Annotated in this window: 55 protein-coding genes and 3 tRNA genes (1 of these 58 only partly in view); 30 read left to right on the top strand and 28 right to left on the bottom strand. The window is 72.6% G+C overall.

What is annotated here, in order from left to right; translation table 11 throughout:
- Positions 1-279, top strand: the 3' portion of a protein-coding gene (glsA, locus tag ABD297_RS00290; RefSeq protein ID WP_344252108.1) for a glutaminase A. 594 nt of this gene lie to the left of the window's left edge; the window shows 279 of its 873 coding nt (coding positions 595-873); its start codon lies beyond the left edge, outside the window; it ends in the stop codon at positions 277-279.
- On the opposite strand, the gene ABD297_RS00285 is transcribed toward glsA, so the two are convergent.
- The 6 genes from ABD297_RS00285 to ABD297_RS00260 all read right to left on the bottom strand — a co-directional run bounded on the left by ABD297_RS00285 (position 276) and on the right by ABD297_RS00260 (position 6,804).
- The gene (locus ABD297_RS00285; RefSeq protein ID WP_344252107.1) at positions 276-833 is read right to left on the bottom strand and encodes a copper chaperone PCu(A)C; all 558 of its coding nucleotides are present in this window, start codon (positions 831-833) and stop codon (positions 276-278) included. The two genes, glsA and ABD297_RS00285, sit on opposite strands and share 4 nt — an antisense overlap.
- Before the next feature lie 94 nt (positions 834-927).
- Positions 928-2,487, bottom strand: a complete 1,560-nt coding sequence (locus ABD297_RS00280; RefSeq protein ID WP_344252106.1) for an LCP family protein — start codon at positions 2,485-2,487, stop codon at positions 928-930.
- Between the two features lie 300 nt (positions 2,488-2,787).
- Positions 2,788-3,663 carry a response regulator gene (locus tag ABD297_RS00275; RefSeq protein ID WP_344252105.1) on the bottom strand — a complete coding sequence of 292 codons (876 nt, stop codon included), beginning with the start codon at positions 3,661-3,663 and terminating at the stop codon, positions 2,788-2,790.
- Entirely contained in the window at positions 3,639-5,558 is a 1,920-nt protein-coding gene (locus ABD297_RS00270; protein ID WP_344252104.1) for a sensor histidine kinase, read from the bottom strand. Before ABD297_RS00270 ends, ABD297_RS00275 begins: the two co-directional genes overlap by 25 nt.
- Positions 5,559-5,612: 54 nt before the next feature.
- On the bottom strand, positions 5,613-6,113 hold the full coding sequence (locus ABD297_RS00265; protein ID WP_344252103.1) for a pyridoxamine 5'-phosphate oxidase family protein: 501 nt from the start codon (positions 6,111-6,113) through the stop codon (positions 5,613-5,615).
- Between the two features lies 1 nt (position 6,114).
- Complete coding sequence (locus ABD297_RS00260; RefSeq protein WP_344252102.1) at positions 6,115-6,804, bottom strand: hypothetical protein; 690 nt, start codon at positions 6,802-6,804, stop codon at positions 6,115-6,117.
- Between the two features lie 181 nt (positions 6,805-6,985).
- On the opposite strand from ABD297_RS00260, the gene ABD297_RS00255 reads away from it, so the two are divergent.
- Positions 6,986-7,513, top strand: coding sequence for a universal stress protein (locus tag ABD297_RS00255; RefSeq protein WP_344252101.1), 528 nt, complete (start codon positions 6,986-6,988; stop codon positions 7,511-7,513).
- 8 nt (positions 7,514-7,521) lie between these two features.
- Here the strand turns inward: ABD297_RS00255 and ABD297_RS00250 are convergent, their stop codons facing one another.
- The 5 genes from ABD297_RS00250 to ABD297_RS00230 form a co-directional block, all read right to left on the bottom strand.
- On the bottom strand, positions 7,522-8,391 hold the full coding sequence (locus ABD297_RS00250) for a glycosyltransferase family 2 protein (RefSeq protein WP_344252100.1): 870 nt from the start codon (positions 8,389-8,391) through the stop codon (positions 7,522-7,524).
- A gap of 50 nt (positions 8,392-8,441) precedes the next feature.
- On the bottom strand, positions 8,442-9,500 hold the full coding sequence (locus ABD297_RS00245; protein ID WP_344252099.1) for a glycosyltransferase: 1,059 nt from the start codon (positions 9,498-9,500) through the stop codon (positions 8,442-8,444).
- Positions 9,497-10,579 (bottom strand): glycosyltransferase, encoded by a 1,083-nt coding sequence (locus ABD297_RS00240; protein WP_344252098.1) that lies wholly within the window; start codon positions 10,577-10,579, stop codon positions 9,497-9,499. Before ABD297_RS00240 ends, ABD297_RS00245 begins: the two co-directional genes overlap by 4 nt.
- Positions 10,567-11,670 (bottom strand): glycosyltransferase family protein, encoded by a 1,104-nt coding sequence (locus tag ABD297_RS00235; RefSeq protein WP_344252097.1) that lies wholly within the window; start codon positions 11,668-11,670, stop codon positions 10,567-10,569. Before ABD297_RS00235 ends, ABD297_RS00240 begins: the two co-directional genes overlap by 13 nt.
- 223 nt (positions 11,671-11,893) lie before the next feature.
- Positions 11,894-13,237, bottom strand: coding sequence for a cation:proton antiporter (locus ABD297_RS00230; RefSeq protein ID WP_344252096.1), 1,344 nt, complete (start codon positions 13,235-13,237; stop codon positions 11,894-11,896).
- A 127-nt stretch (positions 13,238-13,364) separates the two neighbouring features.
- Between ABD297_RS00230 and ABD297_RS00225 the strand changes: the two genes are divergently transcribed.
- Positions 13,365-14,126: a GAF and ANTAR domain-containing protein gene (locus tag ABD297_RS00225; protein WP_344252095.1), complete on the top strand. Its 762-nt coding sequence runs from the start codon at positions 13,365-13,367 to the stop codon at positions 14,124-14,126.
- Between the two features lie 9 nt (positions 14,127-14,135).
- Here the strand turns inward: ABD297_RS00225 and ABD297_RS00220 are convergent, their stop codons facing one another.
- Positions 14,136-14,966 (bottom strand): sigma-70 family RNA polymerase sigma factor, encoded by an 831-nt coding sequence (locus ABD297_RS00220; protein WP_344252094.1) that lies wholly within the window; start codon positions 14,964-14,966, stop codon positions 14,136-14,138.
- Between the two features lie 209 nt (positions 14,967-15,175).
- Here ABD297_RS00220 and ABD297_RS00215 point away from each other — a divergent pair, with 209 nt between their 5' ends.
- Entirely contained in the window at positions 15,176-16,048 is an 873-nt protein-coding gene (locus ABD297_RS00215; protein WP_344252456.1) for an SDR family oxidoreductase, read from the top strand.
- Between the two features lie 31 nt (positions 16,049-16,079).
- Here ABD297_RS00215 and ABD297_RS00210 read toward each other — a convergent pair whose 3' ends face one another.
- From ABD297_RS00210 to lysX, 4 genes are all read right to left on the bottom strand, one after another.
- On the bottom strand, positions 16,080-16,448 hold the full coding sequence (locus ABD297_RS00210) for a hypothetical protein (RefSeq protein WP_344252093.1): 369 nt from the start codon (positions 16,446-16,448) through the stop codon (positions 16,080-16,082).
- A 103-nt stretch (positions 16,449-16,551) separates the two neighbouring features.
- Positions 16,552-17,484 (bottom strand): SGNH/GDSL hydrolase family protein, encoded by a 933-nt coding sequence (locus ABD297_RS00205; protein WP_344252092.1) that lies wholly within the window; start codon positions 17,482-17,484, stop codon positions 16,552-16,554.
- A 109-nt stretch (positions 17,485-17,593) separates the two neighbouring features.
- Complete coding sequence (locus tag ABD297_RS00200) at positions 17,594-18,709, bottom strand: alpha/beta hydrolase (RefSeq protein ID WP_344252090.1); 1,116 nt, start codon at positions 18,707-18,709, stop codon at positions 17,594-17,596.
- The gene (lysX, locus tag ABD297_RS00195) at positions 18,700-22,098 is read right to left on the bottom strand and encodes a bifunctional lysylphosphatidylglycerol synthetase/lysine--tRNA ligase LysX (RefSeq protein ID WP_344252089.1); all 3,399 of its coding nucleotides are present in this window, start codon (positions 22,096-22,098) and stop codon (positions 18,700-18,702) included. Before lysX ends, ABD297_RS00200 begins: the two co-directional genes overlap by 10 nt.
- A gap of 246 nt (positions 22,099-22,344) precedes the next feature.
- Here lysX and ABD297_RS00190 point away from each other — a divergent pair, with 246 nt between their 5' ends.
- The 3 genes from ABD297_RS00190 to ABD297_RS00180 all read left to right on the top strand — a co-directional run bounded on the left by ABD297_RS00190 (position 22,345) and on the right by ABD297_RS00180 (position 26,547).
- A complete protein-coding gene (locus ABD297_RS00190) occupies positions 22,345-23,880 on the top strand; it encodes an FMN-binding glutamate synthase family protein (protein WP_344252088.1) in 1,536 nt (511 codons plus the stop codon).
- Between the two features lie 85 nt (positions 23,881-23,965).
- Positions 23,966-25,687, top strand: a complete 1,722-nt coding sequence (locus ABD297_RS00185) for a thiamine pyrophosphate-dependent enzyme (protein WP_344252087.1) — start codon at positions 23,966-23,968, stop codon at positions 25,685-25,687.
- 2 nt (positions 25,688-25,689) lie between these two features.
- Positions 25,690-26,547: a class II glutamine amidotransferase gene (locus ABD297_RS00180; protein WP_344252086.1), complete on the top strand. Its 858-nt coding sequence runs from the start codon at positions 25,690-25,692 to the stop codon at positions 26,545-26,547.
- 57 nt (positions 26,548-26,604) lie between these two features.
- On the opposite strand, the gene ABD297_RS00175 is transcribed toward ABD297_RS00180, so the two are convergent.
- Positions 26,605-27,093 (bottom strand): MarR family winged helix-turn-helix transcriptional regulator, encoded by a 489-nt coding sequence (locus ABD297_RS00175; RefSeq protein ID WP_344252085.1) that lies wholly within the window; start codon positions 27,091-27,093, stop codon positions 26,605-26,607.
- A 74-nt stretch (positions 27,094-27,167) separates the two neighbouring features.
- On the opposite strand from ABD297_RS00175, the gene ABD297_RS00170 reads away from it, so the two are divergent.
- From ABD297_RS00170 to ABD297_RS00160, 3 genes are all read left to right on the top strand, one after another.
- A complete protein-coding gene (locus ABD297_RS00170) occupies positions 27,168-27,353 on the top strand; it encodes a hypothetical protein (protein ID WP_344252084.1) in 186 nt (61 codons plus the stop codon).
- A gap of 96 nt (positions 27,354-27,449) precedes the next feature.
- Positions 27,450-27,773: a hypothetical protein gene (locus tag ABD297_RS00165; protein ID WP_344252083.1), complete on the top strand. Its 324-nt coding sequence runs from the start codon at positions 27,450-27,452 to the stop codon at positions 27,771-27,773.
- Between the two features lie 78 nt (positions 27,774-27,851).
- Positions 27,852-28,184, top strand: a complete 333-nt coding sequence (locus ABD297_RS00160; protein WP_344252082.1) for a hypothetical protein — start codon at positions 27,852-27,854, stop codon at positions 28,182-28,184.
- A 12-nt stretch (positions 28,185-28,196) separates the two neighbouring features.
- Here ABD297_RS00160 and ABD297_RS00155 read toward each other — a convergent pair whose 3' ends face one another.
- Positions 28,197-29,195: an aldose epimerase family protein gene (locus ABD297_RS00155; RefSeq protein ID WP_344252081.1), complete on the bottom strand. Its 999-nt coding sequence runs from the start codon at positions 29,193-29,195 to the stop codon at positions 28,197-28,199.
- A gap of 140 nt (positions 29,196-29,335) precedes the next feature.
- Between ABD297_RS00155 and ABD297_RS00150 the strand changes: the two genes are divergently transcribed.
- Positions 29,336-30,589, top strand: a complete 1,254-nt coding sequence (locus tag ABD297_RS00150; protein WP_344252080.1) for a D-arabinono-1,4-lactone oxidase — start codon at positions 29,336-29,338, stop codon at positions 30,587-30,589.
- 24 nt (positions 30,590-30,613) lie between these two features.
- On the opposite strand, the gene ABD297_RS00145 is transcribed toward ABD297_RS00150, so the two are convergent.
- Entirely contained in the window at positions 30,614-31,093 is a 480-nt protein-coding gene (locus ABD297_RS00145) for a MarR family winged helix-turn-helix transcriptional regulator (RefSeq protein WP_344252079.1), read from the bottom strand.
- Between the two features lie 197 nt (positions 31,094-31,290).
- On the opposite strand from ABD297_RS00145, the gene ABD297_RS00140 reads away from it, so the two are divergent.
- On the top strand, positions 31,291-31,485 hold the full coding sequence (locus ABD297_RS00140; RefSeq protein ID WP_344252078.1) for a BldC family transcriptional regulator: 195 nt from the start codon (positions 31,291-31,293) through the stop codon (positions 31,483-31,485).
- A gap of 150 nt (positions 31,486-31,635) precedes the next feature.
- On the opposite strand, the gene ABD297_RS00135 is transcribed toward ABD297_RS00140, so the two are convergent.
- Complete coding sequence (locus ABD297_RS00135; protein WP_344252077.1) at positions 31,636-32,166, bottom strand: MarR family winged helix-turn-helix transcriptional regulator; 531 nt, start codon at positions 32,164-32,166, stop codon at positions 31,636-31,638.
- A 62-nt stretch (positions 32,167-32,228) separates the two neighbouring features.
- Between ABD297_RS00135 and icmF the strand changes: the two genes are divergently transcribed.
- Both icmF and ABD297_RS00125 read left to right on the top strand, forming a co-directional pair.
- Positions 32,229-35,498 carry a fused isobutyryl-CoA mutase/GTPase IcmF gene (gene icmF, locus ABD297_RS00130; RefSeq protein WP_344252076.1) on the top strand — a complete coding sequence of 1,090 codons (3,270 nt, stop codon included), beginning with the start codon at positions 32,229-32,231 and terminating at the stop codon, positions 35,496-35,498.
- Positions 35,499-35,624: 126 nt separating this feature from the next.
- Positions 35,625-36,389 carry a helical backbone metal receptor gene (locus ABD297_RS00125; RefSeq protein ID WP_344252075.1) on the top strand — a complete coding sequence of 255 codons (765 nt, stop codon included), beginning with the start codon at positions 35,625-35,627 and terminating at the stop codon, positions 36,387-36,389.
- 125 nt (positions 36,390-36,514) lie between these two features.
- Here ABD297_RS00125 and ABD297_RS00120 read toward each other — a convergent pair whose 3' ends face one another.
- Positions 36,515-37,762, bottom strand: coding sequence for a cupin domain-containing protein (locus tag ABD297_RS00120; RefSeq protein ID WP_344252074.1), 1,248 nt, complete (start codon positions 37,760-37,762; stop codon positions 36,515-36,517).
- Positions 37,762-38,052 carry a BatC protein gene (locus ABD297_RS00115; RefSeq protein ID WP_344252073.1) on the bottom strand — a complete coding sequence of 97 codons (291 nt, stop codon included), beginning with the start codon at positions 38,050-38,052 and terminating at the stop codon, positions 37,762-37,764. Before ABD297_RS00115 ends, ABD297_RS00120 begins: the two co-directional genes overlap by 1 nt.
- Before the next feature lie 107 nt (positions 38,053-38,159).
- On the opposite strand from ABD297_RS00115, the gene ABD297_RS00110 reads away from it, so the two are divergent.
- Positions 38,160-38,363: a hypervirulence associated TUDOR domain-containing protein gene (locus ABD297_RS00110; protein WP_344252072.1), complete on the top strand. Its 204-nt coding sequence runs from the start codon at positions 38,160-38,162 to the stop codon at positions 38,361-38,363.
- An 11-nt stretch (positions 38,364-38,374) separates the two neighbouring features.
- Here ABD297_RS00110 and ABD297_RS00105 read toward each other — a convergent pair whose 3' ends face one another.
- On the bottom strand, positions 38,375-39,196 hold the full coding sequence (locus ABD297_RS00105) for an MBL fold metallo-hydrolase (RefSeq protein ID WP_344252071.1): 822 nt from the start codon (positions 39,194-39,196) through the stop codon (positions 38,375-38,377).
- Positions 39,197-39,255: 59 nt separating this feature from the next.
- Here ABD297_RS00105 and ABD297_RS00100 point away from each other — a divergent pair, with 59 nt between their 5' ends.
- Positions 39,256-40,149, top strand: a complete 894-nt coding sequence (locus ABD297_RS00100) for a hypothetical protein (protein WP_344252069.1) — start codon at positions 39,256-39,258, stop codon at positions 40,147-40,149.
- Between the two features lie 16 nt (positions 40,150-40,165).
- Here ABD297_RS00100 and ABD297_RS00095 read toward each other — a convergent pair whose 3' ends face one another.
- Positions 40,166-41,395, bottom strand: coding sequence for an AI-2E family transporter (locus ABD297_RS00095; protein ID WP_344252068.1), 1,230 nt, complete (start codon positions 41,393-41,395; stop codon positions 40,166-40,168).
- Between the two features lie 150 nt (positions 41,396-41,545).
- On the opposite strand from ABD297_RS00095, the gene ABD297_RS00090 reads away from it, so the two are divergent.
- The 6 genes from ABD297_RS00090 (at position 41,546) to ABD297_RS00065 (ending at position 44,267) form a co-directional block, all read left to right on the top strand.
- A tRNA-Thr gene (locus ABD297_RS00090) sits at positions 41,546-41,618 on the top strand.
- Between the two features lie 61 nt (positions 41,619-41,679).
- A tRNA-Met gene (locus tag ABD297_RS00085) sits at positions 41,680-41,756 on the top strand.
- A 165-nt stretch (positions 41,757-41,921) separates the two neighbouring features.
- Positions 41,922-42,092, top strand: coding sequence for a 50S ribosomal protein L33 (gene rpmG, locus ABD297_RS00080; protein WP_034801502.1), 171 nt, complete (start codon positions 41,922-41,924; stop codon positions 42,090-42,092).
- Between the two features lie 182 nt (positions 42,093-42,274).
- Positions 42,275-42,721: an FAS1-like dehydratase domain-containing protein gene (locus tag ABD297_RS00075; protein WP_344252067.1), complete on the top strand. Its 447-nt coding sequence runs from the start codon at positions 42,275-42,277 to the stop codon at positions 42,719-42,721.
- Positions 42,721-43,176, top strand: a complete 456-nt coding sequence (locus ABD297_RS00070) for a MaoC/PaaZ C-terminal domain-containing protein (RefSeq protein ID WP_344252066.1) — start codon at positions 42,721-42,723, stop codon at positions 43,174-43,176. Before ABD297_RS00075 ends, ABD297_RS00070 begins: the two co-directional genes overlap by 1 nt.
- Positions 43,177-43,193: 17 nt before the next feature.
- On the top strand, positions 43,194-44,267 hold the full coding sequence (locus ABD297_RS00065; RefSeq protein WP_344252065.1) for a UDP-N-acetylmuramate dehydrogenase: 1,074 nt from the start codon (positions 43,194-43,196) through the stop codon (positions 44,265-44,267).
- 105 nt (positions 44,268-44,372) lie between these two features.
- Here ABD297_RS00065 and ABD297_RS00060 read toward each other — a convergent pair whose 3' ends face one another.
- The 4 genes from ABD297_RS00060 to ABD297_RS00045 all read right to left on the bottom strand — a co-directional run bounded on the left by ABD297_RS00060 (position 44,373) and on the right by ABD297_RS00045 (position 48,254).
- On the bottom strand, positions 44,373-45,053 hold the full coding sequence (locus ABD297_RS00060; RefSeq protein ID WP_344252064.1) for a hypothetical protein: 681 nt from the start codon (positions 45,051-45,053) through the stop codon (positions 44,373-44,375).
- Positions 45,054-45,177: 124 nt separating this feature from the next.
- Positions 45,178-46,206 (bottom strand): adenosine deaminase, encoded by a 1,029-nt coding sequence (locus ABD297_RS00055; RefSeq protein WP_344252063.1) that lies wholly within the window; start codon positions 46,204-46,206, stop codon positions 45,178-45,180.
- 141 nt (positions 46,207-46,347) lie between these two features.
- Positions 46,348-46,869 carry a DUF5709 domain-containing protein gene (locus tag ABD297_RS00050; protein ID WP_344252062.1) on the bottom strand — a complete coding sequence of 174 codons (522 nt, stop codon included), beginning with the start codon at positions 46,867-46,869 and terminating at the stop codon, positions 46,348-46,350.
- Complete coding sequence (locus ABD297_RS00045) at positions 46,866-48,254, bottom strand: aspartate aminotransferase type Ic (protein ID WP_344252061.1); 1,389 nt, start codon at positions 48,252-48,254, stop codon at positions 46,866-46,868. Before ABD297_RS00045 ends, ABD297_RS00050 begins: the two co-directional genes overlap by 4 nt.
- A gap of 265 nt (positions 48,255-48,519) precedes the next feature.
- On the opposite strand from ABD297_RS00045, the gene ABD297_RS00040 reads away from it, so the two are divergent.
- The 8 genes from ABD297_RS00040 to ABD297_RS00005 all read left to right on the top strand — a co-directional run bounded on the left by ABD297_RS00040 (position 48,520) and on the right by ABD297_RS00005 (position 55,137).
- Positions 48,520-48,592 (top strand) — tRNA-Trp (locus tag ABD297_RS00040).
- A 112-nt stretch (positions 48,593-48,704) separates the two neighbouring features.
- The gene (gene secE / locus ABD297_RS00035; protein ID WP_186815144.1) at positions 48,705-48,974 is read left to right on the top strand and encodes a preprotein translocase subunit SecE; all 270 of its coding nucleotides are present in this window, start codon (positions 48,705-48,707) and stop codon (positions 48,972-48,974) included.
- Positions 48,975-49,057: 83 nt separating this feature from the next.
- Complete coding sequence (nusG, locus tag ABD297_RS00030) at positions 49,058-49,927, top strand: transcription termination/antitermination protein NusG (protein WP_344252060.1); 870 nt, start codon at positions 49,058-49,060, stop codon at positions 49,925-49,927.
- Between the two features lie 95 nt (positions 49,928-50,022).
- On the top strand, positions 50,023-50,454 hold the full coding sequence (rplK, locus tag ABD297_RS00025) for a 50S ribosomal protein L11 (RefSeq protein ID WP_147066061.1): 432 nt from the start codon (positions 50,023-50,025) through the stop codon (positions 50,452-50,454).
- A 152-nt stretch (positions 50,455-50,606) separates the two neighbouring features.
- On the top strand, positions 50,607-51,323 hold the full coding sequence (gene rplA / locus ABD297_RS00020) for a 50S ribosomal protein L1 (protein ID WP_344252059.1): 717 nt from the start codon (positions 50,607-50,609) through the stop codon (positions 51,321-51,323).
- Positions 51,324-51,390: 67 nt separating this feature from the next.
- Positions 51,391-51,597: a hypothetical protein gene (locus ABD297_RS00015; RefSeq protein ID WP_344252058.1), complete on the top strand. Its 207-nt coding sequence runs from the start codon at positions 51,391-51,393 to the stop codon at positions 51,595-51,597.
- A 165-nt stretch (positions 51,598-51,762) separates the two neighbouring features.
- Entirely contained in the window at positions 51,763-53,643 is a 1,881-nt protein-coding gene (gene ggt / locus ABD297_RS00010; RefSeq protein WP_425581115.1) for a gamma-glutamyltransferase, read from the top strand.
- A 234-nt stretch (positions 53,644-53,877) separates the two neighbouring features.
- Positions 53,878-55,137 carry a choice-of-anchor P family protein gene (locus ABD297_RS00005; RefSeq protein ID WP_344252057.1) on the top strand — a complete coding sequence of 420 codons (1,260 nt, stop codon included), beginning with the start codon at positions 53,878-53,880 and terminating at the stop codon, positions 55,135-55,137.
- Positions 55,138-55,191 lie beyond the last annotated feature (54 nt).

Raw genomic sequence — 55,191 nt, 5'->3', positions numbered from 1 at the left:
CTGGCCGTCATGGCGACGGCCGGCCTCTACGAGCTGTCGGGCGACTGGCTCTGGGAGGTCGGCCTGCCCGGCAAGAGCGGCGTCAGCGGCGCCGTGGTGACGGTGGCTCCGGGCAAGGGCGGCCTGGCCGTGTGGTCCCCGCCGCTCGACGACGCCGGCAACAGCGTGCGGGGTCAGCTCATCACACGCTCCCTGAGCCGGTCGATGGGGCTCAACGTCTTCGCCTCCGCGGCCGACCCGCACGTCCCACGGCCGGACGCACCACCGGTGCGCGACTAGCTCGTCGCGGGCGCGACGGGCGAGACGGGCGAGACTGGCGAGACGGTGGGCAGGCCGAAGCCGTCGACGAAGACGTTGACGGTCACGCTGCCGGCCTTCTCGAAGCGGAAGGTCACCGGCAGCAGCCGGCCCGCCCGCACGTCGACCTTGAGGTCGACCATCTCGAGGTGCAGGCCCCCGGGGTACTGCAGCGACACGACCCCCGCCGCGGGCACGTCGACCTGCACCGGGCTCTCGGCGCCGTCGGTGCCCTGGCGCATCACGACCTGTCGGGCGTAGACCGTGCTGACCGCTACGAGCCGGTCGGCGGCGGCGCCGTCGTTGGCGAGCGTGGTGAACAGGCCCGTGTTGGAGCCCCCGAGCAGCTTGCGGTCCTCGGGGGCGTCGATGCGGGTCGCGAGCAGGCGCAGGTCCCCGGCCTGTGCGTTGACGCTCGTGCCCCGGGCGGGGTCGGTGATGCGGCCCTGCACCGGGTCCGGCTGCGACGTGCACGCAGCGAGCGGCCCGAGGCTCGCGGTCAGGAGCGCGGCGGTGACGACGGTGCTGGTCCTCATGTCGCCACGCTAGGAGCGAGGCCGGGCGCCCGATTCCCCCGTCGGGGGTGATCCGAGGTGGTCCGGGCAGCCTCACCCCACCGGTCGGCACGACTCAGCACTGCGCATACGGCGTCGTCGTCGGGCTCGGTGTCGGGCTCGGTGTCGGATGCGGTGTCGGATGCGGTGTCGGACGTGGTGTCGGTTGGGCCACGGGTGTCGTCGGCGGCGGTGACGCCGGCCGAGACGCGTCGGGGGTGGTGGACGCCGTGATGCCCCGGCGGACCAGCGCGCGGATCCTGGCGTAGTCGGGGCTCCACGGTCTGATCCCGTCGCCGAGGGTGAGGGAGACGCTGTCGACCGGCGCCCGCTGCGCCCGTTCGGCGAGCAGGGCCATGGCGGGCAGGCTCTGGACGGGGATGTCGATGTAGATGTTGTCGCGGGCGATCCGGGCCAGGCGGGGGTACTCCCGGAGCATCGCGAGTGGGTCGACCTGCTCGACGATGGCCCGGACGACGCAGCGCTGCCGTGCCTGCCGGTAGTCGTCGTTGTCGGCTGCGCGGGAGCGGGCGTACCATAGCGCGTGCTGCCCGTCGAGGTGCTGGCGGCCCGGCCGGAACCACCCGGTGACCCCGACGACGCGGTTGTCGGCCGTGACGTGCCCGCCGATGGGAAGGGGTCCTCCCGTCCCGGCGTCCTTGACGTTGATGTCGAGGCCGCCCATCGCGTCGACGAGGAGCGGGAACCCGCGCAGGTCGATGACGACGACGTGGTCGATGGGCAGCCCCACGATCTGCTGCACGGCGCCACGGACCTCCTCACGGCCGGGCACGATGCCCGGCGCGTAGGCGCCGGGGTGGTCGACGGCATACGCCTCCGCCTCGGCGTAGAGGTTGGTGAGCTGGCACTGTCCCGTCACGCCCGGGGTGTTCTGGGCGCAGGCGCGGTCGGGCTGGCCGAAGTGGCCGGAGGGGTAGCGCGCGCGGAGCGGGCTGTTCGGCGCGAGGGGCGCGTCGAGGAGGTTGCGCGGCAGCGAGATGAGGGTCGTGCGGCCGGACCGGGTGTCGAGGCTCGCGACGATCATCGAGTCGGTGCGGATGCCGACGCGGTCGGCTCCGGCGTCGGAGCCGATGAGCAGCACGTTGAGGCGGGGCTGCCCGGCCCACGGGTCGGCGTCGGGCGAGGTGCTGGGGCCGACTTCGGCGGTGACGCGTGGCCCGGTCCCGGGGCGAGGCGTCGGCGCCGAGAAGACGGCGCCCACGGTGTCCCGGGTGATGAGGGCGTAGTCGACCGCGAGGTACGTCCCGCTCCCGATCGCCCCGACCATGGCCGTGGTGAAGGCGGCGAGCACGAGCGTGCGGCCCCCGCCGAGCCCGCGAGGCCTGGCCTCGACCGCGGTGAGCACGATCGACGCGCACCACACGAGTCCCCAGGCGGCGATGGCGAGCGCCGCCGGGCCCATGAGCTCGGGGTGCGAGACGATCTCGAGCGCGGTGGCGGTGACCCCGCGCGTCAGGACGGAGCGCGCCGCCACGGCGAGGGCGCCCAGCGTGACGACGAGCAGCACCCACCCGAGCCGGCGGCTGCGGGTGCGCGTCAGCCCGGAGCCGGGCAGCACGGTCGCGAGGGCGGTGAGTCCGAGGGCCCGGCCCGACCGCGGCCGCTGCGGCTCCATCGCGCTCCTTCCCCGCCTGCGTCACGCAGGTCACCCACCCTCCATGATGCGCCGGGCAGGCGGGCGGGGCGCCCGAACGGGACGCTCTCCAGGACCTGTGACGGGAGTGTCCTGTTCGTCCTCGCGCCCGCGGGGTACAGGGCACGTGCGGCATCGTCGCCCTTCAACCAGCAGGGGCGGCGGTGTTGTCGGCCCTCGGGCGGACAGCGAGACGGCACCCGCTCGGGGGATCGGGTGCCGCCTCACCATGACCATCGGCGCCCGCGACGATGCGTTACAGACACCCGCGCGCGTATGCCGTCAGGGTCGTCCGCGACGGTCGGCCCACTGGGCGTCGTGTCCCGTGTCGTGCCCCGTGTCGTGCCTGATGTCGTGCCTGGCGTCGTGGTGGTTGGAGTGGTGGTCGTCCTGCTCGGGGTCGTGTCCGTGCTGGGCGCCGTAGACGGCGGCTTGGGTGCGCCGCTCGAAGCCGAGCTTGGCGAGCAGGCCGGACACGTAGTTCTTGACCGTCTTCTCGGCCAGGTGCAGGCGCACGCCGATCTGCCGGTTCGTCAGGCCCTCGGCGATGAGGCCGAGGATCTCCTCCTCCCGGTCGGTCAGGGAGTCGGCCGGCGTCCACGGCCCGGCCCGACCGTTGCGTCGGCCGTGCCCCTGCCGTGCGTCGTGGCCGTCGAGCGACCCGTGCCCGCCGTGGGTCCCCTGGCCCGCGTGGGTCTCGTCGGCCGCGGGTCGGCGGATGCGTTCGAGCAGGCGCTCGACGAGGGCCGGGTCGATGAGGGAGTGGCCGGCGGCGACGTGGGCGACCGCCTCGGTGAGCGACGGGCCGCGGATCTGCTTGAGGAGGTAGCCGGAGGCTCCGGCCATCACTGCCGCGAAGAGCGCGTCGTCGTCGTCGTAGGAGGTGAGGATGAGGCACCGGGTGCCCGGGCTGCTCACCTGGACCTCCCGGCAGACGTCGATGCCGCTGCCGTCGGGCAGGCGCGCGTCGAGGAGGGCGACCTGCGGGGCGAGGGTGGGGATCCGGCGCAGGGCCTCGGCGGCGGTGCCGGCCTCGCCGACGACGCGGAAGCCGTCGTGGGACTCGAGCAGGTCGATGAGCCCGCGCCGGACGATCTCGTGGTCGTCGAGCAGGAAGACCGTGATCGGTGGGGTCAGCTGGTCAGCGGAGCGGTCCATGTGAGCACCGTCCCCCTCTCGTCGGTGGCCAGGGTGCACTCGCCGTGGCGGGCGCGGGCGCGGCTCGTGAGGTTGTCGAGACCGCGGCCGTGGGTGGGCCGGACCGGGCGGCCGGTGCCAGGCGCATCCGTGTGGTCCGCGTCTTCCGGACCCGCTGCGCCCCGCCCGGTGCCCGGCGACATCGCCGACCCGTCGTCGGTGACCTCGACCGTGACGCAGGAGGCGGTCACCGTCACGTGGACGTCGACCTTCGTGCACCGCGAGTGCTTGACGACGTTGGTGAGGCCCTCGCGCAGCACGGCGGTCACGTCGTGCAGCAGCGCCGGGTCGAGTACGGTCGCCACGGGCCCCTCGAGCCGGAGCGCGGGTTCGAAGCCCAGCCCGGCCGTCGAGGAGCGCACGACCTCGAGCAGGACGGCGCGGGCATCCGGGGACGACCGCGCCCCCTGCAGGTCGAAGATCGAGGTGCGGATGCGCCGGATCGTCTCGTCCAGGTCCTCGACGGCCCGTCCCAGGGCCGCGCGCACCGCGGGGTCGGTCGCGCGCCCGGTGACGGCCTCGAGCGTCAGCTCGGTGGCGAAGATCCGCTGGATGACGTGGTCGTGGAGGTCACGCGCGATGCGGTGCCGGTCCTCGAGCATGGCGACACGCTCCTCGTCGCGACGCCCGTCGGCGAGCTCGAGCGCGACGGCGGCGTGGAGCGCGAGCTGCTCGGCCGTCTCGACGTCCGAGGGGCTGAACGGACGGCTGCCGACGCAGCGGGCCACGACGACCGCTCCGCGCACCCCCTCCTCCCCGACGAGGGGGCAGGCCATGGCCGGTCCCCAGATCCCGTCGGCGATGACGGGCGTCAGCGCGGGGTCGAGCGGACCCGTCCCGTCGACGAGCACGACTCGGCGCTCCCGCATCGCCTCGCCGGCCAGCGAGGGGGCGGTGGGGTATGCCGTCCCCTGCAGGTCGTCCGTCTCGACTCCGCGTGCCACCTCGATGACGAGCCGCGACGCGTCCTCCCTGACCTGGTGGGCGGGGGTGGCCGGGTCGCCCTCGGGGAAGTCGAGGGTGACGACGTCGGCGTCGGCGAGCCGGAGCATGGCATCGGCGATGCGCACGAGAACCTCGTCGCCGAGGCCGGGGCGGAGCAGGTCACGGCTGATCTCCGCCGAGGCGCGCAGCCACTCCTGGCGGCGCCGGGACTCCTCGTAGAGGCGGGCGTTCTCGATGGCGACGCCGGCGCTCGCGGCCAGGGCGACGACGAGGTCCTCGTCGTCGGCGCTGAAGTCCGACCCGTCGACCCGGTCGGTGAGGTAGAGGTTGCCGAAGACCTCGCCCCGCGAGCGCACCGGCACCCCGAGGAAGCCCTGCATGGGCGGGTGCGCGGCGGGGAAGCCGGCCGAGCGCGGGTCGTCGCCGATGGTGTGCAGCCGGATCGGCTCGGGCTGCTCGATGAGCGCGCCGAGCACCCCACGACCGGTCGGGAGGTGGCCGATCCGCTCGACGGTGTCCTCGTCCATGCCGGCGTGGATGAACTGCTCGAGCCTGCCGTCGGGCCCGATGACCCCGAGTGCCGCGTATCGGGCACCGGCGATGGCGCGCGCCGCCTCGACGATCCGTCGCAGCACCCCGGGCAGGGCGAGCTCCGAGACCACGGAGCGGTTGGCGGCGAGCAGGCCCCGCAGGCGGTCCTCGGCCGAGTCCCGGGCGCTCGCCGAACCCTCAGGGCCGGCTGCGGTCCCCGGACCCGACGAGTCGGCGGCAGTCCGAAGGAGCGACGAAGACGACGAAGTGGATGAATCGGAGGGGGAGGTGACACGCTCGACCATCAGCGGGCCGTCCGCGAACGGCGCGCTGCGCGCCCGGAACGTCGGGGCGTCGCGCACGTCGACGTCATGTGTCAAGGCTAGGCCCGTGCCCGGCCCCGTGGGGTGTTCTGGGCAGGTTGGTCCCGGCTCTCAGTGAGTGCCTCGCCGGGCCGCGGACGGCACTCGCTGCGAGCCGAAGGAGCGTCCGGTCAGGCGCTCGACCGTGATCCCGATGAAGACGTTGCGCACGCCACCGGCCCAGGGCTCCGCACCGTCCACGGTCCACAGGTGGGTGAGCAGGGCCGGTGAGGCCACGGCCTGGGCACGGCCACGGGCGATGACGCTCCACCCCGTGTGGGCGCTCGCGTCGAGGTCGTCCACCTCGAGCACGACCTGCGTGGGCCGGACGAGCTCGGAGAGCACGCCGAACGGGGAGGTGCGGAAGACGATCATGTCGGCGACGCAGGCGTAGCTGACCGGGAGGATCTGCGGGCCGTGCCCGGCGTTCCAGCCGATGCGTCCGATGTCGCGGGAGTCGAGCAGCAGCTGGCACTCCCCGGGGGTCAGGTCGACGTAGTTGATCCGGCGGTTCGTCCGTGGGGCGTGTGGTCTCTCGGCGTGCTCCGCCGCCCGCGAGCCCGAGGTCGACATGTCAGCTCCCCGAGGCGTGGCCGGCCGCGGCCAGCCGGTGGGTGCGTCGGCCTCCGTGGCCCTCTCGTCCGACGTCCCGGTCGCCGTCCCGGTTGGCCGGCCGGCCGAGCTCGGGGGCCGAGAGCGGTCGGGCCTCGGGCGTGGTGGCCAGCAGCATGACGCGACAGCGGTCCAGCTCTGCGCGGACGCGGGCCAGCTCGGTGCGCAGCTCGAGGAAGTGGACGAGGTGGTCGCCGACGCTTCGGGCCCACGCGTCGACGGCACGCCAGTCGGCGCACCACGTCATCGGGATCGTGGAGGCCTCGTCGTGGTGCTGGTCGCTCTCGAACCGGTCGACGCCGTCCTGCGCTGCTGTCTCCGGGTCGTCCGGGTCGACGGGCAGAGGCCACCCACCGTTCGAGTGGCTGACCCGCAGGCGATGGACGGCGACCACGAGGTCGAAGCCGTTCGTCGTCGTGACGGCCACGCTCGGACGGCACGCCACGCGATGACCGGCTCGGGTCAGCTCGTCGGCGACCGCGGCGGCGATGGCCTCGTCGATGCCGGCCGTCGTGGCGGCGAAGGACGGTGCGGCCGCGGGCGAGGGGGTCGTCGGGACCGACGGCGCGCCGCCCACCTCTGCAGAGGCTCCGGGCGCAGTGGTCTCGTCGAGCGGCTGCGGGGTGGAGTACGTGATGAGGACCGTGCACATGGTGCTCTCCCAGGTCGTAGCCGCCGGTCGCGGCGCTGCGTCGATGGTGCACAGGTCGTGACGCCCGCGGGTACGGCCGAAGGTCGTGCCGCGGACGGGACCAAGGTCCCGGATCGGACAGGACGGATGCACCTGCCGCCCCCCGCGACCCGGGCGCAGGCTGGGAGCAGAGGTGAGCCCCATGGACGAGAGGACACGCCCCGATGGCGGGCCGACGGCTGCCGGCGTCACACCGACGGCAGCACGCGTGGAGGTGGGACCCGACGCACGTGTGCCCGGGCGGAGGGCCCGGATCGTGGTGGGGGTGGACGGCTCGAAGCAGAGCCGCATCGCACTGCGGTGGGCCTGTGCCGACGCGCGCGCCAAGGGTGACCGGGTCGTCGCGGTCGCGGTGTGGCACCTCTACCCGCTGGCGCCGCCCGACCGTGTCGGTGCGTCGCCGTGGTGGTTCACGGCCGACCCCCAGGAGGCCACGGCGGCCTACCTCGGGGAGGTCGTGGACGAGGTCGCCGCCGACTTCCCCGACGTCGAGATCGAGCAGCAGGTGCTCTCGGGCCACGCCGCCGAGGAGCTGATCCACCTCTCGGCCGCGGCGGAGGAGGTCGTGCTCGGCGCGACGGGCAGCGGGGGCTTCGCCGGCATGACGCTCGGCTCGACGAGCAGGGCCGTCCTCGAGCACGCCCTGAGCACAGTGGTGCTCGCGCGCTGACCAGCCGGCTAGCCCGGCGCCGACGAGTGGGCGTGCCAGCTCCCGTCTGGCGTCCGGCGCGCGAGCCCGCGTGCCGCGAACTCCTCGAGCCAGCCCTCCATCGGCCACCACCCCCAGCGCTCGGCGAACCGGTTGGCGTTGGCGACGATGTCGTCGACGTGCTGCACCGGCGGCGAGGAGGTCGGGTGGTGCTGGTGGTGGGCCCGGGCCCCGCCGACCCACAGCAGGCGGCCGCCGGCCGCGCCGAGGCGCTGCCCGAAGTCGGTGTCCTCTCCTCCGTAGCCGACGTAGCCCTCGTCGAACCCGCCGACCGCGTGCCAGTCACGCACGGTGAGGGCGAAGGAGAGGGACCAGAAGAGGCGCAGGTCCGACGCCGGACGCACGTCGTCGGCGGCCAGGACCGGGCGGGCCGGGTGGGGGGAGGCGAGGTCGGTCAGGGCCGCGAGCCCGAGGTCCCGGTAGTCCAGGCCCGCGGGAGCAGGCGGCAGGTAGGCCACCTCGCCGGCGAGGACCGTCGGGCCTTCGGCCGGCGCCACGTCGGGGAGGTGGTCGTCCGGCGAGGCCAGCACCGCGGCATACCTCCCCACCAGCCCGGCCGACGGGATGCAGTCGACGTCGAGGAGCACGACCCGGTCGGCTCCGGCCCGGGCGGCGACGTCGACGCCGAGGTTCCGAGCGGCGGCGAGCGGCAGGTGGCCGTCGTGACGTGAGGTCTCGGCCACGTGCAGGTCCCAGCCGCCCCGGTGCTTCCGGGCGACGGCCTCGACGTGCGGGTCGTCCATCGCGACGACGACGTGGGCGTCGGGCGGGCAGCTCTGCCGGCGCAGGCCCCAGAGCTGGCGCTCGAGGTGCTCGTGGCGCCCGTGCACGATCGTCACGACGGCGAGGCTGCCCCCGCCGGCAGCGGCGGAAGGAGCCGGACCGGGGCTCACGACGCAGCCCGCTCCATCGACCGGCGGTGACGGTCGACGAGCGCGTCGAGCCGCGCGGCCGCGACGGCGGCGCCGTTGCCGGTGGACCACCGGCGCCAGCCCTCACCACCCCGAGCGACGGCGCGGTCGAGCAGCCCGGGCCAGGACTCGGCACGGGGCCAGGTGTCGACGCCGACGGCTGCGCCGAGCCGCTCGACCGCCCGGGCCGTGGCGACCTGCTCGTCGAACGGGCGGGGCTGGGCCACGACGACCGCCGGCCGACCTGCCGCAGCGACCTCGGCCACGGAGTTCTGGCCGCCGTGGGTGACGACGACGTCGGCCGAGGCGAGGTCGGACCACAGGTCGGGGGAGGGCGACCCGGGCCCTCGCTCGACCCACTCCCACCCGGGTGTCGCTGCCCGCGCGGCGGCGACCTCGGCGGCCGACGTCCCGCGTCCGCCACCTCCCCACAGGAGCAGGACGCGGCGCGGACGCCCGGGCGCGCCGGGCCCGTCGGGCAGGGCACCCTCCGGCACGGCGACCCGTCCCGGGGCTCTGCCGTCGAAGCGCGACAGACCGCCGACGGCCCAGAGCTTCGCGTGCCAGGCCGCCGGCCAGCCGTCGGTGTGCGCGCCGTCGGGCCACGGTGCGAGCAGGGCCTCGGCCAGGTCGTAGGCGAGGGCGTGGGGCCGGTCGGTGCGCACGCCCGGCATGGCGAGCACGACCACCGGCACGCCGCAGAGCCGGCTCAGCACGGCGATCTCGACCGACACGTCGACGACGACGAGTGCGGGGTCGGTGCGCCGGATCCACTCGGCCACGGCGGCGCCGCGCCCCGCGAGCCCGCGGTCGTGCCGAGGAGCCCAGTGCAGCACCCCGAGCGCGGTGGCATCGGCCGCCGCGGCGTCGGCGGCCGGCAACGCGTCGTCCCGATCCAGCTGCACCCAGTCCCCGTCCCAGCCGGCAGGCCGCGGCAGCGAGCTGAGGCCGGTCACGGGGGACCGCAGTTGCTCGGCCAGGGCCTGCAGCCGGGTGAGGTGACCGAGGCCCTGGTGGTGGACGTAGTAGCCGATCACGCGGCACCGGCCAGCTCGGCGAGCGACCGGTAGACGTCGAGGTACGCCTCCACCATGCGGTCGACCGAGCAGGCGGCCACCGCGTGCTCACGGCAGGCGTCCCGGTCGAGCCCGACGGCTCGTGCCACGGCCTCCGCCGCCTCGTCGTCACCCGCGCCCTGCGGCACGAGCACCCCGACGCCGGGCACGACGAACTCGCGCAGGCCGCCGCGGTCCAGGGCCACCACGGGGGTGCCGCAGGCGAGCGACTCGGCGGCCACGAGGCCGTAGGGCTCGTCCCACTCGGGCGTGACCAGGGTGGCGGCACTGGAGCCGACGAGGGACACGAGGCCCTCGGTGTCGAGGTGGCCGACGTAGGAGATGTCGTCGTCGAGCTCGCCGGCCACGTGCCGGGCGAAGTAGGCGGCGTCACCCACCGGGCCGGCGATGCGCAGGCGTCGGCCGGCGGCGCGGGCGATGGCGACGGCGCGGTGCGGCGCCTTCTCGGGCACGATGCGGCCGACCCACACGAGGTCGTCACCGCCGGGCCCGGCGACCCAGCGCCGGACGTCGACACCGTTGTGGACGACGTCCGCGGACGCGACGTGCGACCAGGACCTCGCGGTGTGCTGGCTGACCGCGACGTAGTGCCCGCGCCGCGCGACGTTGCGCGAGCGGGCATCGATGGCGATCGCCGGCTCGAGCCAGGGCGTGGGAGGGGTGTGCAGGGTCGTCAGGACCGGTGCGCTCAAGGAGTGGGCCATCGCGACGGGCAGGTGGTGGAGGCTGTTGTTGTGGACCACGTCGATGTCGTCACGGCGCTGGAGGGCGAGCATCACCTGCAGGTAGGCGTGGTGCTCGCGCAGCCAGGCCTCGGGCACCATCGACACGTCGGCGCGAGCCGTGTCGCTGAGGCGCAGCGGCGTGACGTCGAGCTCGGTGGCGCCGAGGGCGGGGTCGCTGCCCGGGCCGGCGAAGAACGTCACGTCGACGCCACGGTCCCGCAGGCCGCGGACGAGGTGCCACGTCAGGGACTCGAGGCCGCCGGCGAAGGGCTCGGCGATGGGGTGCCGCGACGACCCGAGGACTACGACGTGCACGGCACACCTCGCTGCGCGACGTCGGCCAGCACCGCGGCATACACCTGCTCGTGGACGCGAGAGATCTCGAGGCGCTCGCGGCGGCGCTGCTCGGGATCGGCCCGCCACGACGGGCGGTCGCGGTAGGCGCGCAACAGCGCCTCGCGCAACGGCGGGGCGCCCCTCCCGCTCTGCGCCGGCGCCGGGCCCGGCACGGCGTAGAGGATGCAGGGCCGCTGGTCGGCGTAGTAGCCGCAGTCGGGGGCCAGGACGGTCGTGCCGAGGTCGTGGCAGGCCTCGAGCCAGCCGGAGTGCGTGCCGAACCGGTAGGGCAGCACCGACACGTCGAGGGACTGGAGGTAGTCCCAGAGCTCGTCGTCGGTGAAGTAGTCGTGCACGTGCAGGTCGATCCGGCCGTCGTCGGCGAGCTCGCGCAGACGCGGCTCGAGCTCGACGGCGTGGCGAGGGTTCCCCGGTGTCATGACGTCGGTGTGGGCGTCGACGCGCAGGCGGGCGCCCGGGAGCCCGGGCAGCGCGGCGACGATCTCCTCGATGACGGGCAGGGGGTCCATGCTCGCGCGCAGGCTCTTGGCGTGGACGCCGATGACGAACCCGGCGTGCGGCACCCGCCCCTGCGAGAGGCGCGGCTCCTCGACGACGTGCGGGTGGGGGACGACGAGCGCCTCGCGGCCCCATCGCTCCGCGATCTCGGCAGCGGCCCCGGCGGTCAGGGTCAGCACGGCGTCCGCGGCACGGACGAGGACCCCGAGCTGGGCGTCGTGCAGTCCCGGCTCGGCGTGGTGGGGGTTGCGCAGGTCGTGCACGGTGACCACGAGGGGCTTGCCGTGGCGCCGCAGGCTCCCGACGACCTCTGCGAGGTCCTCGGGCGACACGGCGTCGAAGCCGAAGTGCACGTGCATGACGTCGAACTCGTCCGCGTGCCGGTCGACCCAGCCCGGCTCGAGCATCCTCGGGGGCCACCACTGCGCGTCCGGGACGTCGGCGCGCGGGCGGGGGTCGGCGAGGCGGGTCACCGTCGTCTCTCCGTCGGGCGGCGCGAGGTGCCGGACGTAGACGTGGCCTGCAGGGACGGATGCGATGACGGGACTCAACCGGTTGCCTCTCGGTGCACAGCCGACGCTACCGATCGAGGGGGCGTCGGCGCGGGGTCGGGGCCGCTGATCTGGAGCCTCCGTCCAGTCCCATACCCCACGGCGCCGGATGCACACCCGTAGACCCGATCCTGCCGGGATGTAGCGCGAAAGTGCCTGAAATGCGGTGGTATGCCGTGTGCACCGTCCGGGCGCCGAGCTGCGTCGGCGCGGGGCCGGGACCTCAGGCGGGCCGGGCCCGACCGCCCCGCTCCCTGCGGCGCTCGAGGTAGCGCATGACCGGCGTCGCCAGCGTGCCGTGCACCATGACCGACAGCAGGATGGTGAAGGCCACGGTCGACCAGAGCCAGCGCTCCTCGGCGAACGGGTGCTCGCCGGCCGCGAAGGCGAGGTAGTAGAGCGAGCCGATGCCGCGGACGCCGAAGAAGGCGGTCGCGAGCGTCTCCTTGTGGCCGAGGCCGCCCGGCAGCCCTGCCGGACGGGCCCGCAGGCGCAGGCTGACCCAGCCGGAGAGGGGCCGGAGCACGAAGACGAGCGCGAGGGCGATGACGACGCCGCGCCAGTCGAGCTCGTCGAGCACGCCCTTGGTCATGCTCATGCCGAGCATGAGCAGGATGATGAGCGTCAGCAGCCGCTCGAGCCGCTGGACCACCTCGTGCATCGAGCGGTGGTAGTGGTGGTTGCGCTCGGCGGCGCGCAGGGTCATGCCGCAGGCGAAGACCGACACGAAGCCGTAGCCCCCGACGAGCTGGCTGACGCCGTAGGTCATGACGAGGGCCGCGAGGGCCAGCAGCGGCTCGCCCTGCTCGGCGAGACGCAGCGAACGCCGCGGGGACCGGAAGGCGACGCGGGCCAGGCCCCAGCCGACGGCGACACCGGCAGCGACGCCGACGACGACCTTGCCCACGAGGTCCCAGGCGAACCACTCCAGACCCCAGGACCCCACGGACGCAAGGCCGCCGGCGGACGCCATCAGGACCGCGGCCGTGACGAAGGGGAAGGCCAGCCCGTCGTTGAGACCGGCCTCGGAGGTCAGTGCGAAGCGCACGTCGTCCTTCTCGTCGACGGGCTCGCCGAGCGCCTCGCCGTCGTCGTCATCCGGTTCCTCGACGCGGGGTCCCTCCACCTGGACGTCACTGGCCAGCACGGGGTCGGTGGGGGACAGTGCGGCGCCGAGCAGGAGCGCTGCCGCCGGTGCGAGCCCGAGCCCCCAGCCGAGCAGGGCCACGGAGGCGATGGTCAGGGGCATCGCGAGCGCGAGCAGCCGCCACGTCGGCGACCACGTGGCCCAGGCCGCCCGGCTGCGCCATTCGAACGAGCGGTCGATGGCGAGGCCGACGCCCATGAGGGCGACGAGGATCGTGAACTCGGTGATCCGCTCGACCTGCGGACGGATCACGACGGGGTCCAGGCGCATTCCCTCCGGCAGGGGCAGCAGGCCGATCCCCATGCCGAGGACGAGGAGCACCATCGCGGCCGACACGGCATACCGATCGAGCACGGAGGGGAGCACCGCCGCGAGGAACATCGCGACTCCGGCGATGAGGTAGATCAGGTTGACGGACATGACGACACGCGGGTGCTCCTCGAGGTTGGCCTCATTGTGACGTACCCGTCGGGGCAGCACGCCGGTCGCCGTGGCCGCCCGTTCGGCGGAGGGTCTACGTTTGAGGTCGAGGAGAGGCAGGTGCGAGATGGGTGACGACGAGCGGCGCCAGGCGGACGACGAGCTGCGGGAGATCGCCGAGTCCTTCGCCCAGCTCGGGTCCGAGCTCGAGTCCAACGGGCCCGAGGCCACACTGGACGCCGTCGCGCGCATGGCCGTCGAGCGGGTGCCCGGCGCGCGCTGCGCGAGCATCACCAGCTACGAGCACGGCCGCTTCCGCACGGTCGCGTCCACCGACGACCTGGCGCGTCGCGCCGACGCGATCCAGTACGCCCTCGGCTCGGGCCCGTGCCTCGACGCCATCGTCGACGACGCCCTCTACCGCCCCAAGGACCTGCGCCACGACGACCGGTGGCCGGAGTACGGCGCCCGGGTCTCGGGCGAGCTCGGTCTGCTCAGCATGCTGAGCTACCGCCTCGGCCACGAGTCGGGCGACGCCATCGACGGCCTCAACATCTACGCGGACCAGGTGGCGGCGTTCGACGAGCGGGCCGAGCTCGTCGGGCTCATGCTCGCCACGCACGGCGCCCTCGCGGTGGCGCTGGCGGCCAACCGGCTCCAGGTCGAGAACCTCCAGAAGGCGCTCGTCAGCAACCGCGAGATCGGGGTCGCCATGGGCGTGCTCATGACGCGGCACCACGTGACCCGGGACCAGGCCTTCGGGCTGCTGCGGATGGCGAGCCAGAACGCCAACCGCAAGCTGCACGAGGTGGCCCTGCAGGTCGCCGACACCGGCGCCCTGCCGCCTATCGCCGGCGACCGGCGGCAGCGCGAGGACGTCGCCGACTGACGTCCCTTCTCAGGACGCCGTGCTCATCTCCTCGGGCTGGGCGGGGTCCCCGGCCGGCTGCTCGACCAGGTGGTCGTGCAGCCGCACCGTGATCCGGCGCAGGCTCCGTGACACCTGCATCTGGCTGACGCCGCGGGCCTCCCCGATCTCGCGCTGCGTCATGCCCTCGACGTAGCGCATGAGCAGCAGCTCGCGCTCGTCGTCGTCGAGCTCGGTCAGCGCCTCCGTCAGGCAGACGCGGTCGTCCGCCGCCCGCAGCTGCTCGTCGTCGGCCGCGAGGAAGGTCGACAGGCCGGGGCGGTCGTCGTCGGCCGTGCTGCAGTCGAGCGACAGGGGGCGGAAGCCCGTCGCAGCGGATGCCGCCTCGCGCACCTCTTCGACGGTGGAGCCGAGGGCACGGGCGAGGTCCGCGTCGGTGGGCGTGGCGCCCAGCTCCTGCTCGAGCTCGGCGCGGACGGCCGCGAGGTCGGCCCGCAGCTCCTGGAGCCGACGTGGGGGACGCACGACCCAGCCCCGGTCGCGGAACCAGCGCTTCAGCTCACCCGAGATCGTCGGGACGGCGTAGGCGGCGAACGACGGTGCGTGCCCGGGCTCATAGCGTCGGATGGCCTTGACGAGGGCCAGGCGGGCCACCTGGACGAGGTCGTCGTGCTCGACACCGCGTCCGTCGTAGCGGCCGGCCATCGTCGTGCACAGGTCGAGGTAGAGCAGCACGATCTGCTCGACGACCGCCTCGGACTCCTCGGGGGTCGCGCTGGACGCGAGCCGACCGAAGAGCTCGGAGGTCTCTGCGTCCCGTTCGGCGAAGGACTGGCGGGGGCGGGGTGCGGAAGGCGCCATGACTCATCTCCGGATGTCTCGGATGACGGAGTCGGCGCTGTGGTTGGACCGCTCAGACCTTCCGACAGTGCCACGCCGACAGCGAATGCGCAATGGTCCGCGACGGCGGTCGGCCGTCTCCACGGCTTGGAGGTGGGTAGGAGGGGGACGTAGTGAATGTCGATAGGAGGGATAGGCCCGTGTCCGAGATCGCCGACCGCGCCGAGAGCATGGTGCGCCACGACGACAAGGGCGGTTTCCCCGCCCAGCAGCAGGAGCCTCCGGGCCTGACGAGCCGGATGGAGCCGACGCCCGACCACGGTGAGGAAACCTACGTCGGCCACGGGAAGCTCGACGGGAGAAGGGCTTTCATCACCGGTGGCGACTCGGGGATCGGACGTGCCGTCGCCATCGCCTACGCCCGCGAGGGTGCCGACGTCGCGATCAGCTACCTGCCCGGGGAGCAGTCGGACGCCGAGGACACCGCCGAGTGGATCGAGGACGCCGGCGGCACGGCGGTCCTCGTGCCGGGCGACCTCGTCGAACGCCAGACGTGCATGCGTGCGGTGGCCGACGCGGTACGCGGCCTGGGTGGGCTCGACGTCCTCGTCAACAACGCCGGCTACCACTGGGACCGCGGCCCCGAGGGGCTGGAGGGGTTGCAGCCGGAGCACGTCGAGCGCGTCATGCGCACCAACCTGCACGCGGTGCTGTGGCTGTGCCAGGCGGCGCTCCCTCACCTGCGCCCGGGGTCCTCCATCATCAACACGACGTCCATCCAGGCCTACGACCCGTCACCGGCGCTGCTCGACTACGCGGCGACCAAGGCGGCCCTCAACAACCTCACCGTCAACCTCGCGGCGTCGCTGGGCCCCAAGGGAATTCGTGTCAACGCGGTGGCGCCCGGGCCCATCTGGACGCCGTTGCAGCCGGCGACCCGTGACAGCAGGAAGCTCGAGACGTTCGGTGCCGACACGCCATTGGGTCGGGCCGGCCAGCCCGGCGAGGTGGCACCCGCCTACGTCTTCCTCGCGTCCCCGACCGATGCGAGCTACGTCTCCGGCACCGTGCTCGGCGTGACCGGGGGCGGCGCGGTCTTCTGACGGACGACCCCGTCCCCTGGTAGGCGAGGGTTCAGTCGCGCTCCCACGGGGCGTCCTCGCCCATCTTGGCGTAGTACTTCGCGAGGTGGCTCCGGACCCGGTCGCGGTCCTTGTCCGGCAGGTCCACGCCCCCGCGCGAGCCCTGCATGACGGCCGCTGCGGCCATGACTCCCCGCGGGACCGCGCGCAGGCGCCCGTCGACGACGTCGGCGACGAGGAGCTTGTATGCCGTGAAGTTCGTCTTGTGCTCCGCGTCGTACCAGACGTGGGCGTCGCGGTACTTCTCGTTCGGCTCGTCGGTGGCGCCGGCCCACTCACGCACCCGCTTCTCGGCCGCGTCGCCGTCCCACTCCCGCTCGCGGTCCGCGAGCGGCAGGTCCTGGAAGCTCGTCACGCTCATCGTGGTCTCCGTTCTCCTGGGTTGCGTCGGGGGTCCCTCCGACGAGCACCTACCCACGACCACCTACCCACGACGGCCGCGGCGCAACAGGGGCCGGGAGCGGCTAGCCTGCGCTCGGCGTGGGCGGGTGGCCCGGGCCGACGGGCACGGTCCAGGGCCCCATGGACCCTGAGGTGCGCAGCTCGTCGATGACCGCGTTGGCGAGCAGGACGTGCCCGGTCGCGTTGGGGTGGTCCCCGTCGTCGAGCAGGTCGGCCGTGGGGTCACGCGTGCCGGACACGCCCTTGAGGGGGGTGTAGGCGTCGACGTAGACGCTGCCCGTGGCGGTCGCGACCTGCTCGACCGTCGTGTTGACGAGGCGGGTCAGCTCGTCGCTGCCGAGCACGAAGTCCTCACCGAGCCGTCGCCCCACCGAGCCGTCGACGGTGACGTTCCAGTAGCCGAGCAGCGCGATGCGCAGGTCGGGACGGTGGTCGATGCCCCGGATGCCCTGGATGATCCGGAGGAGCCCGTCGTGCAGCCCGGTGATCGTCGAGGCCCAGCAGCTCGATCCCGCGGCGGGGAAGCAGCCCTGGTCGTCGACCCGGTCGAGGTTGAAGTCGTTGGCACCGACCTCGACGAGCACGAGGTCGGCCGACGCGAGGTGGGACTGCGTCGAGGGTGAGCCCAGGTCGTCGGCCACGTCCGCGGTCGTCCAGCCACCCGTGGCGTCGTTGTGCACCACCCAGCTGTGGTGGGTCAGCGACTGGAGCTGGCTGCCCACCTGCTCGACGTAGCCCACGCAGCCGCACGTCTCGGCCGACGGCACCGAGTCGCCGAGCCCGACGACGGTGAGCGGGCCGGGTGGCAGCGGCGGCGTCGTCGCCGTGGCGCCGGGCGAGGTCGTGCTGGTGCCGCGCGTGCCGGTCGTCGGGACCGGCGCGGCGGAGGTGGGGCTGCCCGGGCCGCCCGCCGACGAGGTCGCGCTGAGCCCCGGCACGACGCCGCTCACGGCGAGCGCGGCGAGGACGACGACGCCGAGGAGGGCGACGAGCACGTGGTGAGGCCTCGCGCGGAAACCGCCCGGCCGGGCCCGGTGCGCTCCCGGCCTAGAGCGTGACGGACGGACCTCGGAGGGGTCGCGACGCGGCATACCCTCCCTTTCGTCAGGCACGGAAACCCGGCAGCGTCTGGGCCAGCCACGCCAGCGAGGCGGGGATGAACGGCGTGAACACCGAGTCGCGGTGGCCGCCGTGGGCCAGCACGTTGCCGGTGACGTCGAGGGGTGGTTTGGCCACGCTGAGGAACTTCGAGCTCGTCGGGTAGGACAGCGAGTCCTCCCTCGAGGTGAGCACCCACATGGCGATCGGGGGCGGGGCCGTGTGGGCCAGGGTCACGAGGTCGTAGCCCTTCTCCGCCGCCGTGCTCAGCGGGTCGTAGGCCGCGCTGAAGTCGGGACGGAAGTAGCCGAGCAGCACGATGGCACCACCGAAGACGTCGGGGTGGCGCATCGAGAGCGAGGCCGCGCACCAGGCGCCGTAGGAGTAGCCCAGCGTGGCCCACGATGTGCGTGACCGCTCGACCCGGAAGTGCCGGGCCGTCCACGCGGGGATGTCGTGGGAGAGCCACGTGTCGGTCTGGGGCTGTCCGGGACCCCCGTTGACGCACTCGGTGTCGAGGCTGGCGGGGGTGTCGATGCGGGGCACGACGACGATCGAGGGGGCGAGCCGGTGCTCGGCCGTCAGCGTGTCCACGGTGTTGACGAAGTCGAGCCGGAGGAAGCCACGGGGGCCGCCGGGGAAGCCGTGCAGTCCCATGATGACGGGGTAGGTCCGGGGCGACTTGGGGTCGTAGCCGACGGGCAGGTAGACGAAGACCTGCCCCTCGGCGTTGGAGCGCTTGTCGACGACCGTGTAGCTCTGGGTCCGTGAGCCGGGCTGGGGCAGCGGCGGGAGCACCGCGGGGGTGGCCATGCCCTTGAACCCCGGGCCGTGCACCGCCGCCGTGACGACCTCCGGGGTCGTGCCGCCGTGGTGCACCTGCACGGACGTCGAGTGCGAGCCGAAGAGGTCGGCCCAGCTGGAGTAGAAGAGGTACTGGTCGTTGAGGGCCGCGCCGGCGAGGGCGACGACGAGCACGTTGAGCAGCACGACCTGCACACCCCTCACCGCGGCGCGCACGACGGCGTTGCCCCAGTGCGGCAACCCGACGACGACGAGGGCGAAGACCACGAGCGCCAGGATGCCCAGGAGCACGATGAGGCTGGTGTCGGTCAGTTCCATGCCGGGCTCGATTCGCGGTCGGGGCGGGGTGCGGAGACGGGCCGCACGAAGGGGAAGGTGAGGACCGAGCGGATCGAGGTGTCGGTGAGCAGCATGACGAGCCGGTCGACGCCGAGGCCCATGCCGCCGCTGGGCGGCATGCCGAGCTCCAGCGCGTGCAGGAAGTCCTCGTCGACCTCCATCGCCTCGGGGTCACCTGCGGCCGCCTTGAGCGACTGCTCGGTCAGCCGGGCCCGCTGGTCGACGGGGTCGGTCAGCTCGCTGTATGCCGTGCCGACCTCCATCCCGGCCACGACGAGGTCCCAGCGCTCGACGAGCCCCGCCTCGGTGCGGTGGGGCCGGGTCAGGGGCGAGGTCTCGACGGGGAAGTCGGTGTAGAAGGTGGGCAGCAGGGTCGCGGGCTCGACGAGCTCGGCGTAGAGCTCCTCGATGACGGCGCCGGCCCGCATCTGCGGTCGCACCTGGATGCCGTGCTGCTCGGCGAGCCCGAGGAGCAGGTCCATGTCGGTGTCGATGGTGATGCGGTGCCCGACGGCCTCCGAGACCGCCTCGAGGACCGGCACGACGGGCCACTCGCCGCTGATGTCGACGAGCTCGGTCCGGCCGTCGCCTGCTCCCGAGCCGTCGGCCCCTCGGCGCGAGTCGGCGCGTCCGCGCGGGGTGCCAGGGGCCGGGAGCGGCAGCGCCTCGCGCCCGTGGACGGCGCGGGCGGCCTCGCGCACGAGCCGCTCGGTGAGGTGGCGCATCGTCGTGTAGTCGGCGTGCGGCTGGTAGACCTCGAGCGAGGTGAACTCGGGGTTGTGCGTCGCGTCGGCGCCCTCGTTGCGGAAGTTGCGGCCGAGCTCGAAGACCGGTCCGAGCCCCGCGACGAGGAGCCGCTTGAGGTGCAGCTCGGGGGCGATGCGCAGCGAGAGGTCGACGCCGTAGGCGTTGATGAAGGTGTGGAAGGGCCGGGCGCTCGCACCGCCGTGGACGGTGTGCAGCATCGGCGTCTCGACCTCGAGGAAGCCGGACTCGCCCAGGGTGCGGCGCAGGGACGCGACGACGCCCGATCGGAGCCGCAGCAGCTCGACGTCGCGTGGGTGCACCAGCAGGTCGGTCGAGCGCTGCCGCGCCCGGGTGGCCGGGTCCTCGAACGCACGGAACGGGACGGGGTGGAGGGACTTGGCCTCCATCCGCCAGGAGTGGGCCAGCAGGCTGCGGGTGCCGGTGCGCGAGAGCCCGAGGGTGCCGTCGACGCGGACGAGGTCACCGACGTCGACGAAGGTGGCGAACTGCCCGATGACGTCGCGGCCGATCCGGGCCGCGTCGAGCAGGACCTGCAGCCGGGCGTCCCCGTCGACGAGGGTGGCGAAGACGACGCCGCCGTGGTCGCGCACCTGTCGCACCCGACCGACGACCGACACGACGTCCCGGTCGGGCGTCGGGGCGCCGCCGAGATGGGCGAGGTCGGTGAGGGTGGCGAGGTCGGCGATGGTCGTCGTGGTGACCGACGCGGCGCCGACGGGGTAGGCCTCTAGCCCCGCCTCGCGCATCCGCCCGAGCGTCGAGAGCCGGTGGCGGAACTGGTCGGACCGTCGGGGGCCCAGCGCGGTGACGTCGACCGGAACGGCCGTCAGGGCGGCCACCTGCGCGAGGTGCTCGGCGTCGAGCTCGGCGCGGGGGCTGCGCAGCGAGGGGTAGGGCAGGAAGCCCTCGGCGGCGCCTGCGGCCACCGCCACCTGGGGCAGCGAGACCGCGTCGTCGTAGCAGAGGAAGCGCGGCAGCCAGGTGGGCTCGTACTTCTCGTTGGAGCGGTAGAGGCGCTCGAGCTGCCAGAAGCGGTCGAAGAGCCCGAGCACCGAGGCGCCCATCCGGGTGAGCGACCCGGACCCGAGACGCTCGGCGTCCTCGAACACGGCCCGGAACATGCAGAAGTTGAGGGAGAGCCGCGAGAGGCCCAGCTCGCGCGACTGGGCGAGCAGCTCGCTCACCATGAGCTCCGTGACGCCGTTCGGGGCGTCGGGGGAGCGCCGCATGACGTCGAGGGAGACGCCCGCGCGGCCCCAGGGCACGAGGGAGAGGATCCCGACGAGGGCGCCGTCACCGTCGTGGGCGGTGACGTGGAGGATGTCGTTGTCGGCGGGGTCGCCCGCGCGGCCGAGTGCCATGGAGAAGCCGCGGTCGGACTCGCTGCCGCGCCAGGCCTCGGCGCGGTCGCCGATCTCCTCGAGCTCCTCGAGCCGCAGCTCGTGCTGGCGGCGCACCCGGACGGTGAGCCCGGCGCGGGTGGCGCGGGCCACGGCGCGACGGACGGGCGTCAGGGAGGCGCGCCGCAGGTCGAAGTGTCCGGCGTCGAGCACGGCCTCGTCACCGAGGAGCAGCACCCGCATCCCGCCGGCCACGGCATACGCCCGGGCGCCGTGCTCGCTGGCGCCGAGCACGGCCGGCACCCAGCCGAACTCGCGGGCCTCAGCGCGCCAGGCCTCGATCGCCGGCTGCCAGCTGTCGCGGTGGCCGACGGGGTCGGCCGACGCGAGCGACACCCCGGCGACGACGCGGTAGGTCACGGCGGCGCGTCCGTCGGGGGAGAAGACCGAGGCCTTGTCGCGACGGGTCGCGAAGTAGCCGAGGGAGTCCTCGGACCCGTGCCTGGCCAGCAGCTCGCGCAGCGCCACCTCACGGTCGGGTGACCAGCGGCTGCGCGGGCGCGCCGAGGCGAGGAAGAGCGTGACGGCCGACAGGATCGTCAGGCCCGCGCAGACGGCCACGACGTCGACCACCCAGGTCGGCACCATGGAGAGGGTCTGACGACTCACCCCGCCGAACACCGCGAGCACCGTGTCGACGAGCGGGTCCACCTGCGACCGAGGGGCTCCGACGACGCCGAGCAGGAGCCAGGCGACGCCGACCGTGACGGCGGAGCCGACCACGAGCGCCGCGAGCGCGAGGCCCCAGGAGCCTCGTTGCAGCCGGCCGGTGAACTCGCGGCGGAGCCGCCAGAGCCACCACAGCGCGAGGGCGGCGACGAGCGTCGAGACGATGTCGAGCTCGCGGCCGAGGCTGCCACGGCTGACCCACATGCCGGTCCGGGGGAGCCGGGCGGCCGGGACGAGCGCGACGAAGCCGACGTAGATGCCGAGGACCTGGAAGACGGCAACGAACCACAGGGCGACCCGCTTGCGGCCCAGCAGGGCCCGGGTGGCCAGGGCGAGCACGACCACCGAGACGAAGGTGGGGGCCACCGGCACGTTGAGCAGCCCGAAGAGGTCCTCGGCGAGGAGCGGGTGGGGCCGGCGTCGCGCGAAGAGCGTCAGCAGCAGGGCCACGAGGGTAGCGAGGGCGTAAAGGCCGGTGAGCAGTCGCGCGGGCCGGTGCGAGGCCCGCGCCCGCGGTGTTCGGGTGCTCATGCCTCAGACGATCCCCCGCGTGGCTGGGTGGTTGCTGGACGTCCGCTGCGAGCGCGGTCACAGCGGACGTCCAGCCCGTGCACAGGTTGTGACGCACGCACGGGCTCAGGAACCTCTCAGGTGGGCGGTCCCGTGTCGGGGGTAGGTCTCGGGTGGACGCGAACGACGGAGTGCGCGGGTCCGGATGCGCACTTCGGTAGGCGAGCGGGTCGGCACACGGCCCGCCGGAACGGCGAGGAGGCAGTCGTGGCCAGGAGCAGATGGGTGCTCGGCGGAGCAGGCGTGGGCGCAGCGGGACTCGCGGCCTGGGACCTCCTCCAGAAGAAGCACACGATCCTTCGGCGCTACCCGGTCGCCGGGCACCTGCGCTACCTGCTCGAGGACATCCGTCCCGAGCTCCAGCAGTACTTCATCGAGCGCGACTGGGACGGTCGGCCCTTCGATCGGGACACCCGGTCCGTCGTGTACGAGCGGGCCAAGGGCATCCACGGGGAGCGGCCCTTCGGCACCGAGCTCGACGTCAACGAGGTCGGCTACGAGTACCTCGTCCACTCGGCGGCGCCCGCGGACCCGCCGGACCAGCCCGCGCGCGTCCTCGTCGGCGGCCCGGACTGCACGAAGCCCTACTCGATGGCGCTGCTCAACGTGTCGGCGATGAGCTTCGGGGCCTTGTCGGCCAACGCCATCCGCGCCCTCAACAAGGGAGCCGCCCTCGGTGGTTTCGCCCACGACACGGGCGAGGGCGGCCTGTCGCCCTACCACCTCGAGAACGGCGGCGACATCGTCTGGGAGATCGGCACGGGCTACTTCGGCGCTCGCACCAAGGACGGCGACTTCGACCCTGCGACCTTCTCGGACAAGGCCTCGGGCGACTCGGTCAAGTGTGTGTCGCTCAAGCTGAGCCAGGGTGCCAAGCCCGGGATCGGCGGCGTCCTGCCGGGCGCCAAGGTGACCAAGGAGATCGCCGACATCCGGCAGGTCCCGCAGGGCGAGAAGTGCGTCAGCCCGTCGAGCCACCGCGTCTTCCACACCCCGGTCGAGCTCATCGAGTTCATCGGCCGCATGCGTGAGCTGGCCGGCGGCAAGCCGACCGGCTTCAAGCTCTGCGTCGGCTCACGGGTCGACGTCCTCGCCATCTGCAAGGCGATGCTCGAGGTCGGCACGACGCCCGACTTCATCGTCGTCGACGGGTCCGAGGGGGGCACCGGCGCCGCGCCGCTCGAGTTCGAGGACCACGTCGGCATGCCGCTGACCCACGGGCTGATGACCATGCACAACGCCCTCGTGGGTGTCGGGCTGCGCGACCGGGTGCGCCTCGGCGCGAGCGGCAAGGTCGCCGCCGGCAACGACATCGTCAAGCGCCTCATCCAGGGGGCCGACTACACCAACTCGGCCCGCGCCATGATGATGGCCGCCGGCTGCATCCAGGCGCAGCGCTGCCACACCGACAAGTGCCCGAGCGGGGTCGCCACCCAGAACGCCCGTCGGGCGAGGGCGCTCGACGTCGGCGACAAGAGCGAGCGCGTCCACCGCTACCAGCAGGCCACGGTCGACGAGGCGATGCGCCTCATGGCGGCCATGGGCGTCACCGACCCCTCGCACCTGACGCCGCACCACCTGCGGCTCAACGTCTCCACGACCGACAACCAGTCGTATGCCGCCCTCTACGAGTGGCTCTCACCGGGCCAGCTGCTGGCCGAGCCGCCGAAGGGCTGGGCGCACGACTGGGCCACCGCGAGCGCCGACCACTTCGGCGCCGGGCCCCACCCGTCCCACCTCTGACCCCACCGTCCTTGAACGTCCCTGCCTCCACGGCAACGCCGCTCCGAGCCCCGACCCACCGCCCACCCCTGCGGAAGGACCGCCCATGACCACCGTCGCTGAGCACATCATCACCTCGTTGGCCGACGCGGGGGTGACGCAGGTCTGGGGGGTCGTCGGAGACGCCCTCAACCCGCTGACCGACGCCATCCGCACGGAGGAGCGCGTCGAGTGGGTGGGGGTGCGTCACGAGGAGGTCGCCGCCTTCGCCGTCAGCGCGCAGGCGCAGCTCACCGGCACGATCGGCGTCTGCATGGGCACGGTCGGGCCGGGCTCGATCCACCTGCTCAACGGCCTCTACGACGCGAAGAAGTCGCACGCTCCGGTCCTTGCCATCTGCGGCCAGGTCCCGAGCCCCGAGATCGGCACCGACTTCTTCCAGGAGGTCGACAACAACGCCCTCTTCGCCGACGTGTCGGTGTGGAGCCAGACCCTGACCTCGGCCGAGCAGCTGCCCTACCTGCTCGAGCAGGCCGTCAACGCGGCCCAGTCGATGCGCGGGGTCGCCGTGCTGACGCTGCCCGGCGACGTCGGCGACCTCCCCGTCGCGAGGTCGGTGCGGCCCGCGACGTTCGCGCCGGCAGGGGTGCCGGCCCCGGCGCCGGACGCTCAGGTCGACGCCGCCGTCGCCGCCCTGGACGGCGACGCCGCCGTGACGCTCCTCGTCGGCTGCGGCGCGCGCGGGGCGCGCTCGCAGGTGCTCGAGCTGGCCGACGTCCTGGCCGCCCCGATGGTGCTCACGCTCAAGGCCAAGGAGGGTCTCGAGCACGACAACCCCTTCGAGGTCGGCCAGTCGGGACTCATCGGCAACCCCGCGGCCGCCAAGGCCATGGACGACTGCGACGTGCTCGTCCTCGTCGGCACCGACTTCCCGTACCGGGACTGGTACCCGACCGGCAAGACCGTCATCCAGCTCGACGCTCGCGGTGAGCACGTCGGCCGGCGCACCCCGGTGCAGCACGCGCTCGTCGGCGACGCGGCCGCGACGCTGGACCGGCTCGTGCCGCGACTGACCAGGCGCGAGGACCGCGGTCACCTCGAGACGGCGCGGACGGCATACGAGAGCTGGCACGGGCGTCAGCGCTCGCTGCTCCACCCGGACCACGACCGCACGCTCCTCGGGCGGGCCCGTGCGGTGCTCGACAACCCCGACGACCGCATCCGGCCCGAGGCCGTGGCAGCGGCGGTCGACCGCCTCGCGCCGGACTCGACGATCTTCACGAGCGACACCGGCATGTCGACGGCGTGGCTCGCCCGCTTCGTCACGATGCGCGGCACGCGCCGGCTCGTCGGCTCCTACAACCTCGGGTCCATGGCCAACGCGATGCCGATGGCGCTGGGAGCCCAGGCCCTCAACCGCACCCGGCCCGTCGTGGCCTTCGCCGGCGACGGCGGTCTGATGATGCTGCTCGGCGACCTGCGCACCGCCGTGACCTACCGGCTGCCGGTCGTCCTCGTCGTCTTCGACAACGGCCGCCTCGGCATGGTGAAGCTCGAGCAGGAGCAGGGTGGCCTGCCGGAGTTCGGCACCGAGCTCGACAACCCCGACATGGCGGCCGTCGCCGCGGCGATGGGGCTGACCAGCCGTCGGGTCACCGACCCCGACGACCTGGACGACGCGGTCACGTGGGCGCTCGCGGCCGAGGGCCCGGTGCTGCTCGACGTCGTCACCAACCCCGACGAGGTCGCGATCCCGCCCAAGCCCAAGCTCGCCCAGGGCTGGGGCTTCGCCATCGCCAAGGCCAAGGAAGTCGTGGAGAGCCGCTAGCCGTGTGCCGTCTCTTCGGGATGAGCGCCGGGCACGCCCGGGTGTCGGCGACCTTCTGGCTGCTCGACTCCCCGGACAGCCTGCGCCGCCAGTCGCACGCCAACCCCGACGGCACGGGGCTCGGCACGTTCGACGAGCACGGACGTCCGGTCGTCGAGAAGCAGCCGCTCGCGGCCTGGCACGACCCCGCCTTCGCGAGCGAGGCGAGGGAGCGACGCAGCTCGACGTTCGTGGCGCACGTGCGTCACTCCTCGGGCAGCGCCCCCATCCCGGACAACACCCACCCCTTCGAGCAGGACGGGCGCCTCTTCGCCCACAACGGTGTCGTCGAGGGCCTTCCCGCGCTCGAGCGACACCTCGGCGAGGCCATGTCCCTGGTCCAGGGCGACACCGACTCGGAGCGCCTCTTCGCCCTCGTGACGGCCGAGACCCGCGAGGCCGGGGGAGACGTCGGGGTCGGGATCGAGCGCGCGCTCGGCTGGGTCGCCCGCCACCTGCCGGTGTATGCCGTCAACCTCGTCCTCGTCACACCCACCGACCTCTGGGCGTGCCGCTACCCCGACACCCACGCGCTGTGGCTGCTCGACCGGCGTGACCCCGCCGCGGGTCTCGACCACCGCAGCGAGGCGGGCACGCACGTCGTCAGCGACGAGCTGGGTGACGCCCCGAGCGTCGTCGTCGCGAGCGAGCGCCTCGACGAGGACCCCGGCTGGCGGCTGCTCGACCCCGGGGTGCTGGTGCGGGTGGGACCCGACCTGCAGGTGAGCGAGCGTGTCGTCGTCGACCACGAGCCCGTGCACCGGCTCGACCTGGCGGCCCTCGGTGCGGCGGCGGCGTCGCAGCAGCCCACCGGGCACTGAGCAGGCAGCCCCGGGCCGAACGGCTGACCTCGTGGGAGGCGTCCCGGACACGCGGCGTCAGGTCGTGGCTAGCGGGGGGGTCGATGCCGCGATGACGCGGCTCAGCGACGCGTGCAGGGCCTGGAGCTCCTCGATGTCCATGCCGAGGGTGGCGACGATCCGGGGCGGCACCTCGAGGGCCTGCTCGCGCAGTCCACGTCCCCGTTCGGTCAGGGTGATGGCGAGCGCGCGCTCGTCGTGGGGGTGCCGGTCCCGGGTCACGAGGCCGGCGCTCTCGAGCCGCTTGAGCAGGGGCGAGAGGGTGGCCGGCTCGAGGCGGAGCAGGTCGCCGATCTCGCGCACGGTCAGTGGTGACCGCTCCCAGAGGGCGAGCATGACGAGGTACTGCGGGTGGGTCAGCCCGAGCGGCTCGAGCACGGGGCGGTAGAGCGCGATGACGTTGCGGGCGGCGACGGCCAGGGCGAAGCACACCTGCCGGTCGAGCTGCAGCAGGTCGTCGGGCGAGACGCTCGTCGCGCCGGGGTGGGCGGGTGGGCGTGGGGCCATCGCAGTCGTCCTCCGGGAGGTCGTCGGTTGATGTGTACACTAACAGTTAGTGCACTAACTATTGAGGAGCTCTCGTGTCGCGTTCGGGATCCAGCAGGGGACTGTCCATCGGCTACCGCATCGGCTACCGCCTGCGCCTCATCGGCCTCACGATCTTCGGTCCGGCCCAGCTCGGCGAGGGCAACGACCCCAAGGCCCGCCTCGAGCGCGAGCGGGCCGCGCGGGTGGCGGCGTCCCGGGCCCGCGCCCACAGCGACTGACCGGGACCGCCGGCGTTCCCCCGCGTCTTCGTGCTCGTGTCGTCCTCCCGGCATTGGGTACGCCCAGGGAGACCGTTCGACGAGCAAGGGAGAGACATGGGCGACCGCGGAGGACTCTTCGTCATGCTGGGCATCGCCATCCTGCTGGTGCTGATCCTGCTGGTGATGCGACCACGGCGTCACTCCCGCAGCGGGGTGGAGCACGAGACCTTCAACCCCGAGGTCGAGGCGGCGGACGGTGGTGACGTGCCGGCCCCCGATGCGGACCGGCTCGTGGGCAACCCGCCCGTCGACACGCTGTCGGCCTCGGGCGAGGGGAGTGCGGTCGCCGGAGCCGGTGCCGGCGGCGAGACCCCCGACGCGCGCGACCCGCTCCGGGCCCGGGCGAACGACGTCTCGGGCTCTCCCGACCAGACCTGAGCCCCAGCGCCTTTCCCGTCCGCTCGTGCCTGCTCGGGAGTACCGTCGAGACAGGCAGGGTCGGACCCGGGAGGCACCATGGGTGATCGTGTAGGGCTCTTCGTCATGCTGGCGGTCGTCGTGATCCTCGTGATCGGGCTCGTCGTCGTCGGACCGCGCCATGCCTGGCGCGGCCGCGACGTCAACGAGTCCCTCAACGGGCATCGGGACGACACCGAGCGGGCGCGCCGGGACCATCCCGAGGGCGCCGAGCGGTCCCACCTCGTGGGCAACCCGCCGGTCGACACCATCACGTCGGACGGGTGGGGCGTGGCTCGTCCCGGTGAGGGTGCCGAGCCCGAGGAGCTGCCCGAGGACGTCCACCCCGAGCTGCACGAGGAGCGCGCGCACCGCCGTCGTCACCAGGTCTGACGGCGCGTCGCGTCACTCGCGGCCGAGCCGCCAGGTCGTCGTGCTCGCGTGGCGGTCGCCGGACCGCAGGCGCGTCGACGGGAAGTCCGCGTGGTTGGGTGCGTCAGGAAATCCCTGTGTCTCCAAGGCGATCCCTGCGCGGGGGCCGTATGCCGTGCCGCTCGTCCCGATGACCGTGCCGTCGAAGTGTGCCCCGGTGTAGACCTGCACGCCGGGCTGGTCGCTCGTGACCTCGAGGGTGCGCCCGGAGGTCCCCCGCAGGGTCGCGACGTGCCGCATCCCGACGCCGCGCACGACGAGGTTGTGGTCGATGCCCTGGCCGTGCACGAGCTGCTCGTCGTGGTGGGAGAAGGCGTCCGCGACCACCGTCGGTCGGCGGAGGTCGAAGGGGGTGCCCGTGACGTCCCGGAGCTCACCGGTGGGGATCAGCTCGGCGTCGACCGGGGTGAACGTGTCGGCCGACACCATGAGCCGGTGGGCGTCGACGGGACCGCTGCCCTCGCCGTCGAGGTTGAAGTAGCTGTGGTTCGTCAGGCTCACGACGGTGTCGGCGTCGGTCGTGGCCTCGTAGTCGATGCGGACCGAGCCCGGCGCCACCGTGTAGGTCACGCTGACGTCCAGGGCGCCCGGGAAGCCCTGGTCGCCGTCCGGGCTGTGCAGGCCGAACCGCACGTGGGACGCTCCCTGCTCCTCGACGGTCCAGTCCCGCCGGTCGAAACCCTCGAGGCCGCCGTGCAGGGCGTTGCGGCCCTCGTTCGCGGCGACCCGGTGCTCCACGCCGTCGAGGGTGAACCGGGCGCCGGCCAGCCGGTTGCCGAAGCGGCCGATGGTCGCTCCCAGGTAGCCGCCGTCCACGGCATAGGTCATCGGATCCCGATGCCCGAGAACGACATTCGTATCTCCCTCGACGTCCGACACGACGAGGCGACGCACCGCGGCGCCGGCCGTCACCACCTCGAGGAGCAGGCCCTCGGCCGTGAGCTCGATCGACGTGGGGGTGGTGCGTGGCATGGAGGCTCCTGAGGGGTGGTGTGCGACCGGGACGGGTGACCGTCGTCCTGACGACGCTACGGCCCGGCGGAGGTCGTCGTCGGCCGTGACACGCTCCGGACGTGGCCGGTCGGGGGGCCGGCCGAGGGCAGACTGTCCGGATGGCGGAGACGAACTGGGCGGGCAACCACACCTACCGCGGTCGCATCGAACGGGTCCGGTCGGTCGAGCACCTGCAGGAGGTCGTCGCGGCGGCGCCCCGGGTGCGCGCGCTGGGCTCCCGGCACAGCTTCACCGACCTGACCGACATCACCGACACGGACGACGGCGTCCTCGTCTCGCTCGTCGACCTGCCGACGACGGTCGAGGTCGACGAGGCGAACCGCACGGCCCGTGTGGCGGGGCGGGCGGCATACGGCGAGGTGGCCACCAGGCTGCACGCGGCCGGGTGGGCGCTGGGCAACCTCGCCTCGCTCCCGCACATCTCTGTCGCCGGCGCGATCGCCACGGGCACGCACGGCTCCGGCGTCGGGAACGGCTCTCTCGCAACGGCGGTCACCTCCCTCGACGTCATCGGGGCAGACGGGGCGATCCGGTCGGTGAGTCGCGGGGACGCCGACTTCGAGGGCAGCGTCGTCGCCCTCGGCGCCCTGGGCGTGGTCACCGCCGTCACGCTCGAGGTCGAACCGACCTACGAGGTGCGCCAGGACGTCTGGACCGGGCTGTCCTGGGAGGCGCTGGCCGCCGACATCGACACGGTCACGAGCAGCGCCTACAGCGTCAGCCTCTTCACCCGGTGGGCCGACGACGGGATCGAGCAGGTGTGGCTCAAGAGCCGGCCGGACGAGGCTGCGGCCACCCCGGCGGTGCTGCACGGCGCCTCGCCCGCGACGACGACCCTGCACATGCTCGAGGGCGGTGCGACGCAGTCGGTGACCCGGCAGGGCGGGGTCCCCGGGCCGTGGCTCGACCGCCTGCCCCACTTCCGCAGGGAGTTCACCCCGAGCCGCGGCGAGGAGCTGCAGAGCGAGTACCTCCTCCCGCGCGAGCATGCGCTGACCGCCGTCGAGCGGCTGCGGGCGCTGCGCGACCGGATGTCGCCGGTGCTGCAGGTGTCCGAGCTGCGCACGGTCGCCGCCGACGCGCACTGGCTCAGCAGCTCCTACGGTCACGACGTCGTGGCGGTGCACTTCACGTGGCTGCGCGACCCCGAGCAGGTGTATGCCGTGCTCCGCGCCGTCGAGGAGGCGCTTCTGCCGCTGGGGGCACGGCCCCACTGGGGCAAGTGCTTCGTCGCCGGCGTCCGCGAGCTGGAGCCGCTCTACCCGCGGATGGGCGACTTCCGGGAGTTGCGCGACCGGGTCGACCCCGACCGTGTCTTCGGCAACGCCTTCCTCAACCGGGTCATCGGCTGAGGCGCGGCCGGCTCGTGCGGGACGTCAGCTGCGCTTGCGCCGGCCGGGCGTCGGAGTCCGGGCGGCCTCGATGTCGCTGGTGACCTCGCGCAGCGAGCTCGCCAGGGTCTCGAGCATCCCGGCCACGTCGGGCAGCTCGTCCGGGCCGATGTCGTCGAAGGCGTGCGGCATCCAGTCGCGCACGTCACGCAGCCGACGAACCCCCGACGCCGGGATCTCGACGCTGCTGCGGCGGCGGTCGTGGGGGTCGGGGACCCGGGTGACCATCCCGCGCTCCTCGAGCCGGTCGACGAGCGTCGTCGTCGAGCTCGTCGTCAGCCCGAGGGCGGTGGCGAGCTCGGTCTGGCCCATGGCGCCCCGGGCGAGGAGGTGGCTGATGGCCCGGCTCTCGTTGACGGTCAGGCCGAGGTGGCTCGCCACCGCGATGCGGTAGCGCTCTCCCACCAGGATGAGCTCGCGCAGGGCCGCTGTCGCAGCGTCGCGGGAGGCCTCCGGAGAGCTCATGCGTCCAATGTAGCCACCCAGGTCGCTCGATGTTCTGGTCACTTGATTGTCAAATGGACTACCCGTACCGTGAAGACATCGGTATCGAGGACGCGCCACTCGGCGTCCGCAGATCCGTCGGACCCGGGGTTGAGCAGCCAGCCCCGGAGTCCGGGGAATCCTCCTCCACGCGCTGCGATCCCGGCAAGGCGACTCACATGGACCCAGATATCGCGGTGGTCGAGAGACTGCTCACTCCGGCGGAGGTCGCGACGATCTTCCGCGTCGACCCCAAGACCGTGAGCCGGTGGGCGAGATCCGGCAAGCTCAACGCCCTCCGCACCCTCGGCGGCCACCGCCGCTACCCCGAGAGCGAGATCTGGGCACTGCTCGAGCAGCACCAGGACGGCTAGGACCGCGACGCGGTCCCGCAGCCTTCGAGCCGACCGACCCTTCTCACCCGCCCCTCGCCGGGCGGGTGAGAAGGGTCGGTCGCGTTCACGGTCGTGCGCACGGTCGTGCGCACGGTCCGGCGCGCGGCAGCGGCCGACACTAGGGCGGGCTCAGAAGTCGCCGGCTCCGCGCCGCAGCCGGGTCAGGACGTCGACGAGCGAGCGCACGTCCTCGGCGCCGAGGTCGGGCTGTTCGAAGACCTCCGTGTTGAGTGCCGTCGTGGCCCGCTGGGCGAGGTCGCGGCCCGCCGGGGTCAGGGCCACGAGCATGGCCCGGCGATCCTCCGGGTGGGTCGAGCGCGTCACGAGCCCGGCGTCCTCGAGCCGGTCCACGGCGTTCGTGACGCTCGTCGGGTGCACCTGCAGGCGGCTGCCGATGACCTTCATCGGCAGGGAGCCCCGCCGGCTGAACCACAGGAGCATCAGCACCTCGTAGCGGGCGAAGGTGACGCCGAGGGGCTTGAGGGTCGCCTCGACTCGCGCCAGCACGATCTGGTGGGCCCGCATGAGCGACGTGATCGCCGCCATGCCGTCGGCGGCCGGCTGCCAACCCTGCTCGACCCACTGCTCGCGCGCCCGGGCTATGGGGTCGAAGCCGAGCCCCGAGCCCACGCCGCCTGCCGTGCTGGTCTGCGCGCTCATGGCGCCATCGTAGGGTCGCCGACGCGTTGACGTCCATTAGTAGGAAGTCCTAGTATTTTCGCATGTCTGACGCACCGAAGCGCGACCTGCACCAGCCGACCCACCACGTCCGGCTCGTCACCGCCAGCAGCCTCTTCGACGGGCACGACGCGTCGATCAACATCATGCGGCGCATCATGCAGACGCAGGGCGCCGAGGTCATCCACCTCGGGCACAACCGGTCCGTCCAGGAGGTCGTCGACGCGGCCATCGAGGAGGACGTGCAGGGCGTCGCGGTCAGCTCATACCAGGGCGGCCACGTCGAGTACTTCGAGTACCTCGTGCAGCTGCTCCGCGGGAACGGCGCCGGGCACGTCCGCGTCGTCGGGGGTGGCGGCGGCGTCATCGTCCCCGAGGAGATCGCGCGGCTGCGCGAGTCCGGCGTCACGATCTTCAGCCCCGAGGACGGCCAGCGCCTCGGCCTCGCCGGCATGATCAACCAGGTCGTCGCCGACTGCGACTTCGACCCGTGGGAGACCGCTGCCGCCTCCGTCGAGGCCGTCCTCGCGGGGGAGCGCGCGGCCGTCGCCAGGGCCATCACCGGTGCCCAGGAGGGCGATCTCGACGATGCGGTGCTCGGACGCATCCGCGAGGCGGCCGGCCGCCGACGCGTCCCGGTCCTCGGGATCACCGGCACCGGGGGCTCCGGCAAGTCGAGCCTCACCGACGAGCTGATCCGCCGCCTGCGCCTCGACCAGCAGGACAAGCTGCGCGTGGCCGTGCTCGCGGTCGACCCGACCCGCAGCCGCGGTGGCGGCGCCCTCCTCGGTGACCGCATCCGCATGAGCTCGCTCGACGGCGACCGGGTCTTCTTCCGCAGCCTCGCCACCCGTGGCGGCTCGCAGGTACCCACCCACCTCGACGACGTCCTCGACATCGTGCGCGCGGCGGGCTTCGACCTCGTCATCCTCGAGACGCCGGGCATCGGCCAGGGCGACGCCGCCATCGTCGACTACGCCGACGTCTCCCTCTACGTCATGACGCCCGAGTTCGGCGCGAGCAGTCAGCTCGAGAAGATCGACATGCTCGACCGCGCCGACGTCGTCGCCATCAACAAGTTCGAGCGCCGCGGGGCCGAGGACGCGCTGCGCGACGTCGGTCGCCAGATGGTGCGCAACCGCGAGGCCTTCGGCAAGAGCCCCGCCGACATGCCGGTCTACGGCACGTCGGCCGCCACCTTCAACGACGACGGGGTCACCGCGCTCTACCAGGAGCTGCGAGCCCTGTTGTCCGACAAGGGGATGCCGGTCGAGGAGGGTGTCCTGCCGCGGGTCGCGACCAAGCAGTCCACGCGCATCGCCACCATCGTGCCGGCCTCGCGGGTGCGCTACCTCGCCGAGATCAGCGACACCGTCCGCGGCTACCACGAGGCGACGGAGCGGTATGCCGCGGCAGCCAGTCGCGTGCAGCGTCTCGAGTCCGTGCGCGGCGAGCTGGCCGCAGCCGCTGCGGCCGACGAGATCCGCAGCGCCGAGAGTGCGGTCGAGGCGGTCGAGGCCCTGCTCGACGAGGCGCGCACCGACGTGCCCACCGACGTGGCCGCAGCTCTCGGCAGCTGGTCCTCGGTCGTCGAGTCCTACTCCGGTGACGAGCAGGTCGTGAGCATCCGCGGCAAGGAGATCCGCAACGTCCTGACGCGAGAGTCCCTGTCGGGCAACAAGATCCCGCGCGTGTCGCTCCCGCGCTACCGCGACCACGGCGAGCTCGTCAGCTTCCTGCGCCGTGAGAACCTCCCCGGCTACTTCCCCTTCACCGCCGGGGTGTTCCCGTTCAAGCGCGAGGGTGAGGACCCGGCCCGCATGTTCGCCGGCGAGGGTGACCCGTTCCGCACCAACCGCCGCTTCAAGCTGCTCTCCGAGGGCCAGCCCGCGACGCGCCTGTCGACCGCGTTCGACTCCGTCACGCTCTACGGGCGCGACCCCGACCCGCGCCCCGACGTCTACGGCAAGGTCGGCACCTCGGGGGTCTCGGTCGCGACGCTCGAGGACATGAAGGCGCTCTACGCCGGCTTCGACCTCGTCAGCCCGACGACCTCGGTCTCGATGACGATCAACGGCCCCGCGCCGACGATCCTCGCCTTCTTCCTCAACACCGCCATCGACCAGCAGGTCGACGCCTTCCGGGCGCGGGAGGGCCGGGAGCCCGGCGACGACGAGCGCCAGCAGCTCACGGCATACGCCCTCGCCAACGTGCGCGGCACGGTGCAGGCCGACATCCTCAAGGAGGACCAGGGCCAGAACACCTGCATCTTCAGCACCGAGTTCTCGCTCAAGATGATGGCCGACATCCAGGAGTGGTTCATCGAGCACGAGGTGCGCAACTTCTACTCGGTGTCGATCTCCGGCTACCACATCGCCGAGGCGGGGGCCAACCCCATCAGCCAGCTCGCGTTCACGCTCGCCAACGGCTTCACCTACGTCGAGAGCTACCTCGCGCGCGGCATGGCCGTCGACGACTTCGCGCCCAACCTGTCCTTCTTCTTCAGCAACGGCATGGACCCCGAGTACTCCGTGCTCGGCCGGGTCGCACGCCGCATCTGGGCGGTCGCAATGAAGGAGAAGTACGGCGCGGGGGAGCGCAGCCAGAAGCTGAAGTACCACGTCCAGACGTCGGGTCGCAGCCTGCACGCGCAGGAGATGGACTTCAACGACATCCGCACCACGCTGCAGGCGCTCATCGCGATCTACGACAACGCGAACTCCTTGCACACCAACGCTTTCGACGAGGCGGTGACGACCCCGTCCGAGGAGTCGGTGCGCCGGGCCCTCGCGATCCAGCTCATCATCAACCGCGAGTGGGGTCTCGCGATGAACGAGAACCCGCTTCAGGGTTCCTTCGTCATCGACGAGCTGACCGACCTCGTCGAGGCGGCGGTGCTCAAGGAGTTCGACCGCATCACCGAGCGCGGCGGCGTGCTCGGCGCGATGGAGACCGGCTACCAGCGCGGCCGCATCCAGGACGAGTCGATGCTCTACGAGCACCGCAAGCACGACGGCAGCCTGCCGATCATCGGCGTCAACACCTTCCGCAACCCGCACGAGGGCGAGACGCCGCGCAAGGTCGTGCTCGCCCGCGGCACCGAGGAGGAGAAGCAGGGCCAGCTCTCGCGCGTCCGTGCCTTCCGCACGGAGCACGAGGTCGAGGCGACGGCGGCGCTCGAGGAGCTCAAGGCGGTCGCGATCGAGGGCGGCAACGTCTTCGACGTCCTCATGCGCGCGGCGCGGGTGTGCTCCCTCCAGCAGGTGACCGAGGCCTTCTTCGAGGTCGGCGGCCAGTACCGCCGCAACGTCTGACCCCGACCACCCCCACCCCGACCCGGCCCCGCCCAACCCCTCAACCGTCGAAAGGCCAATGTTCGTGGGTCCCCAACCGTCGAGAGGCCAGAGTTCGTGGGTCCCGCGCCGTCGAGAGGCCGATGAATGCGACCGGTGACGCTCGCTGACGACCTCGGGTATGCCGTGGCCTTCGCCGCGCCGCCCCGCCGGGTCGTGTCGCTGGTGCCCTCGATCACCGAGGCCCTGGCGGCGACGTGCCCCGACCGTCTCGTGGGGGCGACGGACTGGTGCACGCACCCGGCCGACCCTGCGGTGCAACGGGTCCGGGGCACCAAGAACCCCGACCGTGCCGCCATCGTCGGGCTGCGCCCGGACCTCGTCGTCGCCAACAAGGAGGAGAACCGCGAGCTCGACGTGCGACGGCTGCGCGCCGACGGCATATCCGTGTGGGTGACCGACATCGAGACGGTGCCCGACGCGCTCGACTCGTTGGACCGGCTGTTCTCGGTCGTGCTCGAGGTGGGGACGCCGGACTGGCTCGAGGCCGCTCGGCGGGAGTGGGCCGGGCCGGTCCCCGAGCCTTCCCTCGACGTCGCCGTCGCGATCTGGCGCGACCCGTGGATGGCCGTCGGGCGCGACACGTTCACCGGCGACCTCGTGTCACGGCTCGGCTGGCGCAATGTCCTGGGCGAGGACGCCGACCGCTACCCGCACGTCGACGTGGCCGACCTCGACCGGGACGGACTCGTCGTCCTGCTGCCCGACGAGCCCTACGTCTTCACCGCCGATGACGGCCCTGAGGCGTTCGTGCATGCGCGCACCGCTCTCGTCAGCGGCCGGCTGCTCACGTGGTACGGCCCGAGCCTCGTCGGTGCGAGGACGGCCCTGGTCGCCGCCGTCGCGGACTGACTCGCGAACTCTTGCCTCTCGACGGTGGGTGGTGGGCCGTTCGTGGCCTCTCGACGGTTGCGGGTGGGCCGTTCGTGGCCTCTCGACGGTGGGTGACCCGCAAAGGTTGGCCTCTCGACGGTTGCTCAGTCGGGGGCGACGACGAGGAGGCCGGCGAGCATGAGCCGACGCGCGAGGTCGAGTCCCACCATGTCGGCGCGGAGCACGCCTCCGTCGACGAGGGCCACGAAGGTGCCGACGTCGTGCGCCTCGACGGCGAAGTCGTCCAGCCGGCTGCGAAGGGTGGCGGGTCCGTGACCGGACGGGACCAGCCGGGCTGACACGTGGGGACGCAGCACGAGCAGGGTGTCCGGCCGCACGGCGCCGGCCGCAGCCAGCTGTGCCAGCGGGCCGATGGGGGACGGGCGCTGCGCCGGGCGGGCTCGGGCCTCGAGGGCGTCGACGACGTCGGCGGTGTCGATCGCGCCGAGCGCCCGCATCAGCGCTGCGCGCACGAGCTCGACGTCGGGGGCGATCACCTCATGATCGAAGCCCGTGGACGAGACCGCCAGCGACGCGCGCACGCGCTCGTCCCGACTGACCTCGGTCAGGGCCATCGCCACGAGCTCGTCGGCGACGTGGCGCCGGGTCCAGACGTGGACTCCCAAGGTGACGTGGGTGCTGACGCCGCCGAGCGCCGTCGCCGAGTGGATCCATCCGCGGGGAAGGTAGAGCACGTCGCCGGCCGAGAGAGTGAACTCGTGCTCGGGGGCGCGGGAGGCGGCCTCCTCGACGTCACCACGATGGTCGGTCCACGCCTCGTTGCGCAGCGGTGCGACGCGCACGGGCGGCCTGATGCGCCAACGCTTCTCGCCCGCCATCTGCAGCACGAAGACGTCGTGGACGTCGTAGTGGTCGCTGAAGCCGGTGCTCTGGCTCGGCGTGACGTAGGCGTTGGCCTGGACCGGGTGACCGAGCTCCTCCGCGAGCTGCTGGGTGAAGTCGACGAGCGGGCCCCAGGTGCGGTGCAGCCCCTGGAGGACGATGCTCGCGCCGCCGGAGAAGAGTGCCAGGAGCTTGTCGTCGCTCACCTGGTCGGCGACCGAGGCGCCGACGCCGCCGCCCTGGGTGAACTCGCGGTCGCCGAGCGTCCGCCCGTCCTGGGCGACCCGGAGGAAGGGTGTCCGGAGACCGCGTCGGGAGACGAGCTCGTCGACGGAAGCCTCTCCGAACAGCTCCGGCAGGTCGCCGGGCAGGTCGGCGGCGCGGGCGACCACCGGCGTGTGCGCCCAGTGGTCCCGGGCGAACTCGTCGGTGTCGAACGGAACCAGACGCCGGAGCGCCGAGCGCCCACCGGCAGGGGTGGACGCTCGGCTCGTCGTACCGGCGGACATCAGATGGAGCTGGTCGGGTCCGCTCCGGCCCCGCCGTCGGCACCGCCGTCGTGGCTGCTCGTGTCGGCTCCGCCGTCCGCGGGACCTTCGGTGCCCGAGGTGTCGGCGCCGCCGTCGGCACCGCCGTCGTGGCTGCTCGTGTCGGCTCCGCCGTCCGCGGGACCTTCGGTGCCCGAGGTGTCGGCGCCGCCGTCAGCGCCGCCGTCGTGGCTGCTCGTGTCGGCTCCGCCGTCTGCGGGGCCCTCGGTCGTCGGGTCGTCGCTCACGGGGTCCAGCCGGTTGTCGCTCATGGCTTCTCCTCACAGGGTGCCGCGGCGCCGGACGACGCCGTCCCCGTGGTCCTACCCGCTCACAGCGCCTCTGGCACAGGTCGTCCAGGCGTGTTCTCATCGTGTCCATGGCGATCAGCACCGGCGACACCGTCCACTGGAACACCTCTCAGGGCCGCACCACGGGCACGGCCGTCGAGAAGCGCGTCAAGGAGTTCACCTTCGACGGCCAGAAGTTCAAGGCCTCCGACGACGAGCCGTACTGGATCGTCGAGTCGAGCAAGACCGGCGCGAAGGCCGCCCACAAGGAGTCCTCCCTCGACGCCGGCTGACCGGTCGCGCCTCAGGTGAGGTGGTCGAAGTCGCCGCGGGTCCAGGCCGCGTGACGGTCGGCGGAGCGCCTGAGCACGGCCTTGGCGTCCGTCTGCACGACGGTGCCGAAGTTGTTGTAGAGGCGGTCGAAGTGCAGCCCCTCGAGCTGGCCTGCGACGCGCTGGACCACGTTGCCCGACAGGGGGATTCGGTTCGGATAGCTCCTCATGAAGCTGACCGACCGCCGGTCCGGGTTGGGGAAGACGGCGTCACCGGCCAGCAGGACGCCTCGCCCCTCGGCGCCGGCGGTCCACTCAACGACGGCCTGCCCCTTGAAGTGGCCGCCGACGCGGTGCACCGTGAGCCCTGGTGCGACTTCGCGGCGGTCGTCGTAGAGCTCGACGAGCGGGTCCCGGCGACGCACCCACTCGGCGTCGGCGGCAGCGACCAGCACCGGCACGTCCCCCAGCGCGCGGGCCCACTCGGTCTGCACTCCGTACATGTGCGGGTGGCTGGCGGCGACGGCCAGCGTCGGCCCCAGCGAGCGCACGCGCTCCAGCGCGGCGTCGTCCACGTAGCCGACGCAGTCGAAGAGGAGCACGCCCTCGGGCACGCGCACGGCCATCGTCTGCTGCCCGATGCCGACCTCGGGGTCGGCGCGCAGACCCCAGAGGTCGGTCTCGACCTCCGTCACGGTGATGCGCGTCCCGGCCTCGCGCAGCTGCGCCACGGTGGTCCAGCGCTGCCCTCCGGCCGGCACCCACTGGCGCTCGTCCTCGCAGATCGCGCAGGTGTCGGGAGGGGTCGGCAGGTCGTCCGTCTCGACGGCGCAGGTGGCACAGATCCAGATCACGTGGTCAGCCTGCCCGTCCGCGGCCCTGCGCACCAGCCGGTCTGCGGGAGGATGCTCACGTGATCCTGCACCTGCGCGCCGCCGTCGAGCAGCTGTATGCCGTCCCGCCCGCCCGGTTCACGCCGTTGCGTTCCGAGCTGGTGGCCGAGGCGAGGGCTGCGGGTGAGAAGGCCCTCGCCACCTCGATCGGGGGCCTGCGCAAGCCGACGGTCGCCGCCTGGGCGGTCAACCACTTCGTGCGCGAGCACCGCGACGAGGTCGACGAGCTGCGGTCCTTCGCGGCGCTGCTGCGCGAGGCCCAGCGCACCCTCGACGCCGAGCAGCTCCGGCTCCTCGGGCGGGAACGCGCGCGACGGGTCGACGCCCTCGCCGACCGCGTCGCCGAGGTGGCCGCGCAGGACGGCCAGAAGCTGGGCGCCGGGGTCGCCCAGGAGGTGCGCGAGACGCTGACGGCGCTCATCGCCGACGAGGAGGCCGAGGCGTCGGTCCTCACCGGCGCCCTCGTCAGGGCGCTCAGCTACTCCGGCTTCGGCTCGGTCGACGTCGCCGACGTCGTCGCCCTCGGCGACGCCGATGACGCCGATGACGCCGACGACGAGGGCGAGGCGTCGCGCCCGTCGCTGTCCGTGCTGCCCGGTGGCGGCGGGGACACCGTCGACCTCGAGGAGCGCCGCCGGAGCAGGCGCACGGCCGAGCGGGCCCGGCTCCAGTCGGCGCTCGACGCCGCCCGCGCCGAGCTGCGCGCCGCGGACCGCCAGGTCGCGGTCCTGACCGCCCGGCAGGAGGAGGTCACCGAGGGCATCGCCGACCTCGAGCGACGGCTCGCCACGGCCCGGGCGCGGCTGGACAAGGTCACCGGCGAGCTCGACGAGGCGGCCGGCATACGCGATCGGTCCGAGCGTCAGGAGGCGGCGGCCCAGCAGGCGCTCGACGCCCACGACGACGGCGACTGACGATCCGTCGACGGGGTCAGGCGCGACGGAGCCGACGGCGCACCCGCTCGACGAGCCGGCGGCCCTCGGCGGCGGCGGGCTCGTCCGGGTCGTCCTCGGTCCCAGGCGGGCGCTCACCCGGCTGCACCGCAGCGAGCTCCGGCCTGATCTCGTAGGTGTGGGAGTAGATCTCGAAGAGCGCGAGCAGCAGGGCCGCCACCGGCACGGCCACGAACGCACCGCCCACGCCGAAGAGCGCGGCTCCGAAGAGCACCGCGGCGAACGACACGGCCGGGTGCACGTCGACCGCCTGCGCCGAGATCCTCGGCTCGAGCGTGAGGTTCTCGATCTGCTGGTAGACGAGGGCGAAGCCGAGCATGGCCAGGCCCTGCCACGGCTGGGGGCCGACGAGACCGACGAAGACGGGCAGCGCGATGGCGATGTAGGTGCCGACCGTGGGCACGAACTGCGCGACGAGACCCGTCCAGATGCCGAGCGCCAGCCAGTAGGGCATGCCGATGACGAGCATGAAGGCCGCCGACAGGCCACCGCAGATGGCGGCGAGCACGAGCCGCGCCGAGACGTAGCCGCCGGTCTTGATGATGGCCAGCTTCCACGCGACCCCGAGCATCTCCTGGCGGCGGGGCGGTGCGAGGCGCGCCACCCACCGGCGCAGCCGCGGTTGGTCGGCGGAGAGGTAGAAGGTGAAGAAGGCGAAGGTGAGGCTGGCGAACGCCGCCCCGAGCACCGTGGTGACGGCGCCGACGAGGCCGCCGGCGAGGCTCGTGGCCGCCGACGTGAGCGCCGCGGTGCCGATGCCGAGCTCCTTGAGGATGGTCTCGTAGTCCAGCGTCATGCCGAACCGCTCGCCGGCCCGCGTCGTCACCTCCCGCACGAGCCCGGGAACCGCCCGCACCAGGGTCGCGAGCTGCTCGGCCAGCAGCTGTCCGAAGACGACGAGGAAGACGACGAGGAAGAGCATCGTGCCGAACATGACGATGAAGGTCGCGACGCCCCGGCGCATCCTCAGCGACAGTCGCGCCACGGCAGGCTCCATCGCGATCGCCGCGAGCATCGACATGACCAGGGTGAAGATGACGCCGCCCCCGTCCTCGAGCACCCACTTGGCGAGTGCCGCGAGGGCGACGACCCCGGTGAGCGTCCAGCCGGCGCGCCTCACGCTCTGCCGGTCGAACTGGACCCGCACGGTCGTCAGGGGGGCCTGCTCGTCGGACGACGGCGACGGCGACTCGCTCGACTCGCTCATGGCCCGATCCTCCCAGCCGGGGGCGCCCGCCACGGGAGGTCGCGGGGATCGGGGTCGATTTCGTATCCGCGCCGCGAACCGTGTAGTCTCGCCGTCGCACAACAGGTCGACCTGAAGGCGTCCGCAGGACGTTTTCGCCGGGTCGGCCGTGCCCCAATAGCTCAGTCGGCAGAGCGTTTCCATGGTAAGGAAAAGGTCTAGGGTTCGATTCCCTATTGGGGCTCTGGTCGGTCGGTCTCCGGCCCGCGTCGCAGTCGCGGCAGGGCCGGAGGACGACAGCCCATGGCGGGGTAGCTCAGCTGGTTAGAGCGCACGACTCATAATCGTGAGGTCGCGGGATCGAGCCCCGCTCCCGCTACCACTTCCGCGCGCACCCGGACGGATTTCTCGTTTCATCGGGGTGTCGCGTAACCTTGGACGTCGCGCCTGCGTGTCACCCCGGGAGCCCGGAACGCGTGACGCGCCGCGCGACACCCGTCGCAAGACGACCGAACACCCGAGTACGTTCCCGAAAGAGCAGGTTGCCGTGGCCAGCAAGAGCACCGACGTCCGTCCCAAGATCACGATGGCGTGCGTGGACTGCAAGGACCGCAACTACATCACGAAGAAGAACCGTCGGAACAACCCCGACCGTCTCGCGATGAACAAGTTCTGCCCGAAGTGTGGCAAGCACACGGAGCACCGCGAGACCCGCTGAGCTCCGACGCACGTCGACCGCTCCCTCGGCCCCCGGGCCGGGGGAGCGTTGTCGTGTCCGGGCCGACCCGCACGCCACTGCGGGCCCGCCACTGCGGGCCCAGCCCCGTTCCGTCCCGGCACTCGTCGGGTGCCCGGTGGGCGCCGCGGGCCGGCGTCGGCTCCGGTCGATAGGGTGCCGGTATGCCGGTGAACGCAGACTTCCAGGGCCGGGTCTACCCGCCCACCGAGACCTATCGGGTCAGTGCCGCCAAGATCCGCGAGTTCGCCGAGGCGGTCGGGTCCACCGACCCGGTCCACGTCGATGCGCAGGTCGCGCGGGCCCGCGGCTACGCCGACGTCATCGCCCCGCCGACGTTCGCGGTCCTCATCGCCCAGCAGTGCGACGCGCAGCTGATCCGCGACCCCGAGGCCGGCATCGACTACGCCCGTGTCGTGCACGGCGAGCAGCGCTTCACCCACCACCGGCCGCTGACGGCCGGTGACGCCGTCGTCGGCACCCTGCACGTCGACACCGTGCGCGAGGCCGGCGGCCACGCCATGGTCACGACCCGCACCGAGCTGGCCACCGAGCAGGGCGAGGCCGTCTGCACGGCCACGTCGACCATCGTCATCCGAGGAGGCGAGTGATGTCCGCCCAGCCCGCGACCCCCGCATCGGCCGAGGTGCGCGCCTTCGACGGCGTCTCCGTCGGCGACGCGCTGCCCGCGCGCACCGTCCACGTCGACCGTGCCCGCCTCGTGCAGTACGCCGGGGCCTCGCTCGACCGCAACCGCATCCACTGGGACGAGCGGTTCGCCAAGGAGGTCGGGCTGCCCGACGTCATCGCCCACGGCATGTTCACGATGGGCTCGGCGGTCACGCTCGTCACCGACTGGGCGGGTGACGCCGGGCGCGTCGTCGAGTACGGCGTGCGCTTCACCAAGCCGGTCGTCGTGCCCTACGAGACCGGCGCCGACATCGAGGTGTCGGGCGTCGTCAAGGCCGTCGACCCGGAGACGAAGCGGGTCACGGTCGAGCTGACCGCGACCGCCGACGGCGAGAAGGTCCTCGGTCGCGCCCTCGCCGTCGTCGTCCTGGACTGACGGCGACGGACGACCCCGTGCAGGAGCAACACGACGTCCCCCTGTCGACGCTGACGACGATGCGTGTCGGCGGTCCAGCCGCCCGGCTCGTGACCGTCTCGACCACCGACGAGCTCGTCGACGCGGTGCGTGAGGTCGACGACGCCGACGAGCCGCTGCTCGTGGTCTCCGGAGGGTCCAACCTCATCGTCTCCGACGAGGGCTTCGAGGGCACGGTCGTGCACGTCGCCACCTCGGGCATCACCCCCGAGTCCGCGGACTACTGCGGCGGCGCCGTGGTGCGCGTCGCGGCGGGCGAGGTGTGGGACGACGTCGTGGCCCGCGCGGTCGCGGAGGGCTGGGCCGGCGTCGAGGCCCTGAGCGGCATCCCGGGACTCACGGGCGCGACGCCCATCCAGAACGTCGGCGCCTACGGTCAGGACGTCTCGCAGACCATCGCGCAGGTCCGCACGTGGGACCGCCAGGAGCAGGCCGTGCGCACCTTCATGAACGTCGACTGCGCCTTCACCTACCGCCACTCCCGCTTCAAGGGCCACTCGCGCTACGTCGTGCTCGACGTCCTCTTCCAGTTCGAGGTCGCCGACCTCAGCCGCCCGGTCGCGTATGCCGCCCTGGCGAAGGGTCTGGGGGTCGAGCTCGGCACGCGCGTCCCCCTCTCCGACGCTCGCGACGCGGTGCTCGAGCAGCGCCGGTCCCGGGGCATGGTGCTCGACGCGGACGACCCCGACACGTGGTCCTGCGGGTCGTTCTTCACCAACCCGCTCCTGAGCCGACAGGAGTTCGACGCGCTCGTGGAGCGCGTGGGCGAGCGGGTCGGGTGGGAGGGACCGACGCCGCCGCGCTTCCCCGAGCCCGACGGCCGCGTCAAGACGAGCGCGGCGTGGCTCATCGAGCACGCCGGTTTCGCCAAGGGGTTCGGCCTGCCGGCGCCGGCCGCGCTGTCGACCAAGCACACCCTCGCCGTCACCAACCGCGGCGGCGCGACGACCTCGGACGTGCTGGCCCTGGCCCGGCAGGTGCGTGACGGCGTCCGCGACGCGTTCGGCGTCACCCTCGTCAACGAGCCGGTGCTCGTCGGCGAGCAGCTCTGAGGCTCGAACAAGCTCTGAGGCTCGAACCCCCGGCGGGAGACCGCAAGTGGAAGGCCCCGGCTCCCAGGGGAGCCGGGGCCTTCCACGTCGAGCGACGCGCAGCGGCTACTTCGTCAGGACGACGGTGAAGGTCTTGGCGCCGATGTTCTTGTCGGTCGTGCTGACCTGGTAGGCCGGCCGGTTGAAGGCCAGGCTCAGGGCGTTCGACGTGCCGCGGTTCACCTTGAAGAAGACCCAGCCGCCGGTCCGCTGGGCGCGCTTGGCGGTCTTGAGGGGGGTGGCGCCCCAACGCTTGGAGAACTCGGTCGTGGGGCCGACCTTCTGGCTCGGGTCGGTCGCGACGAGCGAGAGCATCGAGGGGTCCAGGGAGGCCGAGTAGCGCGAGCCCGCGGAGAAGGTCACCCAGACGCCGACGATCTCGAACGACTTGGCCCCGACCGGCTGCTCGGACGGCCACGAGAAGTGGCGCACGATGCGGCTGGCGGTGATGGTGTGGCCGAGGTCGGGGTCCTTGATCGTGGCGTTGATCGCCGTCGAGACCGGCTTGTCGACCGGCACGGTGTCCGTGCCGGTGCTCGTCGCCGACGTGGTCGCCGAGGTGGCCGGCGCGCTCGTCGCTGCCTGGCCCGTGCCGCCCGGGGCGGTCGGGTCGGCCGTCACGGCCGACTCCCCGCTGCAGGCCGCGAGGGCGACGACAGGCGCAACCAGGCCGACGACGGCGAGGCGTCGCAGGCGGCTGCGGGAGGCGGTCAGGGGGCGTGCGGGGGCGGCGGCAGAAGTCTTCATCTCCCCACCAGCATGACCGGGCCCACCGATGATGGGCAAACCCGGTGGCGCTCCCGGCGTCACCCCACGCCCTCGAGGGCGCCCGTCTTGCCCGGATAACGCCCGGTCCTGCGTGTGGTCGGTGTCACGCCTCGTGGGCGAGCCAGGCGTCCACGTCGGCGAGGGCGGCCCGGCGCATGGGCTGCGGCATACGGCTGCCCTCGATCGACCCCCGCGCGAGACCGGCGAGCTCGGCGTCGTCGAGGCCGAGCTCGCGCGCCGCGGCGTACTGGTCCGTCAGGCGCGTGCCGAAGAGCAGGGGGTCGTCCGCGCCCAGGGCGACGGAGACACCGGCCTCGAGGATGCGCCGCAGCGGCACGTCCTCGGCAGCGGCGTAGACCCCGAGGGCGACGTTGCTGCCCGGGCAGACCTCGAGCGTCACCCCCGCCTCGGCCACCGCGTCCAGCACCTGGGGGTCCTCGACGCAGCGCACGCCGTGCCCGATGCGGTCCGGGTCGAGGTGCTCGAGCGTCTCCATCACCGACTGCGCCCCGAGCAGCTCACCCCCGTGCGGCACGAGCGCGAGCCCGGCACGCCTGGCGATGGCGAAGGCGGGCGCGAAGTCGGCGACCGCACCGCGTCGCTCGTCGTTGGACAGGCCGAAGCCGACGACGTCTCCCGCACCCTCACCGGCGTGGTGCGCCGCGAGACGCGCGAGCGTGCGGGCCTCGAGGGGGTGGCGCATGCGGCTGGCCGCGACGACGACGGCCACCCCGATCTCACCCTCGGCCGAGACCTTGCGGGCCTCGTCGAGCACGATCTTGAGGGCGGGCGTGATGCCGCCGACGAACGGGGCGTAGGAGGTGGGGTCGACCTGGATCTCGAGCCAGCGCGACCCCTCGGACCGGTCGTCCGCGGCGGCCTCGCGCACGATCCGGCGCATGTCGTCCTCGCTGCGCACGCACGACCGTGCGGCGTCGTAGAGGCGCTGGAACCGGAACCAGCCGCGCTCGTCGGTGGCCTTGGCCAGGCGCGGCGGCCAGTCGGTCACGAGCGCGTCCGGCAGCCGGATGCCGTGCGAGGTGGCGAGCTCGCGCACCGTCTCTATGCGCATCGAGCCCGTGAAGTGCAGGTGCAGGTGGGCCTTGGGCAGGTCCTGCACCGCGCGCGTCATGGCGGCCAGTGTGCCACCCGTCCCGCGCCGACCTGTCGACCCCCGCACACGACCTCGCCCCGGGTCGTGCACCCCCGGGTCGGGAGCGCGCGGCACGGGGCGGCGTCGTACGGATGGGACCGGTCAGGGCCGGTCGAGCGCTCAGCGCTCGTAGGGCTCGTCGGCGATCTCGTCGACGACGTGCATGGCGGCCTCCTCGGCCGACGCGCCGGCACCGTCGACACCGACGTCGCTGGCCCAGACCTGCTTCTCGTCGTCCTCGTGCGCGCCCTCGTCGTCGGCGACGAGGCGGCCGGCGCGGGCGTCGCCCACCTCGTTGTCGCCGAGCCAGTCGTCCTCGGCGTCGATGGAGTCGGGGTCGTCGCCGCCGATCCGGTCGTCGTCGAGCCCGCTCTCGTTGTCGGGGGCGCCGTAGGCGGAGTTGGGGTCGGGCACCTCCTGGCGGATGCGCTCGTCGATGGTCTCGTCGAGGGACTCCTCGTAGGCGGTCGTGCCGTGGGCGGTGACGCCCTGGGGACGGTCGTTGGGGGAGTAGCCGCGGTCGAGCACGTCGTCGAGGTCACCGTCCTCGAGGGTGTCCTCGGGCTGGAGCTGGTCCTCGTCGTCGACGCTGTAGGTGGTCAGGTCGTCGGAGATGTTCTCGTTGGGACCGGTGTCGCTCATCGCGAGGCTCCTTCGGTGGTGGCGTTCGAGTCGTCCGCGCCGGTGGCGGCGCCGGGGGCCGGCGCCGTGGCGCCGCCCTCTGCCCCTACCCCGGACGCGCGGTCGGCGGTCAGCTTCTCGGCGGCGGCGAGGGCGACGCACGTGGCGACGCCGGCCATGGCGGTGCGCACCTCCTCGAGCACCGGGAAGGTCGGGGCGAGACGGATGTTGCGGTCGCGGGGGTCGTTCCCGAGCGGGAAGGACGCGCCGGCGGGGGTCAGGGCGATGCCGGCCTGCTTGGCGAGGGCGACCACCCGCGAGGCGGTGCCGTCGAGCACGTCGAGGTTGACGAAGTAGCCGCCCGTCGGGTGGCTCCACTCGGCGACCTCGAGTCCGGCGAGGCCGCTCGTCAGCGCCTCGTCGACCGCCGCGAACTTCGGCGCGATGATCTCGCGGTGCTTGCGCATGTGGGCGCGCACGCCGTCGGCGTCGCGGAAGAACTCGACGTGGCGCAGGTGGTTGACCTTGTCGGGTCCGATCGAGCCCATGGCGAGGTGCCCGAGGTACCACTTGACGTTGGCCTCGCTCGCGGCGAGCACCGCGACGCCGGCGCCGGCGAAGGTGATCTTCGAGGTCGACGCGAACATGATCGGACGGTTCGGGTGACCGGAGGCCGCCGCGAGGCTGAGGATGTCGGCGCTCTTGGCCTCGTCCTCGGTCAGGTGGTGGAAGGCGTACGCGTTGTCCCAGAAGATCGTGAAGTCGGGGGCGGCGGTCGGCATCGCGGCGAGCCGGGCGGCGATCTCCTGCGAGACGACGGCGCCGGTGGGGTTGGCGTAGGTCGGCACGATCCAGATGCCCTTGACGCTCGGGTCGTCCTTGACGAGCGCCTCGACGGCGGCGATGTCCGGCCCGTCCTCGTGCATCTCGACCGTCACCATCTCGATGCCGAACGACGCGAGCATCGAGAAGTGGCGGTCGTAGCCGGGCACCGGGCAGATGAAGCGGATCTTCTCCTCCCGGCTCCACGGCCGCGGGGAGTCCACGCCGCCGAAGAGGAGGAAGTCGACGATGGTGCTGTACATCATCGTCAGGCTGGAGTTGCCACCTGCGACGACCTGCGCGGGCTCGACCCAGAGCAGCTCGGCGAACATCTCGCGCAGCTCGGCCAGGCCCTCGAGGCCGCCGTAGTTGCGCACGTCGACGCCGGCACGGTCCTTTGTCGTCGTGGGCAGGTGCAGCAGGTCGTTCGAGAGGTCGAGCTGCGCCGCGGACGGCTTGCCGCGCGTCAGGTCGAGCCCCAGTCCACGGGCCTGCAGGTCCGTGTAGGCCGCCTGCTGCTCGGCGAGGAAGCCGGCCAGGTCGTCGTCGGACAGGGACGCGAGGGGGGTGCGCGGGTTCGTCACGCCTCGATCCTGCCACTGCCCGGGGCTGGCCGGGCGGCCGAGTCCGTATGCCGGGTCGTGGGCTCACGGGGCGGCGCGCGCTCGTCGTGGGGGCCCGCGGGGCCTGCGGCGTAGGGTGGAGCAGACGGTCGGGCCACCCCCTCGGGAGGGTCCACGCGGTCGGTTCGCGTTGCGGCGCATCCGTCCCGTATGATCGTCCCTCGGACGGCATTGCTGGCCATGCTGACGCATGCCGTCCCGCCGGGAAACCCAACGTTCCCGGCGAAGGGCAATAGCTCAATTGGTAGAGCTCTGGTCTCCAAAACCAGCGGTTGGGGGTTCGAGTCCCTCTTGCCCTGCGCATCCCAGTGATGTGGTCGTCGTGCAAGGCGGCACGCGACTATGGCCCAGCGTGGGAGACACGCAGCGGGCTGCTGTCGCGGGCCGACACCCAGGCAGAAAGAAGGAATCGTGACCGAGACGAGCGCCAAGCGCGGGTCCGGCCGTGCCGACAAGGCTCGCGGCGGCAATCCCGTGTCGCGTCTCTTCGGCGCGATCAGCCTCTTCGTGCGCCAGATCCTCGACGAGCTGCGCAAGGTCGTGCGACCGACCGGCCCCGAGCTGGTGCGCTACACGACCGTCGTGGTCGTGTTCGTCGTGATCATGATGGCTCTCGTGTCGGGTCTCGACTTCGGCCTGAGCCGGCTGATCTCCTGGGCCTTCACGGGCTCGCCCACCTGACGCACGAGCCACCGGCCCGCGTCACCGGGATGTCACCGCCAGCCCCCACCGGCTGGTCCACGAGCAAGGAAGCAGGTCAGAGCGTGTCCGAGCAGTTCGCCCACGAGGGCGCCCCGAACGGCGAGAGCACCGAGAGCGACGTCGTCGACCCCGCGGCCCTGACCGGCGACCTCACGGCGTCCGACGTCGAGTCGGGTGCTGGGGACACCGGCTCCGACGTGACCGAGTCCGAGTCCGACGAGACCGACGAGAACTCCGACGAGACCGAGGCCGACGCCGAGGTCACCGACGAGACCGACGGCGACGCCGCCGAGGACGAGGCCCCCACCGCCCAGGGCAGCGGTGACCCGGTCGCCGACTTCAAGGCCGACCTGCGCAGCCGCTTCGGCGACTGGTTCGTCATCCACTCCTACGCCGGCTACGAGAACCGCGTGAAGGCCAACCTCGAGACGCGCATCCAGACCCTCAACATGGAGGACTTCATCTTCGAGATCGAGGTCCCCATGGAGGAGGTCACCGAGATCAAGAACGGCCAGAAGAAGCAGGTCCGCCGCGTCCGGATGCCCGGCTACGTCCTCGTCCGCATGGACCTGACGGACGAGAGCTGGGGCGCCGTGCGCCACACGCCGGGCGTCACCGGCTTCGTCGGCAACGCCCACCAGCCGGTGCCGCTCTCGATCGACGAGGTCTTCACGATGCTCGCGCCGACCTTCGAGGCCGCTGCCGGCGCCGACGGCACGGCTGCCGCGTCCGGCACCAGCGCCCCGAAGGACGTCCGCGTCGTCGACTTCGAGGTCGGCGAGTCCGTCACCGTCATGGAGGGGCCCTTCGAGACCCTTCCCGCCACGATCTCCGAGATCAACACCGACACGCAGAAGCTCAAGGTGCTCGTCTCGATCTTCGGCCGGGAGACCCCGGTCGAGCTCTCCTTCGCCCAGGTCGCCAAGATCTGAGCGAGGTCCCACCACGTTCGGTGCGGCACCCCGCACCGGCATGCAACCGGGTCATCGCCCACGGCGTCGGTCCACAACGAAGAAGGTAGGCATCCATGCCCCCCAAGAAGAAGGTCTCCGGCTTCATCAAGCTGCAGATCCAGGCCGGTCAGGCCACCCCCGCCCCGCCCGTCGGCCCGGCCCTCGGTCAGCACGGCGTCAACATCATGGAGTTCGTCAAGGCGTACAACGCTGCGACGGAGTCCCAGCGCGGCAACGTCATCCCGGTCGAGATCACGGTCTACGAGGACCGCTCGTTCACCTTCGTGACGAAGACCCCGCCGGCCGCCGAGCTCATCAAGAAGGCCGCCGGCGTCGCCAAGGGTTCCGGCGAGCCGCACAAGACCAAGGTCGCCAAGCTCTCGCGCGACCAGGTCCTCGAGATCGCCCGTCAGAAGATGGAAGACCTCAACGCCCACGACGAGGAGATGGCGGCGCGCATCATCGCCGGCACCGCTCGCTCGATGGGCATCGACACCGAGCTCTGAGGAGCCCGGGTCACCGAAGCTTCGGGAGCCCGCCCTCCTCGTGAGGGCGGGCCACCCCCGAGAAGGGGCACACGGCATACGGCCGCGACGCCCCCGTGGGAGACCAGCGCACGGTCGCACCACGACTCCACGAAAACGCAAGGAGCAGTTCCATGAAGCGCAGCAAGAACTACCGCGCCGCAGCCGAGCTCGTCACGCCGGGCAAGGTCTACGCCCCGCTCGAGGCCGTCCGCGTCGCCAAGCAGACCGCCAAGGCGAAGTACGACGAGACCGTCGAGGTCGCCATGCGCCTCGGCGTCGACCCCCGCAAGGCCGACCAGGCCGTTCGCGGCACGGTCAACCTGCCGCACGGCACGGGCAAGACCGCCCGCGTCCTCGTCTTCGCCAACGGCGACAAGGCCGAGGCCGCCCGTGAGGCCGGCGCCGACCACGTCGGCTCCGACGACCTGCTCGAGAAGGTCCAGGGCGGCTGGCTCGACTTCGACGCCGTCGTCGCCACCCCTGACCTCATGGGCAAGGTCGGTCGTCTCGGCAAGGTGCTCGGCCCGCGTGGCCTCATGCCCAACCCGAAGACCGGCACCGTGACGATGGATGTCGCCAAGGCCGTCTCCGACATCAAGGGCGGCAAGATCGAGTTCCGCGTCGACAAGCACGCGAACCTCCACTTCATCATCGGCAAGGCCTCCTTCGACGAGACCAAGCTCGTCGAGAACTACGCCGCCGCGCTCGAGGAGATCCTGCGTCTGAAGCCGGCCAGCTCCAAGGGCCGCTACATCGAGAAGGCCACCGTCTCCACGACGATGGGCCCGGGCATCCCGCTCGACTTCTCCAAGACGCGCAACCTCCTCGCCGAGGACGACCAGGCCTGACCGCCTGACTTGACGCACCGAGAGCCCGTCACCCCCTGGGGGTGGCGGGCTCTTTGCTCGTGGCTGGGTGCGCGGCACGGCGCGCGTCACCGCTCGCGGCTGGGTGCGCGCCACCGCGCGCGTCACCGCTCGCGGCGTGGGGTCGCTCGCGGAGCCGGCGGCCGTTCGCGGCGTGGAGCGACGACGGGCGTATGCCGGCACGCTCGCTCCTCGGGACACGCGGCCCGTCGCCGATGCCGCTCACGACCACCGACCCCGCTCCCTCAAGGGCTGACCTTCTGTCGAGTGAGCGCCCCGTCCCAGTCGAGTGGCCCCGTCGTCACACGGCCCGCAGCGGCGACCACCCCGTCGAGTGGCCTCGTCGGCACAGGCGTCTCACGGCGGGATCCCGCGGGTCGCTCGGGGCGATAGGCGGCGTTTGCGCCGGTACGGTCGAAAGATGAGTCGTCACAGCGCACGCACCACGACACGATCCCGATGGGTCCTCGGCGCCCTCGTCGTCGGACTCCCTCTCTCCCTGCTCCCGGCCACGGCCGGCGCGCAGCCCACGGCGGCACCGGTCCCGCAGACCGACCGCGGCTGGCACGGCAGGCCAACGCCGCTCCCCAAGACGGCGGTCATGACCGGGTCAGGGGGTGCGGTCAGCTCGGTCGACCGCGACGCCTCGCAGGTCGGCATCGACGTGCTGGCCCGCGGTGGCAACGCGGCCGACGCGGCCGTCGCCACGGCCGCGGCGCTCGGCGTCACGGAGCCCTACAGCGCCGGCATCGGCGGAGGCGGCTTCCTCGTCTACTACGACGCCCGTAGCAGACACGTCACGACGATCGACGGCCGCGAGACCGCTCCGGCGTCCTTCACCGACAAGACGTTCACCGACCCGGCCACCGGCAAGGCGATGAGCTTCAACACCGTCGTCAACTCCGGCCTGTCGATCGGCGTGCCCGGGACGCCGGCGCTGTGGGCCAAGGCGCTGCGCGACCACGGCACGCTCTCGCTCAATGCCGCGCTCAAGCCGGCCGAGCGCCTCGCCGAGAAGGGCTTCGTCGTCGACCAGACCTTCGCCGACCAGACGACGGCCAACGCCGCCCGGTTCTCGGTCTTCCCGGCCACGGCCAAGGTCCTCCTCCGTGACGGCAAGGCGCCCGCGGTCGGCTCGGTCTTCACCAACCCCGACATGGCCAAGGCCTACCGGACGCTGCGCACGCAGGGCACGTCGGCGCTGTATGCCGGCCGGCTCGGCCAGGCGATCGTCGCCGAGGCCCGGGCGCCGCACACGCGTCCCGGCACGTCCGTCATGGGCGGTCAGATGACGACGGCCGACCTCCGGGCCTACCGCGCCCTGACCAAGGAGCCCATCCACTCTCAGTACAAGGGCTACGACGTCTACGGGATGCCCGTGCCCAGCTCGGGAGGCATCGCCGTCGCGGAGATCCTCAACCTCATCCAGGCCTACGAGGACCGCACCGGCGTCAAGACCTCGGCTCTCTCCGACGTCGACTACCTCCACCGCTTCTCCGAGGCGTCGGCCACGGCCTTCGCCGACCGCAACCGCTGGGTCGGTGACGTCCCAGGTGTGCCGGTGAAGGAGCTGACGGACCCGGGTTTCGCCGCTGAGCGGGCCTGTCTCTTCGACCCGATGAAGGCGCAGCAGCGACCGATCCCGTTCGGCTCGCCCGACGGCTCCTACACCTCGTGCGCTCCCGGCGCCGTCTCGCAGCGCGAGCCCTACGAGGGGCAGTCGACCTCGCACCTGACGGCCACCGACCGGTGGGGCAACGTCGCGTCCTACACGCTCACCATCGAGCAGACCGGCGGTTCGGGCATCACCGTCCCCGGCTACGGCTTCCTGCTCAACAACGAGCTGACGGACTTCAACTTCACCCCGCTCACCGACGGCGTGCCCGACCCGAACCTCCCCGGTCCGGGCAAGCGTCCCCGCTCCTCGATGAGCCCGACGATCCTGCTCGACCATGGCAAGCCCTTCCTCGCCGTGGGGTCGCCCGGTGGCGCGACGATCATCACCTCGGTCTCGCAGACCATCCTCGGCTACCTCGACCGCGACCTGTCGCTCGTCGACGCGATCGCCGCGCCGCGCCTCAGCTCGCGCAACGGGTCGAGCGAAGGGGCAGAGCCGCAGATCCTCGGTGGTCCCACGGGCGAGGCCCTGACGGCCATGGGCCACAAGCTCGCGTCGGCCGGCACGCCCAACGAGATCGGGGCCGTGACCGCGATCCGCAGCCTCGGCCAGGGCCTCTTCGAGGCGGCGGCCGAGCCCACCCGCCGCGGTGGAGGCTCGGCGATGGTGGTCCACCCGCGCTGACCCGCGAGGACCTCTCGTCCCGGCTCTGGGCCGCGGCACCCGATGCGGGTGCCGCGGCCCAACCTTGTACACGCGCCGGTGCGTTGTCCTGAGATATCAGGACAAATGCCGTATAAGCCACGGATTTGCGGTCAAACCGTGTCAGAGGCATAGCACATGCTCTGCGGGCGTCGTTGGTCGGGGTACATCGGTCAGGGGATCGATGAGCAGGGCATCGATGACAGGAGTTCGACGATGATGGGAAAGAAGCTCACAGCACTACTCTCCGCCGCAGCCATCGCAGGGGTGGCTGCGCCTCTCAGCGCCTCACCGGCGACGGCAGCCACCTCGACCACCGGGGTCAACGCCTACGCCTACGGCAGCTACGTCGTGGTGGGCGGTCTCGTCCGTTCCGGACCGACGGCGCTCGCCAGCATCGGGTGCACGACCGCCTTCGGGCGCACCGTCACCGGGTCCACCGCTGCGGTCACCGTCCCGGCGGCGGCCTCGGTCGGGGCGACCCGCACCAGCGCGTCGACGGCGCAGGGCGCAGCCGGGCACTCCAGTCGCGCCTCGGCGACGACGGGGGCGGTCGACGTGCTCGGTGGTCTGGTGCGGGCCGACGCGGTCACCTCGACGAGCACCGCGGCGCGCAGCACCGCCGGAACCCTCACCGGCCGCAACCAGTCGCAGCTCGTGGGTCTCAAGGTCGGCGGCCGCGCGCTCAACGCCGTGCCTGCCCCGAACTCGTCGATCGCGCTCAAGACGTCGACGGGGGCCGCTCTCGCCACGGTCTACCTCAACCAGCAGTCCAAGTCCGTGGTCGGCAACGACCTGCGGATCAGCACCGTGGCGCTCCGCGTCGTCATCACGGGTCAGAACTCGCTGGGTCTGCCCATCGGGTCGAGCATCGCCGTCGGCGTCTCGAGCACCTCGCTGTCGAGGCCCGTCCTCGGCCTGGTCGGCGGTGTGGGCTACTCGACCTCCGCCACCCTGGCCAACGGCGTCGTCTCGACGAGCCGCACCGCGCTCGCCTACCCGCCGTGCACGGGCGGGGCCTCCAAGGCGACGCTGGCCACGGCCGGCGTGCCTGGCGTGGTCTCGACCGGCACGACGACGACCGAGACGCTGTCGAAGGTGACGGCGAGCTCGCGCAGCTCGTACGTCAAGAACACGATCGCCGGCCCGCGCGTCCTCAGCGGCCTCATCAGCGCGGACGCCATCATCGCCGAGACGTCGGTGTCGCAGGCCACTCCCGGCGCCGCTCCCGTCACGACGGACAGCTCGCGCTTCGTCGGGCTGCGGATCGCCGGCCTGCCGGCGATCTCCTCCTCGGTCAAGCCCAACACCGTCCTCACGGTCCCGGGCCTCGGGCGGGTCACCCTGCACAAGGTGGTGCGGACGGCCACGTCGCTCGACGTCGTCATGGTCGAGGTCGTCACGGACCGGGTCTTCGGCTCGCTGCCGACCGGCTCGGTCATCCGGATCGGTGGCTCGGCGACTTCGGTCCTCTGACCGCCGACGCCCGACGGGCTGACGACGGTGGCCGCGGACCCTCGGGTCCGCCGC

This window comes from Terrabacter carboxydivorans, assembly GCF_039532035.1.
GTDB lineage: Bacteria > Actinomycetota > Actinomycetes > Actinomycetales > Dermatophilaceae > Terrabacter > Terrabacter carboxydivorans.
The sequence above is the reverse complement of the archived record's forward strand: the minus strand, read 5'-3'. Positions and strand labels throughout refer to the sequence as shown.

What these genes read in the sequence shown, in the direction of transcription:
- icmF (WP_344252076.1), top strand. Translation starts at nt 32,229, where the DNA reads ATGTCTGACGCACCGAAGCGCGACCTGCACCAGCCGACCCACCACGTC.
- ABD297_RS00165 (WP_344252083.1), top strand. Translation starts at nt 27,450, where the DNA reads ATGGGCGACCGCGGAGGACTCTTCGTCATGCTGGGCATCGCCATCCTG.
- ABD297_RS00135 (WP_344252077.1), bottom strand. Translation starts at nt 32,166, where the DNA reads ATGAGCGCGCAGACCAGCACGGCAGGCGGCGTGGGCTCGGGGCTCGGC.
- rplK (WP_147066061.1), top strand. Translation starts at nt 50,023, where the DNA reads ATGCCCCCCAAGAAGAAGGTCTCCGGCTTCATCAAGCTGCAGATCCAG.
- ggt (WP_425581115.1), top strand. Translation starts at nt 51,763, where the DNA reads ATGAGTCGTCACAGCGCACGCACCACGACACGATCCCGATGGGTCCTC.
- ABD297_RS00150 (WP_344252080.1), top strand. Translation starts at nt 29,336, where the DNA reads ATGGCGGAGACGAACTGGGCGGGCAACCACACCTACCGCGGTCGCATC.
- ABD297_RS00075 (WP_344252067.1), top strand. Translation starts at nt 42,275, where the DNA reads ATGCCGGTGAACGCAGACTTCCAGGGCCGGGTCTACCCGCCCACCGAG.
- ABD297_RS00200 (WP_344252090.1), bottom strand. Translation starts at nt 18,709, where the DNA reads ATGGAACTGACCGACACCAGCCTCATCGTGCTCCTGGGCATCCTGGCG.
- ABD297_RS00230 (WP_344252096.1), bottom strand. Translation starts at nt 13,237, where the DNA reads ATGTCCGTCAACCTGATCTACCTCATCGCCGGAGTCGCGATGTTCCTC.
- ABD297_RS00265 (WP_344252103.1), bottom strand. Translation starts at nt 6,113, where the DNA reads ATGTCGACCTCGGGCTCGCGGGCGGCGGAGCACGCCGAGAGACCACAC.
- ABD297_RS00140 (WP_344252078.1), top strand. Translation starts at nt 31,291, where the DNA reads ATGGACCCAGATATCGCGGTGGTCGAGAGACTGCTCACTCCGGCGGAG.
- ABD297_RS00055 (WP_344252063.1), bottom strand. Translation starts at nt 46,206, where the DNA reads ATGACGCGCGCGGTGCAGGACCTGCCCAAGGCCCACCTGCACCTGCAC.
- ABD297_RS00050 (WP_344252062.1), bottom strand. Translation starts at nt 46,869, where the DNA reads ATGAGCGACACCGGTCCCAACGAGAACATCTCCGACGACCTGACCACC.
- ABD297_RS00120 (WP_344252074.1), bottom strand. Translation starts at nt 37,762, where the DNA reads ATGTCCGCCGGTACGACGAGCCGAGCGTCCACCCCTGCCGGTGGGCGC.
- ABD297_RS00005 (WP_344252057.1), top strand. Translation starts at nt 53,878, where the DNA reads ATGATGGGAAAGAAGCTCACAGCACTACTCTCCGCCGCAGCCATCGCA.
- ABD297_RS00260 (WP_344252102.1), bottom strand. Translation starts at nt 6,804, where the DNA reads ATGTGCACGGTCCTCATCACGTACTCCACCCCGCAGCCGCTCGACGAG.
- ABD297_RS00155 (WP_344252081.1), bottom strand. Translation starts at nt 29,195, where the DNA reads ATGCCACGCACCACCCCCACGTCGATCGAGCTCACGGCCGAGGGCCTG.
- ABD297_RS00115 (WP_344252073.1), bottom strand. Translation starts at nt 38,052, where the DNA reads ATGAGCGACAACCGGCTGGACCCCGTGAGCGACGACCCGACGACCGAG.
- ABD297_RS00225 (WP_344252095.1), top strand. Translation starts at nt 13,365, where the DNA reads ATGGGTGACGACGAGCGGCGCCAGGCGGACGACGAGCTGCGGGAGATC.
- ABD297_RS00175 (WP_344252085.1), bottom strand. Translation starts at nt 27,093, where the DNA reads ATGGCCCCACGCCCACCCGCCCACCCCGGCGCGACGAGCGTCTCGCCC.
- lysX (WP_344252089.1), bottom strand. Translation starts at nt 22,098, where the DNA reads ATGAGCACCCGAACACCGCGGGCGCGGGCCTCGCACCGGCCCGCGCGA.
- ABD297_RS00275 (WP_344252105.1), bottom strand. Translation starts at nt 3,663, where the DNA reads ATGGACCGCTCCGCTGACCAGCTGACCCCACCGATCACGGTCTTCCTG.
- ABD297_RS00070 (WP_344252066.1), top strand. Translation starts at nt 42,721, where the DNA reads ATGTCCGCCCAGCCCGCGACCCCCGCATCGGCCGAGGTGCGCGCCTTC.
- ABD297_RS00160 (WP_344252082.1), top strand. Translation starts at nt 27,852, where the DNA reads ATGGGTGATCGTGTAGGGCTCTTCGTCATGCTGGCGGTCGTCGTGATC.
- ABD297_RS00095 (WP_344252068.1), bottom strand. Translation starts at nt 41,395, where the DNA reads ATGAGCGAGTCGAGCGAGTCGCCGTCGCCGTCGTCCGACGAGCAGGCC.
- ABD297_RS00185 (WP_344252087.1), top strand. Translation starts at nt 23,966, where the DNA reads ATGACCACCGTCGCTGAGCACATCATCACCTCGTTGGCCGACGCGGGG.
- ABD297_RS00255 (WP_344252101.1), top strand. Translation starts at nt 6,986, where the DNA reads ATGGACGAGAGGACACGCCCCGATGGCGGGCCGACGGCTGCCGGCGTC.
- ABD297_RS00145 (WP_344252079.1), bottom strand. Translation starts at nt 31,093, where the DNA reads ATGAGCTCTCCGGAGGCCTCCCGCGACGCTGCGACAGCGGCCCTGCGC.
- ABD297_RS00125 (WP_344252075.1), top strand. Translation starts at nt 35,625, where the DNA reads ATGCGACCGGTGACGCTCGCTGACGACCTCGGGTATGCCGTGGCCTTC.
- ABD297_RS00280 (WP_344252106.1), bottom strand. Translation starts at nt 2,487, where the DNA reads ATGGAGCCGCAGCGGCCGCGGTCGGGCCGGGCCCTCGGACTCACCGCC.
- ABD297_RS00060 (WP_344252064.1), bottom strand. Translation starts at nt 45,053, where the DNA reads ATGAAGACTTCTGCCGCCGCCCCCGCACGCCCCCTGACCGCCTCCCGC.
- ABD297_RS00210 (WP_344252093.1), bottom strand. Translation starts at nt 16,448, where the DNA reads ATGAGCGTGACGAGCTTCCAGGACCTGCCGCTCGCGGACCGCGAGCGG.
- ABD297_RS00110 (WP_344252072.1), top strand. Translation starts at nt 38,160, where the DNA reads ATGGCGATCAGCACCGGCGACACCGTCCACTGGAACACCTCTCAGGGC.
- ABD297_RS00215 (WP_344252456.1), top strand. Translation starts at nt 15,176, where the DNA reads ATGGTGCGCCACGACGACAAGGGCGGTTTCCCCGCCCAGCAGCAGGAG.
- ABD297_RS00220 (WP_344252094.1), bottom strand. Translation starts at nt 14,966, where the DNA reads ATGGCGCCTTCCGCACCCCGCCCCCGCCAGTCCTTCGCCGAACGGGAC.
- ABD297_RS00285 (WP_344252107.1), bottom strand. Translation starts at nt 833, where the DNA reads ATGAGGACCAGCACCGTCGTCACCGCCGCGCTCCTGACCGCGAGCCTC.
- rplA (WP_344252059.1), top strand. Translation starts at nt 50,607, where the DNA reads ATGAAGCGCAGCAAGAACTACCGCGCCGCAGCCGAGCTCGTCACGCCG.